This window comes from Streptomyces sp. NPDC057474, assembly GCF_042802555.1.
Classification (GTDB): Bacteria; Actinomycetota; Actinomycetes; order Streptomycetales; family Streptomycetaceae; genus Streptomyces.
In genome coordinates this window covers 56,874-112,697 of sequence record NZ_JBHVDX010000002.1, presented here as the reverse complement: position 1 = coordinate 112,697, position 55,824 = coordinate 56,874, and the positions used below count along the sequence as shown (strand labels likewise).

The 55,824-nt window shown below is 69.8% G+C and carries 55 protein-coding genes and 2 pseudogenes (2 of these 57 running past the window's edge); 29 read left to right on the top strand and 28 right to left on the bottom strand.

Annotated features, from left to right (window positions below; all coding sequences use genetic code 11):
- The 3 genes from ACFU53_RS01165 to ACFU53_RS01155 all read left to right on the top strand — a co-directional run.
- Positions 1-341: the final stretch of a GPP34 family phosphoprotein gene (locus tag ACFU53_RS01165; RefSeq protein WP_383984508.1), read on the top strand. 418 nt of this gene lie to the left of the window's left edge; the window shows 341 of its 759 coding nt (coding positions 419-759); its start codon lies beyond the left edge, outside the window; the stop codon is at positions 339-341.
- A 509-nt stretch (positions 342-850) separates the two neighbouring features.
- Positions 851-1,720 (top strand): helix-turn-helix domain-containing protein, encoded by an 870-nt coding sequence (locus tag ACFU53_RS01160; RefSeq protein WP_383984505.1) that lies wholly within the window; start codon positions 851-853, stop codon positions 1,718-1,720.
- Between the two features lie 258 nt (positions 1,721-1,978).
- Positions 1,979-2,188, top strand: a complete 210-nt coding sequence (locus ACFU53_RS01155) for a DUF397 domain-containing protein (protein WP_383984502.1) — start codon at positions 1,979-1,981, stop codon at positions 2,186-2,188.
- 147 nt (positions 2,189-2,335) lie between these two features.
- On the opposite strand, the gene ACFU53_RS01150 is transcribed toward ACFU53_RS01155, so the two are convergent.
- Positions 2,336-3,175, bottom strand: coding sequence for a hypothetical protein (locus ACFU53_RS01150; protein WP_383984532.1), 840 nt, complete (start codon positions 3,173-3,175; stop codon positions 2,336-2,338).
- Between the two features lie 117 nt (positions 3,176-3,292).
- Between ACFU53_RS01150 and ACFU53_RS01145 the strand changes: the two genes are divergently transcribed.
- Both ACFU53_RS01145 and ACFU53_RS01140 read left to right on the top strand, forming a co-directional pair.
- On the top strand, positions 3,293-4,081 hold the full coding sequence (locus ACFU53_RS01145; protein WP_383984499.1) for an SDR family oxidoreductase: 789 nt from the start codon (positions 3,293-3,295) through the stop codon (positions 4,079-4,081).
- Between the two features lie 193 nt (positions 4,082-4,274).
- Entirely contained in the window at positions 4,275-5,852 is a 1,578-nt protein-coding gene (locus ACFU53_RS01140; RefSeq protein ID WP_383984496.1) for a sodium:solute symporter family protein, read from the top strand.
- Positions 5,853-6,046: 194 nt separating this feature from the next.
- Here ACFU53_RS01140 and ACFU53_RS01135 read toward each other — a convergent pair.
- The 4 genes and pseudogenes from ACFU53_RS01135 to ACFU53_RS01120 all read right to left on the bottom strand — a co-directional run.
- Positions 6,047-6,235: pseudogene (locus tag ACFU53_RS01135) on the bottom strand (alpha/beta fold hydrolase); the annotation flags it as partial.
- A 132-nt stretch (positions 6,236-6,367) separates the two neighbouring features.
- Entirely contained in the window at positions 6,368-6,937 is a 570-nt protein-coding gene (cpt, locus tag ACFU53_RS01130) for a chloramphenicol phosphotransferase CPT (protein WP_383984493.1), read from the bottom strand.
- A gap of 210 nt (positions 6,938-7,147) precedes the next feature.
- Entirely contained in the window at positions 7,148-7,594 is a 447-nt protein-coding gene (locus ACFU53_RS01125; RefSeq protein ID WP_383984490.1) for a GNAT family N-acetyltransferase, read from the bottom strand.
- A gap of 120 nt (positions 7,595-7,714) precedes the next feature.
- Entirely contained in the window at positions 7,715-8,830 is a 1,116-nt protein-coding gene (locus ACFU53_RS01120; RefSeq protein WP_383984487.1) for an ADP-ribosylglycohydrolase family protein, read from the bottom strand.
- Between the two features lie 363 nt (positions 8,831-9,193).
- On the opposite strand from ACFU53_RS01120, the gene ACFU53_RS01115 reads away from it, so the two are divergent.
- The gene (locus tag ACFU53_RS01115) at positions 9,194-9,715 is read left to right on the top strand and encodes a DUF2165 domain-containing protein (RefSeq protein WP_383984484.1); all 522 of its coding nucleotides are present in this window, start codon (positions 9,194-9,196) and stop codon (positions 9,713-9,715) included.
- 143 nt (positions 9,716-9,858) lie between these two features.
- On the opposite strand, the gene ACFU53_RS01110 is transcribed toward ACFU53_RS01115, so the two are convergent.
- On the bottom strand, positions 9,859-10,050 hold the full coding sequence (locus ACFU53_RS01110) for a hypothetical protein (RefSeq protein ID WP_383984481.1): 192 nt from the start codon (positions 10,048-10,050) through the stop codon (positions 9,859-9,861).
- Positions 10,051-10,523: 473 nt separating this feature from the next.
- Here ACFU53_RS01110 and ACFU53_RS01105 point away from each other — a divergent pair, with 473 nt between their 5' ends.
- Positions 10,524-10,985: a hypothetical protein gene (locus tag ACFU53_RS01105; protein WP_383984478.1), complete on the top strand. Its 462-nt coding sequence runs from the start codon at positions 10,524-10,526 to the stop codon at positions 10,983-10,985.
- A gap of 91 nt (positions 10,986-11,076) precedes the next feature.
- Here ACFU53_RS01105 and ACFU53_RS01100 read toward each other — a convergent pair.
- Both ACFU53_RS01100 and ACFU53_RS01095 read right to left on the bottom strand, forming a co-directional pair.
- Positions 11,077-11,418, bottom strand: a pseudogene (locus tag ACFU53_RS01100) (IS5/IS1182 family transposase); the annotation flags it as partial.
- Between the two features lie 61 nt (positions 11,419-11,479).
- Entirely contained in the window at positions 11,480-11,923 is a 444-nt protein-coding gene (locus ACFU53_RS01095; protein ID WP_383984475.1) for an ATP-binding protein, read from the bottom strand.
- Positions 11,924-12,054: 131 nt separating this feature from the next.
- Here ACFU53_RS01095 and ACFU53_RS01090 point away from each other — a divergent pair, with 131 nt between their 5' ends.
- Positions 12,055-12,867 carry a helix-turn-helix transcriptional regulator gene (locus tag ACFU53_RS01090; protein WP_383984529.1) on the top strand — a complete coding sequence of 271 codons (813 nt, stop codon included), beginning with the start codon at positions 12,055-12,057 and terminating at the stop codon, positions 12,865-12,867.
- Complete coding sequence (locus ACFU53_RS01085; protein ID WP_383984473.1) at positions 12,864-13,052, top strand: DUF397 domain-containing protein; 189 nt, start codon at positions 12,864-12,866, stop codon at positions 13,050-13,052. The genes ACFU53_RS01090 and ACFU53_RS01085 overlap by 4 nt, the downstream gene beginning before the upstream one ends.
- On the opposite strand, the gene ACFU53_RS01080 is transcribed toward ACFU53_RS01085, so the two are convergent.
- Entirely contained in the window at positions 13,037-16,396 is a 3,360-nt protein-coding gene (locus ACFU53_RS01080) for a tetratricopeptide repeat protein (RefSeq protein ID WP_383984470.1), read from the bottom strand. The two genes, ACFU53_RS01085 and ACFU53_RS01080, sit on opposite strands and share 16 nt — an antisense overlap.
- Before the next feature lie 225 nt (positions 16,397-16,621).
- Between ACFU53_RS01080 and ACFU53_RS01075 the strand changes: the two genes are divergently transcribed.
- Together ACFU53_RS01075 and ACFU53_RS01070 are read left to right on the top strand one after the other, a co-directional pair.
- The gene (locus tag ACFU53_RS01075) at positions 16,622-17,083 is read left to right on the top strand and encodes a prevent-host-death family protein (RefSeq protein ID WP_383984467.1); all 462 of its coding nucleotides are present in this window, start codon (positions 16,622-16,624) and stop codon (positions 17,081-17,083) included.
- Positions 17,080-17,373 (top strand): hypothetical protein, encoded by a 294-nt coding sequence (locus ACFU53_RS01070; protein WP_383984464.1) that lies wholly within the window; start codon positions 17,080-17,082, stop codon positions 17,371-17,373. Before ACFU53_RS01075 ends, ACFU53_RS01070 begins: the two co-directional genes overlap by 4 nt.
- Before the next feature lie 28 nt (positions 17,374-17,401).
- Here ACFU53_RS01070 and ACFU53_RS01065 read toward each other — a convergent pair whose 3' ends face one another.
- Positions 17,402-19,987, bottom strand: coding sequence for a bifunctional FO biosynthesis protein CofGH (locus tag ACFU53_RS01065; protein ID WP_383984461.1), 2,586 nt, complete (start codon positions 19,985-19,987; stop codon positions 17,402-17,404).
- 235 nt (positions 19,988-20,222) lie between these two features.
- The gene (locus tag ACFU53_RS01060) at positions 20,223-21,071 is read right to left on the bottom strand and encodes an LLM class F420-dependent oxidoreductase (RefSeq protein ID WP_383984458.1); all 849 of its coding nucleotides are present in this window, start codon (positions 21,069-21,071) and stop codon (positions 20,223-20,225) included.
- Positions 21,072-21,369: 298 nt separating this feature from the next.
- Here ACFU53_RS01060 and ACFU53_RS01055 point away from each other — a divergent pair, with 298 nt between their 5' ends.
- The 3 genes from ACFU53_RS01055 to ACFU53_RS01045 all read left to right on the top strand — a co-directional run bounded on the left by ACFU53_RS01055 (position 21,370) and on the right by ACFU53_RS01045 (position 24,533).
- Positions 21,370-21,849 carry a hypothetical protein gene (locus ACFU53_RS01055; protein WP_383984455.1) on the top strand — a complete coding sequence of 160 codons (480 nt, stop codon included), beginning with the start codon at positions 21,370-21,372 and terminating at the stop codon, positions 21,847-21,849.
- A gap of 157 nt (positions 21,850-22,006) precedes the next feature.
- Positions 22,007-23,539 (top strand): CehA/McbA family metallohydrolase, encoded by a 1,533-nt coding sequence (locus tag ACFU53_RS01050; RefSeq protein WP_383984526.1) that lies wholly within the window; start codon positions 22,007-22,009, stop codon positions 23,537-23,539.
- 163 nt (positions 23,540-23,702) lie between these two features.
- Positions 23,703-24,533 carry an SAM-dependent methyltransferase gene (locus ACFU53_RS01045; RefSeq protein WP_383984452.1) on the top strand — a complete coding sequence of 277 codons (831 nt, stop codon included), beginning with the start codon at positions 23,703-23,705 and terminating at the stop codon, positions 24,531-24,533.
- Positions 24,534-24,645: 112 nt separating this feature from the next.
- Here the strand turns inward: ACFU53_RS01045 and ACFU53_RS01040 are convergent, their stop codons facing one another.
- Positions 24,646-25,509, bottom strand: a complete 864-nt coding sequence (locus ACFU53_RS01040; protein WP_383984449.1) for an endonuclease/exonuclease/phosphatase family protein — start codon at positions 25,507-25,509, stop codon at positions 24,646-24,648.
- Between the two features lie 74 nt (positions 25,510-25,583).
- Here ACFU53_RS01040 and ACFU53_RS01035 point away from each other — a divergent pair, with 74 nt between their 5' ends.
- The 3 genes from ACFU53_RS01035 (at position 25,584) to ACFU53_RS01025 (ending at position 28,432) form a co-directional block, all read left to right on the top strand.
- A complete protein-coding gene (locus tag ACFU53_RS01035) occupies positions 25,584-26,015 on the top strand; it encodes a nitroreductase/quinone reductase family protein (protein ID WP_383984446.1) in 432 nt (143 codons plus the stop codon).
- 802 nt (positions 26,016-26,817) lie between these two features.
- Positions 26,818-27,501, top strand: coding sequence for a GNAT family N-acetyltransferase (locus ACFU53_RS01030; RefSeq protein ID WP_383984523.1), 684 nt, complete (start codon positions 26,818-26,820; stop codon positions 27,499-27,501).
- 13 nt (positions 27,502-27,514) lie between these two features.
- The gene (locus ACFU53_RS01025; protein ID WP_383984443.1) at positions 27,515-28,432 is read left to right on the top strand and encodes a virginiamycin B lyase; all 918 of its coding nucleotides are present in this window, start codon (positions 27,515-27,517) and stop codon (positions 28,430-28,432) included.
- Positions 28,433-28,612: 180 nt separating this feature from the next.
- Here the strand turns inward: ACFU53_RS01025 and ACFU53_RS01020 are convergent, their stop codons facing one another.
- From ACFU53_RS01020 to ACFU53_RS00990, 7 genes are all read right to left on the bottom strand, one after another.
- Positions 28,613-29,146, bottom strand: coding sequence for an AAA family ATPase (locus ACFU53_RS01020; RefSeq protein ID WP_383984440.1), 534 nt, complete (start codon positions 29,144-29,146; stop codon positions 28,613-28,615).
- A gap of 15 nt (positions 29,147-29,161) precedes the next feature.
- Positions 29,162-29,722, bottom strand: coding sequence for a hypothetical protein (locus tag ACFU53_RS01015; protein WP_383984437.1), 561 nt, complete (start codon positions 29,720-29,722; stop codon positions 29,162-29,164).
- Complete coding sequence (locus ACFU53_RS01010) at positions 29,719-30,501, bottom strand: tetratricopeptide repeat protein (RefSeq protein WP_383984434.1); 783 nt, start codon at positions 30,499-30,501, stop codon at positions 29,719-29,721. The genes ACFU53_RS01015 and ACFU53_RS01010 overlap by 4 nt, the downstream gene beginning before the upstream one ends.
- Positions 30,502-30,610: 109 nt before the next feature.
- The gene (locus ACFU53_RS01005) at positions 30,611-32,089 is read right to left on the bottom strand and encodes an aldehyde dehydrogenase family protein (RefSeq protein ID WP_383984431.1); all 1,479 of its coding nucleotides are present in this window, start codon (positions 32,087-32,089) and stop codon (positions 30,611-30,613) included.
- Positions 32,086-33,816, bottom strand: coding sequence for an amidohydrolase family protein (locus tag ACFU53_RS01000; RefSeq protein WP_383984428.1), 1,731 nt, complete (start codon positions 33,814-33,816; stop codon positions 32,086-32,088). The genes ACFU53_RS01005 and ACFU53_RS01000 overlap by 4 nt, the downstream gene beginning before the upstream one ends.
- Before the next feature lie 130 nt (positions 33,817-33,946).
- The gene (locus tag ACFU53_RS00995) at positions 33,947-35,065 is read right to left on the bottom strand and encodes an LLM class flavin-dependent oxidoreductase (protein ID WP_383984426.1); all 1,119 of its coding nucleotides are present in this window, start codon (positions 35,063-35,065) and stop codon (positions 33,947-33,949) included.
- A gap of 162 nt (positions 35,066-35,227) precedes the next feature.
- On the bottom strand, positions 35,228-35,980 hold the full coding sequence (locus tag ACFU53_RS00990; protein ID WP_383984423.1) for an SDR family NAD(P)-dependent oxidoreductase: 753 nt from the start codon (positions 35,978-35,980) through the stop codon (positions 35,228-35,230).
- A gap of 198 nt (positions 35,981-36,178) precedes the next feature.
- On the opposite strand from ACFU53_RS00990, the gene ACFU53_RS00985 reads away from it, so the two are divergent.
- Together ACFU53_RS00985 and ACFU53_RS00980 are read left to right on the top strand one after the other, a co-directional pair.
- Positions 36,179-36,916: a hypothetical protein gene (locus ACFU53_RS00985; protein ID WP_383984420.1), complete on the top strand. Its 738-nt coding sequence runs from the start codon at positions 36,179-36,181 to the stop codon at positions 36,914-36,916.
- A gap of 129 nt (positions 36,917-37,045) precedes the next feature.
- Positions 37,046-37,837 (top strand): hypothetical protein, encoded by a 792-nt coding sequence (locus ACFU53_RS00980; RefSeq protein ID WP_383984416.1) that lies wholly within the window; start codon positions 37,046-37,048, stop codon positions 37,835-37,837.
- Positions 37,838-37,941: 104 nt separating this feature from the next.
- Here the strand turns inward: ACFU53_RS00980 and ACFU53_RS00975 are convergent, their stop codons facing one another.
- Positions 37,942-38,598 carry a LuxR C-terminal-related transcriptional regulator gene (locus tag ACFU53_RS00975; protein ID WP_383984413.1) on the bottom strand — a complete coding sequence of 219 codons (657 nt, stop codon included), beginning with the start codon at positions 38,596-38,598 and terminating at the stop codon, positions 37,942-37,944.
- Positions 38,599-39,128: 530 nt separating this feature from the next.
- On the opposite strand from ACFU53_RS00975, the gene ACFU53_RS00970 reads away from it, so the two are divergent.
- Complete coding sequence (locus tag ACFU53_RS00970; RefSeq protein WP_383984410.1) at positions 39,129-39,869, top strand: hypothetical protein; 741 nt, start codon at positions 39,129-39,131, stop codon at positions 39,867-39,869.
- A gap of 240 nt (positions 39,870-40,109) precedes the next feature.
- On the opposite strand, the gene ACFU53_RS00965 is transcribed toward ACFU53_RS00970, so the two are convergent.
- Positions 40,110-40,538, bottom strand: a complete 429-nt coding sequence (locus ACFU53_RS00965) for a hypothetical protein (RefSeq protein ID WP_383984407.1) — start codon at positions 40,536-40,538, stop codon at positions 40,110-40,112.
- Between ACFU53_RS00965 and ACFU53_RS00960 the strand changes: the two genes are divergently transcribed.
- Complete coding sequence (locus ACFU53_RS00960) at positions 40,521-41,081, top strand: DUF6879 family protein (protein WP_383984404.1); 561 nt, start codon at positions 40,521-40,523, stop codon at positions 41,079-41,081. The genes ACFU53_RS00965 and ACFU53_RS00960 overlap by 18 nt on opposite strands.
- Positions 41,082-41,104: 23 nt before the next feature.
- A complete protein-coding gene (locus ACFU53_RS00955; RefSeq protein WP_383984401.1) occupies positions 41,105-41,959 on the top strand; it encodes a helix-turn-helix domain-containing protein in 855 nt (284 codons plus the stop codon).
- Positions 41,960-42,008: 49 nt separating this feature from the next.
- On the opposite strand, the gene ACFU53_RS00950 is transcribed toward ACFU53_RS00955, so the two are convergent.
- Complete coding sequence (locus ACFU53_RS00950) at positions 42,009-42,242, bottom strand: GntR family transcriptional regulator (RefSeq protein WP_383984398.1); 234 nt, start codon at positions 42,240-42,242, stop codon at positions 42,009-42,011.
- A gap of 136 nt (positions 42,243-42,378) precedes the next feature.
- On the opposite strand from ACFU53_RS00950, the gene ACFU53_RS00945 reads away from it, so the two are divergent.
- From ACFU53_RS00945 to ACFU53_RS00935, 3 genes are read left to right on the top strand one after another with little or no spacing between them, the layout of a single operon-like run.
- Positions 42,379-42,720 carry a hypothetical protein gene (locus ACFU53_RS00945; RefSeq protein ID WP_383984395.1) on the top strand — a complete coding sequence of 114 codons (342 nt, stop codon included), beginning with the start codon at positions 42,379-42,381 and terminating at the stop codon, positions 42,718-42,720.
- Positions 42,714-42,908 (top strand): hypothetical protein, encoded by a 195-nt coding sequence (locus tag ACFU53_RS00940; RefSeq protein ID WP_383984392.1) that lies wholly within the window; start codon positions 42,714-42,716, stop codon positions 42,906-42,908. Before ACFU53_RS00945 ends, ACFU53_RS00940 begins: the two co-directional genes overlap by 7 nt.
- Entirely contained in the window at positions 42,905-43,111 is a 207-nt protein-coding gene (locus ACFU53_RS00935) for a hypothetical protein (RefSeq protein ID WP_383984389.1), read from the top strand. The genes ACFU53_RS00940 and ACFU53_RS00935 overlap by 4 nt, the downstream gene beginning before the upstream one ends.
- Before the next feature lie 58 nt (positions 43,112-43,169).
- Here ACFU53_RS00935 and ACFU53_RS00930 read toward each other — a convergent pair whose 3' ends face one another.
- The 5 genes from ACFU53_RS00930 to ACFU53_RS00910 all read right to left on the bottom strand — a co-directional run bounded on the left by ACFU53_RS00930 (position 43,170) and on the right by ACFU53_RS00910 (position 49,671).
- Positions 43,170-44,072 (bottom strand): TIGR03619 family F420-dependent LLM class oxidoreductase, encoded by a 903-nt coding sequence (locus ACFU53_RS00930; RefSeq protein WP_383984520.1) that lies wholly within the window; start codon positions 44,070-44,072, stop codon positions 43,170-43,172.
- 264 nt (positions 44,073-44,336) lie between these two features.
- Positions 44,337-46,574, bottom strand: coding sequence for a hypothetical protein (locus ACFU53_RS00925; RefSeq protein ID WP_383984386.1), 2,238 nt, complete (start codon positions 46,572-46,574; stop codon positions 44,337-44,339).
- Positions 46,574-47,428 carry a hypothetical protein gene (locus ACFU53_RS00920; protein WP_383984383.1) on the bottom strand — a complete coding sequence of 285 codons (855 nt, stop codon included), beginning with the start codon at positions 47,426-47,428 and terminating at the stop codon, positions 46,574-46,576. Before ACFU53_RS00920 ends, ACFU53_RS00925 begins: the two co-directional genes overlap by 1 nt.
- A 2-nt stretch (positions 47,429-47,430) precedes the next feature.
- The gene (locus tag ACFU53_RS00915; protein ID WP_383984380.1) at positions 47,431-48,273 is read right to left on the bottom strand and encodes a vWA domain-containing protein; all 843 of its coding nucleotides are present in this window, start codon (positions 48,271-48,273) and stop codon (positions 47,431-47,433) included.
- Positions 48,274-48,405: 132 nt separating this feature from the next.
- Positions 48,406-49,671, bottom strand: coding sequence for an amidohydrolase family protein (locus ACFU53_RS00910; protein WP_383984377.1), 1,266 nt, complete (start codon positions 49,669-49,671; stop codon positions 48,406-48,408).
- 242 nt (positions 49,672-49,913) lie between these two features.
- Between ACFU53_RS00910 and ACFU53_RS00905 the strand changes: the two genes are divergently transcribed.
- The 3 genes from ACFU53_RS00905 (at position 49,914) to ACFU53_RS00895 (ending at position 53,956) form a co-directional block, all read left to right on the top strand.
- Positions 49,914-52,952 carry a BTAD domain-containing putative transcriptional regulator gene (locus ACFU53_RS00905; protein WP_383984374.1) on the top strand — a complete coding sequence of 1,013 codons (3,039 nt, stop codon included), beginning with the start codon at positions 49,914-49,916 and terminating at the stop codon, positions 52,950-52,952.
- A gap of 252 nt (positions 52,953-53,204) precedes the next feature.
- Complete coding sequence (locus tag ACFU53_RS00900; protein ID WP_383984371.1) at positions 53,205-53,450, top strand: hypothetical protein; 246 nt, start codon at positions 53,205-53,207, stop codon at positions 53,448-53,450.
- Positions 53,451-53,596: 146 nt separating this feature from the next.
- Positions 53,597-53,956 (top strand): DUF6247 family protein, encoded by a 360-nt coding sequence (locus ACFU53_RS00895; protein WP_383984368.1) that lies wholly within the window; start codon positions 53,597-53,599, stop codon positions 53,954-53,956.
- Positions 53,957-53,977: 21 nt separating this feature from the next.
- On the opposite strand, the gene ACFU53_RS00890 is transcribed toward ACFU53_RS00895, so the two are convergent.
- On the bottom strand, positions 53,978-55,642 hold the full coding sequence (locus ACFU53_RS00890; protein WP_383984365.1) for a fatty acid--CoA ligase family protein: 1,665 nt from the start codon (positions 55,640-55,642) through the stop codon (positions 53,978-53,980).
- A gap of 139 nt (positions 55,643-55,781) precedes the next feature.
- Between ACFU53_RS00890 and ACFU53_RS00885 the strand changes: the two genes are divergently transcribed.
- Positions 55,782-55,824 carry the beginning of a lipid-transfer protein gene (locus ACFU53_RS00885; protein WP_383984362.1) on the top strand. The gene runs 1,106 nt beyond the window's last position, so the window shows 43 of its 1,149 coding nt (coding positions 1-43); the start codon lies at positions 55,782-55,784; its stop codon lies beyond the right edge, outside the window.

The window sequence follows — 55,824 nt, the reverse complement described above, 5'->3', positions numbered from 1 at the left end:
TGGACTCCGCGATCCGCACCGGCGTCCCGCCGGACCCGCGGACCGCGGCGCTCGCCGCACTGGCGCACGCGGTCGGCCTCGGCAAGCACCTGTATCCGGGGAACGAGGGACGCTCGTCCCGCTCCCGGCTGCGGGACCTGATCCGGCACGACCCCATGGGCGGCTTGGTGGCCCACGCCGTCATGGACGTGCAGAACGGCGTGGCCGCACAGCCACGTCGCAGCCCGGCACCGACCGGCCGTCAGGCCGCCCCCGGCGCCAGGCAACCCGCACCGGAACCCGCGCGCGGCGTTCCGATGCAGCCACGACGCGGCTCGATGGCCCGCGTAGTGGCGCACTGAGAAGCACGCGAAGCATGCGCTGAGGCACAGAGGTGCGCGTGGGTGCCGGACCCCAGAGCCGCGGGTCCCGACCCCACCGCACCACGCGCTTCACCCGCTTCACGACAGCACAACAGCACGACTCGCACCGCTTGTACCGCCGGCACCGAACCGCTCGAAGGGACCCCAGGACCCGGTTCGGGAGCCGCCGGCTCGCGCGGGGCGCGTGCGGCCGAACGTACGGCGGACCGGCTACGACCGGTCGGCTCGTACGACACGACCGCACCGCCCCGCGCGGCCGCATGTTCGCGTACGTCCGTGGACAAGCGCGCAGTACATGCACGCAGTACATGCACGCAGTACATGCGCCAACATCCGGCGGAGATCCCTCCACGGTGGAAAAACACCGGCGCAAACGGCGCGTGCGCAGCGCATATCCGCTGTTTTCCAGCGGTACTCAGCACCTTGGTGGCAATCTGCTCAACAGCAGATACGCAAAGTAGAGGCACGCAGCCGGAGGTGCACGTCCCGTGGCGTCCAATGTCAATCCCACCGTCAGGCGACGCCGGTTGGGCCAGGAGCTGCGTCGGCTCCGCGAGCTCAAGGGCATGACCGCCGAGGAGGTCGCCGAGCGGCTGCTGGTCTCCCAGTCGAAGATCAGCCGCCTGGAGAACGGCCGCCGCAGCATCAGTCAGCGTGACGTCCGCGACCTCTGCGGGGTCTACGACGTCGAGGACCAGCGTGTCGTCGACTCACTGATGCAGATGGCCAAGGACTCCCGCCAGCAGGGCTGGTGGCACGCGTTCGGCGATGTCCCGTACAGCGTCTACATCGGCCTGGAGACCGACGCGGCCAGCCTGCGCGTCTACGACCCCCAGGTCGTCCCCGGGCTGCTGCAGACCCGCCCGTACGCCGAGGCCCTCATCGCGGGCGCGCTGCCCGAGACCACGCCCGGCGACATCGACAAGCGGGTCCAGGTACGGCTGAGGCGACAGGAACGTATCTCCGCTCCGGAGGGCCCCCTGCGGCTGTGGACGGTCCTCGACGAGTCCGCGCTGCGCCGTGTCGTGGGCAATCGCTCCCTCATGCGCGAGCAGCTGGAGTACCTGGTCGAGCAGTCCCAACTCCCGCACGTCACCGTGCAGGTGATCCCCTTCGACATGGGCGCGCACCCCGGACTGAACGGGCAGTACGCGATTCTGGAGTTCCCGGACGCGTCGGATTCCAGCGTCGTCTACATCGAGGGTGTCACCAGCGACCTGTACCTGGAGAAACCCGCCGACGTCCAGAAATACAGCGTCATGTACGAGCACTTGAGGGCACAGGCCCTGAATGTGGATCAATCCCGCCAGTTCATCGCGGGGATCGCGAAGGAGTACGCGCAACTCCGCCCCCACTGAACCCGTGCTTCAAGCCTCAGTGGGACTGAAGGGGCCGGAAGATACACCCTCGACACACTCAGAGGGAAGACCCTGATGGAATATGCCACCCACTCGAGTGAATAGTTGCTTCGTCGACCGATGTTGGCGAGTAGCGTCGATCACGCCAAGGAAATCAACGACCTTGGCGCAAACCGAACCGTGGATTCCGGAGACGGACAGCAACATTCCACGGCTCGGCGACAACAACTCAACGACAAACCGGCAAGCGGAGCAGAAATGGCAATTCAGCAAGGCGCCACGGACACGTGGGTCAAGTCGTCTTACTCCACGGGCAACGGCGCGTGCGTCGAGGTCAAGTCCCCCGTCCTCTCGGCTCTGTCCGTGCGCGACTCCAAGGTTTCCGACGGTCCGACGCTGGCGTTCCCCGCAGGCTCGTGGAACGCGTTCGTGACCGAGGTCAGCCGAGGAGCCTTCGACCTCGCGTGACCATGGTTCACCACAACCATCACCACCACCCCAACTTCACATACACCCACTGACAGAGCCCTCTCGACCGGCCCGCCGTCCTGGCCGAGGGGGCTCGGCCTTGCCCCCACCTCACCCCCGGGGTCGCCGCAGCCGATCACCCCGGGATCACCGCAGCCGGTCCACGTACTTGTCCGTCCCCGGCACCGTGGGAACGAACGGTGCCAGCAACTCCAGCCTCCCCAGCCCGCCTTCGGCGACCGCCTCCCCCAGTCCGCCGAAGTACGCCTCCCAGCAGTCGCGCGGGTCGGTCTCCAGGAACCAGAGAAGCGTGAGGCGGGTGTCGACGCCCTCGACCTGCTTGACGTACGACATCCGGTCGAGGGGCAGCGGGGTGGGCCGGAAGACGGTGACCATCGCGGCCGGCGACCCGGCGAGCCGCTTGGGCAGGTGCCGGGCCCGCAGCCACTCCAGCAGCTCGGCGCGCTCCTTGGGCCCTTCGGCGTCGATCACCTGCAGCACGAGGCCCGCGTACGGGTGGTCGAGGGCGTGGAAGTCGCGGGGCCCGGCGGCTCCGTCGCGGTAGACGGTCGCCTCGTGGTCCTGGAACGCGGTGAAGACATGCGTACGGTCCTGGTGGACGCGTGCGTCGCGATTCAGCCGCTTGTTGATGGCGACGGTCCACCTCATGTGGTCGTCGTAGCGGCCGTCGGTGATCCAGTACGTGGAGAGGTAGCAGCCGGCGGTGACCGGCTGGGCGATCGCCGACTTCTCGGGCGTACGCAGGAGTTGGAGATCGCGGGTGGCCACCCAGCGGCGCCCGGCGAACATCCAGGGCATGGCCATCGCGCCCGCGTAGTAGTGGTCGTCCTCGTACCAGCGGTTGTACGCGTACTCGTGGCCCGGGTGCGGCTCGACCATCGTGATCAGGGCGTGGCCGGGGCGTACGCCGTACGGACCGACGGCGGCCAGTTCGGCGTACGTGGCGCTGCGGGTGTCTTCTCTCATGCGCTTGTCCTCGCTCACGCGCTTGCCCTCGCTCATGGGTCTTCCCCTTCCGTCCATCGGCGGTCGCCCATACTCTGACGCTCCGTCAGATGATGCGCCAGAGCCGGGAGGCCTCCGATGACACTGCTCGCGGGAAAGACCGTCGTCGTCTCGGGAGTCGGGGCCGGGCTGGGTCAGCGGGTCGCCGCGGCGGTCGTACGGGACGGCGGGAACGCGGTGCTGGGGGCGCGCACGGAGGCGAATCTCGCCAAGGCCGCGGCGGACGTGGACCCGGACGGCGCGCACACGGCGTACCGGGCGACCGACATCACCGACGAGGCACAGTGCGCGGCGCTGGCGGCGCTCGCGCGGGAGCGGTTCGGAGGCGTGCACGCGGTGGTGCACGTGGCGGCCTGGGACAGCTACTTCGGGGGCCTGGAGGACGCCGACTTCACCACCTGGCAGGCGGTCCTGGACGTGAACCTGCTGGGCACCCTGCGGATGACCCGGGCCTGCCTGCCCGCCCTGAAGGCGGCGGGCGGCGGGTCGGTCGTCATCATCGGCACACAGTCGGCGGTGTCCGCGCCCTCCCAGGTGCGGCAGGCGGCGTACGCGGCGTCCAAGGGCGCGCTGACGAGCGCGATGTACTCGCTGGCACGGGAGCTGGGACCGCACCGGATACGGGTCAACACCGTGCTGCCGGGCTGGATGTGGGGGCCGCCGGTGGAGGCGTACGTGCGGTTCGCGGCGCACGGTGAGGGCGTGTCCGAGGCGGAGGTGCTGGCGCGGCTCACCGAGCGGATGGCGCTGCCGGAGCTGGCCACGGACGGGGATGTCGCGGACGCCGCGGCCTTCCTGGCCTCCGACCGCGCACGGGCGATCACCGGCCAGTCGCTGCTCGTCAACGCCGGGGAACTGATGCGCTGACCTGGCCTCGCCGACGTCCTACCGATGAACGAGAGTGATCTTTTTCGGCCACTCGTCGTTCATATACATAAACCCAAGTCATTGCTCGGAACTTTTTTACTGCCTCTTGACCTTCCACTTGCTTGCCGTGGGCATGCCACCGAACCCAGAGTTCACATGCCTGACCCTGGCGGCGGACCCTGGAAGGGGGCCCATGAATAGTCTCGACTGGGCCGTGCTCATCGGCTACTTCGGTGTGATGGTCGCGATCGGCGTCTGGTCGCACAAACGCGTGGACAACGTCAGCGACTTCTTCACCGCCGGCGGCAAAATGCCCTGGTGGCTCTCCGGCATCTCGCACCACATGTCGGGCTACAGCGCGGTGATGTTCACCGGGTACGCCAGCATCGCGTACACCTACGGCGTCACGTCCTTCGTGACCTGGTCGTTCCCCATCGCCCTCGGCATCGCCATCGGCTCCAAGCTGTTCGCGCCGCGTATCAACCGGCTGCGCTCGCGACTGCACGTGGCGTCCCCTCTCGAATACCTGAAGAACCGTTACAACCTCGGCACCCAGCAGGCGCTGGCCTGGTCCGGCATGCTGCTGAAGATCGTGGACGTCGGTGCGAAGTGGGCCGCGATCGCGACCCTGCTGTCGGTCTTCACGGGCATCTCCCTGAACCAGGGCATCCTGATCACCGGTTCGATCACGGCCGTCTACTGCACGATCGGCGGCCTCTGGGCGGACGCGCTCACGGAGTTGGGCCAGTTCGTGATCCAACTGCTGGCGGGTATCGCGATGTTCATCGCCGTCGCGGGGAAGCTGGGCGACTACGGCGGCTTCTTCGGGGTCTGGGACCGCCCGGAGCTGAAGGGCCACGGCGAGCCGCTGGTGGGCCCCTACGGCACGGTCTTCCTGCTCGCCTTCCTGTTCATCAAACTCTTCGAGTACAACGGCGGCATGCTCAACCAGGCCCAGCGCTACATGGCCACGGCGACCCCGCGCGAGGCCGAGCGCTCCGCCCGGCTGTCGGCGATCCTGTGGCTGGTCTGGCCGCTGGTGCTGTTCTTCCCGATGTGGATGTCGCCGCTGCTGGTGACGTCGGTGAAGGGCGACGGTTCGGACTCGTACGCCCTGATGACCGAACAGCTGCTGCCGCACGGGCTGTTGGGCCTCGTCATCGTCGGGTTCTTCTCCCACACGATGGCCATGTGCTCGTCCGACGCGAACGCCATCGCGGCCGTCTTCACGCGGGACTGCGCGCCGGTGATCTGGCGCCGGGCGCGGACGTGGAGCGAGGGGCAGGGGCTGCGGGTCGCCCGGATCACGACGGTCGTGTTCCTGGGCCTGTCGATGGCGGCGGCCACGCAGGTCAACTCGCCCGCCTTCAAGGACATCATCACCGTCGTCATCAAGTGGGTCGCCGGGCTCATGGGCCCGATGGCCATCCCGATGATGCTGGGTCTGTTGCGGCCGTTCCGCCGGTCGGGGCCGACGGCGGCGCTCACCAGCTGGGCGTGCGGGCTGTTCGCCTTCTGGCTGGTGAACTATCCGATCCACTGGAACGTCGAGGGCGGGGTTCCGCTCCAGTACCAGGTGTCCATCCCGCTGGCCGTCTCGCTGGTGCTGTACATCGTCATCGGCTTCATCAAGCCGGAGGACACGCCCGAGCGGCTCGCGATCATCGAGATCATCAACTCGGACGGTGACGGAGACGGCAAGGGCGGGACCGGGGCCGCGGCCGCGGTGCCGGCTCAGGGGAAGGACGCGTCCAGTCCCAGCGGGGTCTGAGGGCGCCACGTACGGGGGTACGGGGGTACGGGGGTACGGGGTACGGGGTACGGGGTACGGGGGGTTCGTGAGTGAGGCCGTGAGGGCCGTGTGAGGCCGTGAGGGCCGTGTCCGGGAGATGGCCCGGGGGCGGCCCTCACGGCTGTTGGGCGGGGTGGCCGGTTGGCTCTCAGCAAGGGGCGGCGGCTGGTCGGTCAGCGGGCGAGCAGGGCTCGTAGGGCCTTCGTGACGTCGGCCGGGGCCTCCTCCGCCATGAAGTGGCCGTAGGGGACCGTGGAGTGGCGGTGGCCGGGGGCCCAGGCGCGCCAGATGGTGGTGGCGTCGTAGCCGAGGGCGGCGCCCCGGTCCTGCTGGAGGACGGTGACCGGCATGGTCAGTCGGTTGCGTTGGCCCGCCTCCACGAGGTGGCGGTGGGCCTCGGCAAGGACTACGTCCTCGTCTTCACACCGGAGAACGAGCCGTACGACCTGCTGTTCGAGGCCTGATACGCGTCGCGGACCGTAGGTCGGCTTCGGTCAGCTGACGTGGGCCGCGATGGTGCGGGCGCAGGTCAGGGACTCGGTGTGGGTGGTGTCGACCTCCAGGTCGTAGTGCACGCCCTCGTGGACGATGTCCGCCTGCGCCTCGGCCATTCCCTGGACGCGGTCTCCCCGGGCGACCTCACGGCCGGCGGCGACGATGCTGTCGCAGCGGACTCCGACCCAGAGCACGTCCAGGCCGTCCAAGCCGTCCAAGCCGTCCAAGCCGTCCAAGCCGTCGAGGAGCTTCTGCCAGCGTTGCTGGGAAGCCGCTCCGCCGAGGAAGATGTCGTCGATGATGATGCGGGCGCCCGCGCGGGCCATGGCCACGACGCCCTGGGCCCAGGCCTGCTCCAGTGCGCGGAAGTCAGCCCCGATGTTGACCTCGCCGTCGGCCGAGATCTCGATGCCGCCGTCCGCCGTCTGCATCCGCGCGGGCATCGCGTCGATGAGGGAATCGGCCCCGAACGCCAGCCACTGTTCCGGCAGTTCGGCTTGCAGGCACCGTACGATCCCGGACTTCCCCGAGCTGGAACCGCCGTTGAGGATGATCATCTGAGTGGTCACCGGGCTACGGTAGGGCGCCCCGCACGCGACACGAAACCTGTTTCGGGGGTCGGTGATGTCGGTGCTCCGGTCCTGGCGGGTTCCGCATGATCGCGTGGTAGAAACGATCAGGGCTCGGCGATGCGGTACGCGGGCCGGTTGTCGCGGAAGGCTTCCGCGTCCCGGTGCAGCAGGCCCGCGCCGGCACGTCACGGAGGCGTGGTCGCCGCCTCACCCGCCGCCCGGCGCGCGCACCATGATCACGTCCACCGGGTCCTCGGTCTCCAGGCGGAAGCCGAGGCGCTCGTAGAGGCGTCTGGCCGGGCTTCCCTGCAGGACGTTCAGGCGGACCGGGACGGCGGTGCGGTCGCACCGGTCGAGGAGGTCGTGGAGTACGGCTGTGCCGATGCCGGTGCCCTGGAGATGCGGGGCCAGGAAGAAGTGCTCCAGCCAATGGGCCTCGGCGGTCGGGCGGAGGGCCACGCAGCCGGCGAAGATGCCGCCGACCTCGATGATCCAGGCGTGGGCCGGGTCGAAGGAGTCGCGGAAGCGTTGGCGGACGCGGTGGGGGTCGTAGCGGCCGAGGCGTTCGAGGTCCGGGCGCATGACCACGGCCCGCAGCTCGGCAATGGGCTCGACGTCCGTCGCCAGGGCAGGACGTATGTTCCAGTCAGCCATGATCGGCACGCTATCCGGCCCCCGGCTCAGGACGCCGTGCGGGCTTCCGCCGCTCCCCGAGTGCCGCCGCGTCGTGGCTGGTCGCGCAGTTCCCCGCGCCCCTGTCGGGGCGCTCCCGTCTCAGGCGCGCGGGTAGCGCGTCAGCCACCCCGGTACCGCCCCGCCCGGGGCGTGCAGGGCCGGGCCCTGGGTCATTTCCAGGGCGAAGTCGTCGGCGAGGACGAGGATCGTGGGGCGGCCTTCCAGTTCCGCCAGCCAGGCGGGGGGCAGGGCGGTCTCGCCGTGGAGGGCGCCGAGCAGGCCGCCCGTCAGCGCGCCGGCTGCTCCCGAAGGGCCCCCGTGGTTGACGGCGAGGCACAGGCCGTGGCGTACGTCCTCGCCGACGAGGGTGCAGTACACGGCGACGGCCAGCAGGCCCGCGGCCGCGCCGTCGCCGGCGAGCTGCTCGACCACGGCGGGGGACGGCGCGCCCTGGCGGACGGCGGTGACGGCCTGTTGGAGGGCGTCGGCGACGGGCTGGTGGCCGGGGCGGGCGGCCAGCAGCACCAGGGTCTTCTGGACGGCGGCGTCGAGGCTCTCGCCCCGCGCGAGGGCGTGGACGATGACGGCGTAGGAGCCGGCGGCCAGGTACGCGGTGGGGTGGCCGTGGGTCTGGGCCGCGCACTCGACGGCCAGCTGGAAGACCAACTGGGGTTCCCAGCCGACGAGGAGGCCGAAGGGGGCGGAGCGGGCGGCGGCCTCGGCGCCGGACGCGCCGGGGTTCTTGGGGGCGTCGAGGGTGCCCATGGTCCCGTCGGCGAAGCCGAGGAGGCAGATGAGGGACGGGTCGCGGCGGGCGTAGAGCCACTCCTCGCGGGCGAGCCAGCCGTCGTCCTTGCGGCGCTCGTCGGGACCCCAGTCCCGCTGGGTCGCGGCCCAGCGCAGATACGCCCGGTGCAGGTCGGTCGGCGGGTGCCAGACGCCGGTGTCACGGCGGACCTGGGCGCGGATCAGACCGTCGACGGTGAACAGGGTGAGCTGGGTGAGGTCGGTGATGGCGCCGCGTCTGCCGTACGCGGAGGCCAGATCGGTCAGCCACTCCGGGCCGTACGCCTCACCGATCTGCGCCAGGGTGAGCTGGTCGACCGGCACGCCCAGCGCGTCGCCGACGGCCGCGCCCAGCAGCGTCCCGCGCACGCGGCTGCGGAAGTCCTGCTGCTCGACCCGCCCCCAGACGGCACCGACTGTCGCACCCACCCCGGCCTCCTCACGGCCCTTGCCCGACCCGTACGTCAGTACGTCAGTACATCCGTACGCCCGTACGGCTCGACAGTCCAGCACTGTAATGGAACGGGAACGGTCCGTTCAGGGCTCTCGGAGAGCGCGAAACGTCTCGTGGGACACAGCCGTTCTGCCGCTCCGATCGTCAAAACGCGCGGATGTGGACAACGTTGTACAGCTGACGGACAGCTGACGGACAGCCGACGCCTGCTCGACGTGAACGCCGACGACCGCACCCCTCCGGACATCCTCGGTTTTCCGCCATCGGCGGCTCTCGTTTTGATCCAAGGCGCCGAAAATCACCTGGGGTTGATCCACGTCCATGCAGATAGTTGGACCATGGCTCAAAAGCAGACCCCCCGCGGCTCACTCCTCCCCCTGGCCTCGACGCTGCTAGTCGGCACGGTCGCCCTCTACATGGCTCTCGTCGCGTTCAGCAACATCACCGACTTCGGCACGAACCAGCAGTTCGTCCGCCATGTCTTCGCCATGGACACCACGTTCAAGGACGAGGACCTCATGTGGCGGGCCATCGAATCGAAGGGCATCCAGGACGCGGCCTACGTCCTCATCATCGTCTGGGAGACGGTCTCCGCGCTGATCCTCATCGCGGCCACCTACTTCTGGGCCAGAGCCCTCGGCAACCGCGCCTTCCCCACCGCCCGCCGCTACAGCACCCTCGGCCTCCTCATGGTCCTCCTCCTCTTCGGCGCCGGCTTCATCGCCATCGGCGGCGAGTGGTTCGTCATGTGGCAGTCCGGCGACTGGAACGGCCTCGACGCCGCCCTCCGCGTCTTCCTGCTGAGCGGGGTGGTGCTGCTGGTGACTTGCCTCCCCACGAACGACCGGACGGCCGACTGACCGACTGACCGACTGACCGACTGACTGACCGACTGACCGACTGACCGACTGACCGACACTGACACCACGCCCGTCAGCCGTACCAAGTCATGTTGCGGACGTACACGCACTCGTGTCTCGGTACGGCGAGGGTGTCCACCCCGTCACAAACCCGCCTCGGCTTCGGCGGCCTCCCGGATCGCCCGGATCTCGGCCGGTGGCCGCAGCGGCGCGAGGCTCTGCGTCTGCTGTGCGTTCGTCGTCGCCTCGAACGGATGCTGCGTGAGCGCGGGAACACGCCTCGGCGCGATCCGGGCGACCGCGGCGCGGAGCGCGTCCGGAGTTAGCTCAGGCATGGGGATCAGCGGTCCGTACGGGCAGTCGCGATGACCGGGGCTTTAGTGGGCGGTTCATAAGGTGATGTCCGTTGGAGGAAGCTGCGCAGACGGACAGTTTCGGCGACTACTGGTACCGCAGCCCCGCCGGGTGGGCCCCCATGACCACTGCCGGCGACAATGCGGAAACCGGCGCGACTGACGAGCGACGTCGGCCGCATCCGATGGTCGGCCGACACGGCGCGAGTCGTCCCCGCATCCCAGCGCCATCCCAGGGTCTCCCTGTTTCCACAGGTCAACAGGGGTGGGGTGGTCCCACTGTCCCGGGTATGGCGGCAGCTGTTGTCGTTGGGGCCCCGGCGTCCTGGAATCTGTGGATGTCGCAAACGTCATCGGATGAACGGATGACGATGCACTTCATTCAGCGGGGTCTCGGCCTGTCCAGCGCAGCGGTAGCTCCCCACCCGTCCATGTCACCCAAAAAAGGAACCCATGTGAAGAAGCCCCGTATGGGCCGCGTGGTCGCGGCCTCGGCCGTGCTGATCAGCAGCGGCGCCATAGTGTTCGTCCCCGCGTCCGTGGCCTCGGCCACCGAGGACGACTGTGACGGCATTGCCGTCGTCGGCGTCTTCCGCGCCGTCGAGTCCGGAGCCTCGTTCGACTTCAGGGGCCGCCGCGTCGAGCTGCAAAACGAGTCGGCGCTCGACCGCTACAGCCGCGCGGAGATCAAGTCCGGCCGCAAGGCCGGCGACCGGCTGTGGGTCGACCGCAGCTTCCACTCGTTCCCCAACTTCAAGGGCACTGTCAGCGACCAGCAGGCGAAGAGCGATGGCTGGAAGATGTGCGGCCCCTACACCGGCAGCCGCACGCAGTCCGTCTTCAATTCCAACTTCGCCGCACGCGCCTGTGGGGAGTTCGACGGCATCACCAAGTGTGGCAAGTGGTGGGTGGACTGACGTGTCCCGGCGGCGGGGCACCGAAGCGGTGCCCCGCCGTGTGACCGCATCCTGCAAGGCCGCCGCCCGTCCCACGTGGACAGGGCGGCGGCCTTGCAGGCCGTGTCGGAATGTTATTGGCGACCGGTCCGCGTCGGGTCATGACGTGGGTCATCGCCCAGTAGACGCGGGAGGCGGAGGAGGAGGGGCGGTGCTCGTGGTCGCGGACCAGACGCCGGTGCAGTATCAGGATCCCGTACGTCTGCTCGACCCTCCACCGCTTCGGCTGCGGCACGAACCCCTTGTCCTGCGGGTTGCGTGCGACGACCTCGACGTCGATTCCCAGGCCGGCGCCGTGCATGACCACCTGGTTCTTGAAGCCCTGGTCGACCAGGGCTTTGCGGACGGTTCCGCCGGCGTGCTCGGCGACCTGGTCCAGCACTGCTATCTCGGCGTCACCTCGCCCAACTCCGGTGAATGGCCAGGGTTGGCCTCTGGCGCCGTGACCTGCCGCATCACGGAGCCCCACGCCCCGGCACCGTCAACTCGGCCCACACCGTCTTGCAGCCCGCAGGCGCCTCGTCGACGCCCCAGCGGTCCGCGTAGGCCGCGATCAGCAGTAGGCCCCTGCCCGACTCCGCGTCCGTCGCGCCTGGGTCGGGGGTACGCGGGATTCGGTCAGCTCGGGCGTCGGTCACCTCGATACGGAGGCTGCTGCCGGGGCCGGGGTCGAGCTTGAGCCTCAGCCGGAAGTCCCGTCCCGGTACCCGGCCATGGAGCACCGCGTTCGACGCCAACTCGGCCACGACCTGCGTCGCGTCCCCGAACAGCACGCCCCATGTGTCGAGTTGGCGTTCGGTGAGCAGCCTGGCCAGTCGAGCACCTCTTCGAGTGGCGGACAACCGCACCCTGAAGAGGTACGCACTGCCGGGGACTTGGCGAAGGGTTTCCTGGTTCACGTCACTCAGCGTGGCCGCTCGTTCCTACCCTGAACAGTGACGACCCCGGTACCTGGCGTGACTGTCCGGGTGCCGTCGCGGGCCGTACGGCTGGTACGTGAGAGGCGGGAGGCGGGAAGTTGGTGAGCGGTGTGGAGGACGAGGAATCCGCAGCCGTACTGAGTGCGGTTGGGCGGCAGATCAAGGCATGGCGCGAGGCGGCGGGTATGCGGCAGTCCGAGCTGGGTTCCGCGATCGGGTACGGCGAGGAGATGGTCTCGTCGGTCGAGCGGGGGCGGCGGGCGCCGAAGCCGGAGTTCCTGGACAAGGCGGATGAGGTGCTCGGGGCGGGCGGGAAGCTCGCGGCGATGAAGGAGGACGTGGAGAAGGCTCGGTATCCGAAGAAGGTTCGGGATCTGAAGAAGCTGGAGGACGAGGCGGTTGAGCTGGGCGCCTACGCCAGCCACCACATCCACGGTCTCTTGCAAACTCCGGATTACACACGGGAGTTGTACGCGATGCGGCGACCTCCTTACACGGAGGACGAGATCGACCGTCACGTCGCCGCGCGCATGGGCCGGAAGACCGTCTTCGAGCGCGTGCCCCGCCCGCAGCTCACCTTTGTCCAGGAAGAGGTGACACTTCGGCGGCCGATCGGGGGCAAAATGGTGCTGCGCCGACAACTCGAACATCTGCTGGAGATCGGTGAGTTGAGGCATGCCGTGATCCAGGTGATGCCCACGGACCGCGAGGACCACGCAGGCATGGGCGGCTCGCTTCAGCTGCTGAAACTCCCGGATGGCAAGGCCTTGGGACACTTGGAGGTCCAGTTCCTCAGCCGACTGATCAGTGACCCACGTGAGGTCCAGACCCTGGAAACGCACTATGGAATGATCCGGGCGCAAGCTCTCACGCCCCGGGATTCGCTGGCGTTCATTGAGAAAGTACTGGGAGAAGAGACATGACGCCCACGCTGAAGTGGTTCAAGAGCAGCTACAGCAGCAACGAAGGCCCTGAGTGCGTCGAGGTCGCGATACCCCCCAGCAACACCACCGTCCACGTCCGCGACTCCAAGGACCAGCAGGGCGCACAACTCGCCTTCACGAACGGCTCGTGGGCGGCGTTCGTCGGCTTTTACTCCGCCGCGTAACGGGCATGGAAGGCGTCGCGGGCCTCGGTGACCCTGACTATGCGGGGGCCGAAGAGCGCCGGGTCGGCGTCGGGGCTGCGGGACAGGAGGGTCAGCCGGACCGTCAGGTCGGCCAGGTCTTCCCAGTCGTGGTTCAGGGACAGTCCCTCGGAGACCGCCGCGTCGGCCCGCGACCCGTCGCCGGTGGCACAACTGGCCAGCGCCTGCGTGAATTTGTCCATCACGTCGGCTTCGTTGTCCGCCTGTGCGTATATCCCCAGCAGAAGTTCCCACAGGAGCCTTGCTGCTCCCAGCCCCCTCGACATGCTCAGCATCAGTGCCGACCTGAGCCGTTCATACATGAAGTCGGGCGCGTGCACCCACTCACCGAAGCTTCGCGCGCGTTCCCACGGTTCGGTCATGGCATCGACGTACCAGTGCAACGCCGCTTCCTCGGCGTCGCTCCCCCGCTCCGTAGCCACATGCGGATCGTCCAACAGCCGCCGGGCCTCGTCGTGACGTCCGCACCAGAACAGCACCTCGGCGGTTCTGCGGGTTGTCCACGCGCGCTCCACTCCTCGTTCGACGCACTTCCCGAGGTCGGCTAGAGCCTGTGGAAGCCGCCCCATCGCAATGCATGCCCGCGCTCGGGCGACGTACAAGCTCGCCTCATCCGGGCTGAGGAGGATCGCCTGGTCCAGGTCCCGAAGCGCCGCGAGGAACTGCCCCCGCCTGAGCCGCACCACACCCCTGTTCGCCAGCATGGCCGCGTTGTTCGGTTCACGTTCAAGCAGCCGGTCAAGCTCGGCAACCGCTTCATCGTCCCCGCTCAGCGAGACCAGTTCCGCCATCTTCAAGTGCTGGGCCCAACCAGGAATGGGTGCATGCCTCAACGCCCAGTTCCCCGTCGCTCCGTCGGCCGAGACCGCGCGCTCCAGATCGGCGAGTTTGCCTTCCAGGTCCCCGAGAGAACCGCGCAGCAGCGCACGGTGAACCAGCGCCCACGCGTAGGCGGGACGCAGCTCGATCGCCCGGTCGAAGGCCTCGCGTGCTTCCGTGTCACGGCCGAGTCGTGCGAGCGCATACCCTCGACCGGCGTACGCGGAGGCGTACTCGGGATCGAGTGCGCAGGCACGCGCGAGTTCCTCGGCTGCCTCCTCGTTCCGCCCCGCCAAGCGGTAGAGGTCCCCCCGTTCGGAGGCGATCCACGCGCTGTCGGGCGCGACCTCCACCGCCCGGTCGAGGTCGGCGAACGCCTTATCAGGTCTCACCTGGTCCCGGTGCAGCTTTCCCCGCTGGACCAGGCCCCACAGGTACTCGCCGTCGATCTCCAACGCACGGTCGAAGTCGGCGAGCGCCCCGTCGTGGTCGCCGAGTGAGTACCTGCTGCTCGCCCGGCTCCCCAATGCCTTGTTGTATGTGGGGTCCAGGGCGAGGACCTGGTCGAACACCTCGATGGATTCCTCGAAACGGCCCATGACCCGCAGGGCCTCTCCCCGCTCGAAGATGATCCGTGGGGTGCCCGGGAGCAGTTGGTCGGCTCGATCGAGGTCGGTCAGAGCCGCTGCCGCGTCGTGCCGCCGCGAATGGGCGATGCCCCGTCCGTAGTACGCGTCCACCGACTCGGGGTTCAGTGTCACTGCCCGGTCGTATTCGGCGAGGGCCGCGTCGTAGTTGCCCGTCTTCCGCAGTTTCCGCCCACGCGCGTTGTACACGTCGGCGCGTGCGGACGCGTCGAGGTCGGCTCGGTCCAGCAGCAGGGCAAGCGCGGACAACTCTCCGCACGGGTCCGCCGAGAGCGCGGCGAGAAGGTCGCGACCCCATCCTCGTAGTGTCTCCCTGTCCGTCTGCTTCCCGACGTCGGACAGCACCCGCGCGCAGCCCCGCGCCGCCGCCGTATCCGCGTCACACGCGCTGACGACGTCCGCGAGGACCTGCCCCAGAGCGTTCCCCGGCCGGGCACACAGCAGGTGGTACAGCTCTTCGAGCCGCAACTCACGCCATGTGCCGGTGAGCCACAGCTCCTCCCTGTCCACCCCCTCCTCCGTCTCGCCCCGCCAGCGGCCGAACACCTCCGCGAGCCGTGCGTGTGCCTCCGCCCACTGCCTCGGTGCGCGCGTCCGCTGGAGCCGGAGCATGGCCGTGCGCACGACGTCGTGATAGCGGACCCGGCCCTCCCTCTCGGTGGCGAACGGCAGCCCGCGCAGCCAGTCGTACGCCCCCTCGGCCTCCCCGTCGTCCACTGCCGCCCGGAACACGTCCTCGTCCAGCCACCTCGGCAACGCACACGCCAGCGCGACCGCGCGCCGTGCCGGGTCCCGCTCCCACTTCAGGAATCGCTCCACGGCCGTCGCGCTGGGGTCACCCACCGCTCCCGCGCCGCCGCCCGGGTTCTTGGCCAGCGTCGACACGAGCACCGGAAGCCCTCCGGACAGCCGCAGCACCTCCTGTACGACGTCCTCGTCCACCACCTGCTTCGCCGCGAGGAGCTGACGCGCCTCGGACTCCGTGAACGGCTCCAGAGCCAGCTCGGTGACGAAGCCGGCGTAGTCGCCCCAGCGGGACGGGTCGGGGCCGTGCTGGCCCGCCAGGGTGAGGATCACATTCGCGGGGAGGGTGCCGTACCGGTCCGTCGTGACGAGGTCGAGGAGCCAGGCGTCGAGGAAGGGCGCGGTCCGCTCGTAGGTGTCGAAGAAGAGGGCGATCCAGGGGACGTCGGCGGCCACCCGGTCCAGTTCCGAGACGAAGACCGGGGTCAGGACCTTGAGCGGCTCCAGGACCAGTTGGACGTCGTCGTGGTTCCGGAAACGCACGCTGAGGGCGGCCCTCAACCGATCCGTCCCGTAGGCTACTTGGTTCGGGTCGACGGCTCCGGCGAAGGCCCCCACACCCGGCACCATGCCCAGGCCGATCAACCCGGCCTGGGCCATCGCCATGCTGCCCGCGGAGGGTGGCGGAGACGCGGCACCGCCCGGCCCGGGTTCCAGTACGCCCGACGCCGTCTCCGCCTCGTGCCGGCGCTGGCGGTAGGCGGCGAGAAGCTTGTCGAACGCCTTCAACTCCGCGCCCTGCCGGGCGAACTGCGCGCTGATCGCCGCCATCGCCTCCGGCGCACTGTTCACCGCCTCGTCGGTGCAGGCGGTGAGCGCCTTCCGCTGTGTCGCCACGGCCTCCAGCTCGCGCACCAGCGACGACTTGCCTACGCCCGCCGTGCCGTGGATGTGGAAGACGAAGCTGTGTCGTTCGTCCTCCGGGGAGGTGTCGAAGTTGCCCCGGAACAGGTCGAGTTCATTGCGGCGCCCGACGAAGCCCGCACGCTTGCGCCGTCCGATCAGCTCCTGCATCGACAGCCGAGCCTGTGCCACCCGTACGTCCCCTCGTTCCGGATCCAGCCGTCACCATTCTGGCTCAGCGGATGGCGGAGCGGCAGCGTGCGCGGCGCCACGCTGCGGCGGGATGTCGAGGCGCCCGGACGCCCATCGATCTCCGTGCGCCGCCCCGGGACACCCGCACGCTCGGGCCGCCTGATCGGCTCCTGGCGAGGATCTCCGCGACTGACTTCGGAATAAGTTCCGAAGTACCGTCGGATCATGTCCACCCCCACGGTCCCCTTCTCCGAGTTTTCGAAAAACTCGAAGCGCGTCGCCGAGACGCTCGACCGGACTCAGCGTGTGCACATCACGCGTCGGGACGGGGAAGACCTTTACCTCACGACAGCACGCCATGACCAGCAGCGAGAGGAAACAGCGGACATCACGGCCCGTCTGCTCGCCGCCCTGGTCCGCAGCGACAACGGCGGGCGAACCATACTGAGAGCGCTGCCCTCGGTCTTCCCGTGGGTCCGCCATCTGTCGGCGGACGAGCTGAAGCAGTTCGTGGCCGAACTCATCGATGCCACGCACGACGTGGCCCAGTTGGACGTCCACGCCAACCTCCACCGAGTCGTCGTCGAATGGCGGGCGACGGCACGCGTCCTCGCCGATCCCGAACTCACCCCGAAGCTCACCCGCCGGCTGCCGGACGAGGACCACGGCGAGGTGACAGCGCCGTGAGCCCCAAGCGCGGCGACGACGTCGCCCCGCGCGAGCTGGGCGCCGAGGCGCCCGGCAACACACGTCGCTGCTTCGAGGCACTGCGTGACGATCCCCTCTCCCGGAGGGATCCCGACCGTCAGCACCGGCTACGCGGGCGTCTGGCCACTGGCCACCTGGGCGGTCGCGCATACGCCCAGTGGGAGTACGAGGTGACAGCGGGCGGCCGGGTGCGCTATCTCGTCGACGAGGCCCGACGCACGGTGCACCTCGTCCACGCGTCGACCCGCCACCCCAAAGACACCGAGTAGCAGCACACACCCGGAAAGTTCCCCGCCTTCACTCCAACACCGGCAGCAGCTCCGGCAGATGTCCGTCGGAGGCCCGCGCCGCCTTCTGCCGTTCCTCCGGGACCTCGCCGTACAGGGTGGTGCGGGGCCTCGCCGGGCGGCCCGCCGCGTCGGCGACGGCGATCAGGTCCTTGACCGACTTGTAGGAGCCGTACGACGAGCCCGCCATCCGCGAGATCGTCTCCTCCATCAGCGTGCCGCCCAGGTCGTTCGCGCCCGAGCGGAGCATTTCGGCCGCTCCCTCCGTGCCGAGCTTGACCCAGCTGGTCTGGATGTTGGGGATCCAGGGGTGGAGGAGAAGGCGGGCCATGGCGGTGACGGCGCGGTTGTCGCGCATGGTGGGGCCGGGGCGGGAGATGCCCGCCAGGTACACCGGGGCGTTGGTGTGGATGAAGGGGAGCGTCACGAACTCCGTGAAGCCGCCGGTGCGTTGCTGGATGCCGGCCAGGGTGCGGAGGTGGCCCAGCCAGTGGCGGGGCTGGTCGACGTGGCCGTACATCATCGTCGAGGACGAGCGGATGCCCAGCTCGTGGGCGGTGGAGATCACCTCGATCCAGGTGGCGGTGGGGAGCTTGCCCTTGGTGAGGACCCACCTCACCTCGTCGTCCAGGATCTCCGCCGCCGTGCCGGGCACGGAGTCGAGGCCCGCCTCCTTCGCGGCCGTCAGCCACTCGCGGATCGACATCCCGGTGCGGGTCGCGCCGTTCACCACCTCCATCGGGGAGAAGGCGTGGACGTGCATGCCGGGCACGCGGGACTTCACCGCCTTCGCGATGTCGAAGTACGCCGTCCCCGGCAGGTCGGGGTGGATGCCGCCCTGCATGCAGACCTCGACCGCGCCGAGGTCCCAGGCCTGCTGGGCCCGGTCGGCGACCTGGTCCAGGGAGAGCGTGTACGCGTCGGCGTCCGTGCGGCGCTGCGCGAAGGCGCAGAAACGGCAGCCGGTGTAGCAGACGTTCGTGAAGTTGATGTTCCGCGTGACGATGTACGTGACGTCGTCACCCACCGCCGCCTTCCGGACGTCGTCCGCGATCCGGCACAGCGCGTCCAGGGCCGGCCCGTCCGCGTGCAGCAGGGCCAGCGCCTCGGCGTCCGACAGCTTCGTGGGGTCGTCGGCCGCCGTCGCCAGCGCCCCACGTACGTCCGTGTCGATGCGCTCGGGCGCCATACCGGGCGCCGCCGCCTCGCGCAGGGCGCCCCAGTCGCCGTAGACGGAGTCGAAGTCCTCCCGGCGGTCGCCGGTACGGCCCTCGGTGTCGATCGAGGTGTGCAGATCCGTACGGCCGGCGGCGACGAAGACCTCCTCGGGCTCCTGCCACGGGTGCCCCTCGACGACCGCGTCCGGCAGGGCGAGGCCCGTCTCGGGGTCGGCGAGGGCCCTCACGTGCGGCAGGAGGCGCGGGTCGAGCCACGGCTCGCCACGCGTCACGAACTCCGGATACACACACAGCCGTTCCCGCAGCTCGAAACCGGCGGCGCGGGACCGCTCGGTGAGTTCCTCGATCTGCGGCCAGGGCCGTTCGGGGTTCACATGGTCGATCGTCAACGGAGACACCCCGCCCCAGTCGTCGATCCCGGCGCCGATGAGCCGCTCGTACTCGCTGTCGACGAGGTTCGGCGGGGCCTGGATGCAGCCCGACGGGCCCATGATGTGCCGGGCGACGGCCACCGTGGCGACCAGCTCGTCCAGCTCCGCGTCCGGCATGCCGCGCATCGCGGTGTCCGGCTTGGCGCGGAAGTTCTGGATGATCAGTTCCTGGATGCCGTGGTACGCCCGTGAGACCTTCCGGAGCGCGAACAACGACTCCGCGCGCTCCTCGAACGTCTCCCCGATCCCGATGAGGACACCGGACGTGAAGGGCACGGAGGAACGGCCGGCGTCCTCCAGGACCCGCAGCCGGACCGCCGGCTCCTTGTCGGGGGAGCCGTGGTGCGGGCCGCCCGGCTCGGACCACAGCCGGGTCGCGGTCGTCTCCAGCATCATCCCCATCGACGGGGCGACGGGCTTGAGCCGCTGGACGTCCGTCCAGCTCATGACGCCGGGGTTGAGGTGCGGGAGCAGCCCCGTCTCCTCCAGGATGCGGATCGAGATGGCCCGGACGTACGCGATCGTGTCGTCGTAGCCGTGCGCGTCGAGCCACTCGCGCGCCTCCGGCCAGCGGTCCTCCGGCTTGTCGCCGAGCGTGATCAGCGCTTCCTTGCAGCCGAGCGCGGCCCCCTTGCGGGCCACGTCCAGCACCTCGTCCGGCGACATGAACATCCCGTGCCCGGCCCGGCGCAGCTTGCCCGGCACGGTGACGAAGGTGCAGTAGTGGCACTTGTCCCGGCACAGCCGGGTGAGCGGGATGAAGACGCTCTTCGAGTACGTGATGACACCGGGCCGCCCGGCCTCCTGGAGGCCCACGTCCCGCACCCGCGCCGCCGACGCGGCCAGATCCTCCAGATCCGCGCCGCGTGCCTGCAGCAGCACCGCCGCCTCGGTCACGTCGAGCGCCACACCGTCCCGGGCGCGTTTGAGCGCACGCCGCATGGAGTTCTCGGTCGGGCCGGTCCCAGAGGTCGCGGAAGTCGTCATCCGTCGAGCATACGAGCGATGTGATCAGGACAGACAGCCGCATCCGAGTCGTTCCGGCCGCCGGTCGTTACACGCTGTCACTGGATCGGGACCGCGCTTTCGTCCAAGGCTCGGGGCAGCGCCCCGTCAGGGGCGCGGGGCTGTGACATATGCGGCTCCGCCGCGTGGGCGCGACCAGCCCCCACGCACCCGCAGTCGGCAACGGACCTGAGAACGCGGACGAGACCCCGCACTCCTAGGCCAAGAACTCACCGTAGGAATCCAACAACCCCAGCACCTCGCCCTCCCCCGCCGGAGGCAGCTGCACCACGGCCTCCTCGATCCCCAACTCCGCGTAGTACGCCAGCTTCCCCGCACTCGGCTGCACGGCATACGGCACCACCTGCAACGCGGCGGGATCGCGCCCGGCATCCGCCCACGCCGCCCGCAGCACCGGCAGCGCCTCGCCCAGCCCCCGCCCCCCGATCGGCAGCCATCCGTCCGCGTACTCGGCGATGTGTGCGAACAGCTTCGGCCCCGCGGCCCCACCGATCAGCGTGCGCGGCCCCACCACCGGTCCCCGCGGCTTCTGCACCGGCTTCGGGTGGGCCTCACTCGCCCGCACGCTCCCGAACTCCCCCTCGTACGCCGTCGGCTCCTCCGCCCAAAGCGCCCGCATCAGCGCCATCCGGTCCCGCACCAGTTCCCGCCGGGTACGCCACGCGACCCCGTGGTCGGCGGCCTCCTCCACGTTCCAGCCGTAGCCGAGGCCGAGGGTGAGGCGGCCGCCGGAGAGGTGGTCGACGGTCGCGATCTGCTTCGCGAGGTCGATCGGGTCGTGCTGGGCGACCAGCGTGATGCCGGTGCCGAGCCCCAGCCGCTCGGTGACGGCGGCGGCCTGGCCGAGCGCCACGAAGGGGTCGAGGGTGCGGCCGTACTCACGCGGCAGGTCCCCGCCGGCCGGGTACGGGGTCGTCCGCTCGACGGGGATGTGCGTGTGCTCGGGGAGGTAGAGCCCCGCGAAGCCACGTTGCTCCAGTTCGCGGGCGAGCCGGGTCGGAGTGATCGTCTCGTCGGTGAGGAAGATCGTCACGGAGATGCGCATGTGGTCATCTCTAGCGGCTCGGGACAGGGATGTCCATACCGACCGGTCGGCACTTAGAGGGGCCAGCCGGTCCGGTCCAGGTCGCGCAGCGACCCCCGCAGGGCCGTCGCTCCGCCCAGCAGGCAGGTCGGTGTCCGCACGTTCTGTGTCTCCTGTCGGACGGGGCCGGGTTGGGGGCGTAGGTGTAGCGGACTACACCATGGATCCGGGAGGCCGGTCCCTCGTGGCGGCGGACGGGCGAGGAGATCGTGGTCGCCAGAGATCCCGCACACCACGCCTCCCGAAGGAAGGGCCCCTCATGGCTGCCGAGCATTCCCGCCGCCCCCGCCGAAGCGCTCGAACCGCTCGAACCGCTGAAAGCACTCGAAGCGCTCGAAGCGCTCGAAGCCGTATCGCCGCCCTCACCACCGGCGTCGCCGCCCTCACCCTCTCCGTCGGGCTGCTCACCGGCTGCGAGTTCGGCGACTCCTTGGACTGTGTCTCGAACGCGGACACGATCGCCGAGAGCCTCAGGGACATCCACCAGGCCGGGCTGGACGCGGCGAAGGACCCGGCCCGGACCCGTGAATCCATCGACACCATCGAGAAGAACCTCGACGAGATCGACGAGATCGAGGACAAGGCGGGCAGCGACGACAGCAAAGTCGAGAAGGCGGTCGACGGCCTCGCCCTGGCCGTCGAGGACTACAACAAGTCGATCCTGAACGGTGACACCGACCCCGACTCCAGCGGAATCGACGCGGCCGCCGACGAACTGGCCGACGTCTGCACGTCGTGACCCGGTGCGAGTCGGCCAACCGGTACAAGTCGGCCAAGTAGAAAGCCGCCGATTCCCTTCCCTTGCCCCGCAGTTCACGACGGCATACGAAAGTGGCACGCACCACCCCTGCACCACCCACGCCATGTCACTCACGACCGACCTGGGGAGCAGCAGCATGTGCGACGACCACCACGGTGACGGGAACGGACTCGGAAGGCGCGCGCTGTTCGTGACGTCGGCGGCGGCCGCGCTTACGTTGGGAAGCGTGACCTTTGGGACGAGCGGCGCCGAGGCCGCGCACGGCGACCAGGAGACGAAGACCATCCGGGGGACCCTCCCCACCGGCTCCCCCGATTTCGTGTATCTGCCGGTCGAAGTACCGTCGGGGGTACGGGAGTTGAAGGTCTCGTACAGCTACGAAAGACCGACCGTCCCGGCCGGCACCGCGGGCAACGCGCTCGACATCGGTGTCTTCGACGAGCGCGGCACGGAACTCGGCGGCAAGGGCTTCCGGGGCTGGTCGGGCGGCGCCCGCACGGAGTTCTTCATCCGGGCGGACGAGGCGACACCGGGCTACATTCCCGGCCCGGTCCGCCCCGGCACGTGGCACATCGCGCTGGGCCCGTACACGGTGGCGCCGGACGGGCTGCCGTACGAGATCACGATCACCCTGACGTACGGCAGGCCGGCCACGGCGGTGAAGCCGGTGTACCCGCCGGAGCGGGCCAAGGGGCGGGGCCGGGCCTGGTACCGGGGCGACTGCCATCTGCACTCCTGGTACTCCGACGGCCGCCGCACGCTCGCCGAGCTGGCGGCGCTGGCGCGGGCGGCGGGCCTGGACTTCATCAACAGCTCGGAACACAACACCCAGTCCGCGCACGCCCATTGGGCCGAGCACGCTGGTGACGACCTCCTCATCCTGCTGGGCGAGGAGGTGACCACGCGCAACGGTCACGTGGTGGCCCTCGGTGTCGACCCGGGGACGTTCGTCGACTGGCGCTACCGGGCCCGGGACAACCGGTTCGGCAAGTACGCCCGGCAGATCCGCCGCGCCGGGGGCCTGGTCGTGCCGGCGCATCCGCACGCCACCTGCATCGGCTGCAACTGGAAGTTCGGCTTCGGCGAGGCGGACGCGGTGGAGGTGTGGAACGGCGCGTACTCGCCGGAGGACGAGGTGGCGCTCGCCGACTGGGACGGCATGCTCGTGGCAGCCGTGCGCGAGGGCCGACAGGAGTGGATCCCGGCGATGGGCAACAGCGACGCCCACCGCGACCCCGACCCCGTCGGCCGCCCCCAGACCGTCGTCCTCGCCGACGACCTGACCAGGGAGGCCGTCCAGGAGGGCCTGCGGGCCGGCCGCTCGTACGTCGCCGAGTCCAAGGACGTGTCCGTGTCGTTCACGGCGTCCGGGGCGCGCGGCGAGCACGCGGGCATCGGCGAGCGGCTGAAGGTGGCTGCCGACGCCCCGGTCACCGTCCGCCTGGAGGCGACGGGCTCCGCCGGCTGCACCATCCGCTTCGTCACCGACCAGGGCGTCCTGTTCACCTCGGCCACGCTCCCGGCGTCCGGCACCGGCTCGGCGGAGTGGCGTACGACGGCCTCGTACGCGGCATACGTACGTGCCGAGGTCCGCCACCCGCCGATCGTTCCGGGCTTCCCGGGACCGCTGGCGGCCTTCACGAACCCGATCTTCCTCGGGCGGCGATAGGGCGGGGACAGGGCGGCGATAGCAGCCAGCGGGAAGGTAAGGGGGAACCCGCGTACGGAACAGCTGTGTTGGGCCTTAGGTTTGGCTCGACACATCACGTGCGTCTGTACGGCTGTACCTCCGTACGCGTGGACGCACCTGCACGGCGGAGGAGACGGCGCCCATGACCGATCACGCGACCACGCCCGACCCGGCGGCGGCTCCGGCGGCGAAGGAGAAGGTCGACACTTCGGTGCCCGCCTCCGCCCGCATCTGGAACTACTGGCTGGGCGGCAAGGACAACTACCCGGTGGACGAGGCGGCCGGCGACGCGTACGCCGGCGCCTTCCCCGGCATCGTGACCATCGCCCGCAGCAGCCGCGCGTATCTGCGGCGCAGCATCCGGCATCTGGTGGAGGTGGAGGGCGTCCGGCAGTTCCTGGACGTCGGCACCGGGCTGCCCACGGCGGACAACACCCACCAGGTCGCCCAGCGCAGCGCGCCGGAGGCGAGGATCGTCTACGTCGACAACGACCCGATGGTCCTCGCGCACGCCCGCGCGCTGCTCTACTCCTCCCCCGAGGGTGCCACCGCGTACGTGGACGCCAGCCTCTACGACACGGACCGCATCCTGGAGGCCGCCGCCAAGACGCTGGACCTGTCCCGGCCCACGGCTCTGATCCTCAGCGGCATCCTGGGCCACGTCGGCGACTACGACCAGGCCCGCGACATCGTCCGCCGCCTCCTCGCCGGCCTCCCCTCCGGCAGCTACCTCAACATCAACGAGGGCTCCCGGGGCACCGACCCCGACTACGAGCGCGCCCAGGACGCCTACAACGAGACAGGCGCCGTCCCGTACTTCCTCCGCCCCATCGACCAGATCACCGGCTACTTCGACGGCCTCGACCTGATCGACCCCGGCATCGTCTCCGTACCGCTGTGGCGCCCGGACGCCACGCAGGGGGGCGAGCCGAAGCCGATCGGGCAGCATGGAGGGGTGGGCAGGAAGCCGTAGTTCGTGTGAGGGGGACGGGCGACCGGGGTCTTCAGCGGGCCCCGGCCCTGCCGCGGTCCGCCCCGCTCCCCTCGTGGCCCGTTCCGTCCGTTCCGTCCGTTCCGTGCGCCCCTTACGTCCCGCCCGCCCCGCCCACCCCGTCCGCGAGGTCGGCTACGACGGCCATGTGGTCGGAGGGCCAGACGCCGTCGACCGGGGCGTCGCCCGCCCTCCGTACGGCGCGCACGTGCCCCATGCCACCCGGGCCCGGCGGCCCGACGTGGATGTAGTCGATCCGCACACTCGGCCCGAACGACCCGGCGACGTACGGGTTCGCGAGGTCCCAGGTGGCCGAGGGCGCGCCCGGCTCGGCGTACTCCCAGACGTCGAAGAAGCACTGCCCGGGTACGGCGGGCGCGGTCTTGTACCCGCCGAACAGCCGGACCTCGTCGGAGTCGGGCCAGGCGTTGAAGTCCCCGGTGACCACGGGCGGGTGGGCACTTCCGGCCCGGTGGCGGGCCACGAACTCGGCCAGCGCGGCGACCTGGCTGCAGCGCACCGCGGACGCGTCGGTCGCGGAGCTGAGGTGGGCGGTGAAGAAGGGGACGGGCGCGCCCGGCGCGTCGAGGAGGGCGTAGAGCGCGCCGCGTGCGCTGCCGCCCTCTCCCGTCGGCAGCCCGATGGCATCCCGCTCCAGGACGGGCCACCGGCTCAGCACGGCTATGCCGATCCCTACGCTCGGGTCCCCAATCCGCTGCTGCCAGCGCCCGGCGTCGCCGTACTCGCCCCAGGCCCAGCGCATACCGAGTTCCCCAGCGAGCCACCCGGCCAGATTCGCCCCGCTCTCCCCGCTCTCCCCGCTCTCCCCGTCCCGCTGCCAGACCTCCTGCAACCCGACCACGTCGGGCCGCAGTTCACGCAGCACGGCGAGGATCGCCTTCTGGCGCTCCTGCCACGGCCCGAACCGCCACCACAGGTTCCACGTCACGACCCGCACCGGCCACCCACCACCTTCGCCCCGTACCCGATCCTGTAACCCGTACCTCCCACACCCCGAGGAGAACCAAGCCGATGTCCCGCCATGCGGACCACGAGAATCAAGCGGGCCCCGCAGCCCACGCGGACCTCAAGCAACGTGTCGTCACTGCCTTCCAGCGCCACGTCGCCAACCCGGTCCTCCGCCGCCTACCGCTCCAGACCGTCCTGGAGACCACCGGCCGCACCTCCGGCCTCCCCCGCCGCACCCCCATCGGCGGGCGCCGCGTCGGCAACACGTTCTGGCTGGTCTCCGAGTACGGCGAGAAGTCCCACTACATCCGCAACATCAAGGCCGACCCCTCGGTCCGCGTCCGCATCCGGGGCCGCTGGCACGCGGGCACGGCCCACCTCCTCCCGAACGACGACCCGGTGGCCCGCCTGCGGACACTGCCTCGCATGAACAGCGCGGCGGTACGGGTACTGGGGTCAGGGTTGCTGACGGTACGGGTGGACCTGCGCGGCTAGGGGGTTGCTAGCTGCTCGCCAAGGAGGGCGCATGAGTCGAATTAGCTCGGTCGCGTGATGGTCGGCTTCCGGGCTTGCGCTGCCCTGGTCCGTTCGGGTTGGCGTGATCGTGCGATCTGGGACGCGGGGTACGGCGTCAGCGTGCGGGGCCCGGTGTTTCACCGGTGTGATGGTTCAGGGCCTCTCCGTCGCCTCTGGCTGTACCTGTGTGGCCGGGTCGTGCAGGGCTGTGTCCATCAGCGACCTCCGGCCGAACGGGGGCCTCCCGGGCCCGGACCACGCACAGGATGCGTGTCGCCGCCCCGGGGTCGAGTCTCCGCCTCGAACCCGGCCGGCACCCGCCAGTTTCCTCGTTGCAGCGGACGACCTCGGGCTGGTCCTTCTCGCCGAGGAGCAGGGCGGCGGGGATGTCGGCTTCGCCGGCCCGGTCGAGTGCCCGGAGGCGCCGGGGTGTCGTGGCCGTACGACGTGAACCACGCGGGGATCGCCGCCCGCAACGCCTCATCGGCCTCGGTGTCGGGGGACGGGCCCGCCGCCCCCCCACAGGCTCTGCGAGATCGACCAGGCCGTCCATGTCGCCCGCCTTGGCGAGCCTCCCGATGTTGTCGGTCGACTCCGCCGACTCCGATGCCCCTTCCCCCGCGCGGAATTCACGCGACACCGCACGAGCGCTCTGGAACGCTGTGCCGTCGGAGCCCGGGCGGCGTCGCTTGGCCGCGGACGCCCCTTGAACGCCCCGGGGCACCCCGGAAACGAACGAACCATGAACGCTGTACCGGCACTCGATTGGCGTTGGCGGCAGATGAGTTTCACGCTTGAGGGACCGGTTCTGGAGGGCACGCTCGTGCGTCTGGAACCGTTGGATCACCGCCACGCGGCGGATCTGGCCGTGGCGGCGGAGGAGGACCGGCGTTCGTACCGGTTCACGTGGGTGCCCAGAGCTGCCGAGGTCGAGGCGTACATCGACGCGCAGCTCGCCCGTGCCGCCGCCGGGCAGCTGGCCCCGTACGCGCAGGTCGAGCGGGCGTCGGGGCGGGCGGTCGGGGCCACGGGTTTCTGGGATCCGCGACTGTGGCCGACGGGGGACAGCGGGCTGTGCGCCATCGAGGTGGGCTTCACCTGGCTCGCGGCGTCGGCCCAGGGCACGGGGCTGAACACCGAGGCCAAGTACCTGCTGTTCCGGCATGCCTTCGAGCGGTGGGACGTGGCACGCGTCGACCTGAAGACGGATGCGCGGAACGGTCGTTCCAGGGCCGCGATCGAAGGGGTTGGCGCCCGTTTCGAGGGCGTACTGCGAAACTGGTCCCGCTCCTGGGCACCGGGCGAGGACGGCTGCCTCCGCGACTCCGCGATCGTCTCGATCACCGCAACGGAGTGGCCGGACTGCCGGGCAGCGCTCGAATCCCGCCTCGCTCACGCCAAGAACAACAGCAAGAACAACGGCGAGAACAACAGCTACAACAACAGCGAAAACAACAGCAACTGAGGAAACCGAACGCATGCCTCCTCGCCCGACGACCGTATCCATCACGGAGTTCTCCGTCGCCGAGGCCGAGGTGGGGCCTTACGGAATCACCGCCGGGCCGGACGGCGCGCTGTGGTTCACCATGGTCCACAGTGGGCGGATCGGCAGGCTCGCACCCGACGGTGAGACCACGTCGTACGCGCTCGAATCGGCCTCCGGCGGACCCTCGATCATCACGGCCGGGCCGGACGGCGCGCTGTGGTTCACGGAGTTCCGGGAGCATCGGATCGGACGTATCAGTACGGCCGGAGACATCACCTCCTTCTCCTTGCCTACGCCTGATGCCGGCCCGTTCGGGATCGCGCTCGGTCCCGATGACGCGCTGTGGTTCACGGAGGCGGGGGCCGACCGGATCGGCCGGATCACGACCGAGGGGGAGGTCGGAGAGTTCCCGCTCCCGCTCTCCGGGGCGTTCCCGTCGGCCATCGCCGCCGGGCCGGACGGCCGACTGTGGTTCACGATGAACCAGGCGCACGCGATCGGTGCCATGACACTCGACGGCGAGGTCACGGTCCACCCGCTGCCGACGCCGGGCGCCGCCCCCGTGGGCATCACCGCCGGTGGGGACGGGGCCATGTGGTTCGTCGAGATCGGGGCCGGTCAGATCGGCCGGATAGCACCGGACGGGAAGATCGACGAGTTCCCCCTCCCGGACCGCGAGTCCCGTCCGCACGCCATCGCCGCCGACGCCGACACCGACGGCGGTTGCTGGTTCACCGAGTGGGGCGCGAACCGCGTGGGCCGGATCACCTTCGACGGCCGTCACCACGAAATCCACGAACACGATCTGCCGACCCCCTCCTCCGAGCCCCACGGCATCGCCCCAGGACCCGACGGCTCGATGTGGACGGCCCTCGAGATCGGCTCCGTGGCCCGCATCCTCACCTGGTAACGATCGAGGTCGTGCTTCGCCCCATGGAGGCCTGCTTCGCCAGCTTCCCCATGGACTGCCTCGACGGTGAAGTGACCGGCATCAACAACCAGTTCGCCATCGCCGACGCGGAGCGCGCGGGCATACCTCAACGGCCAAGACCGGCCGGGCGGACTACTACACCGTCACCCGCTCACCCGGTCACCCGGTCACCCGGCGCAGCACCAGCTCGGCCAGCTCGGCCGGGCTCGACTCACCGTCCAGGAACACCGTGTCGGTGGGCAGGGTGTCGACCGCGGCCACACTCGCCGCGATCCGCTCCTTGCACCACCGCCGGACCCGTTCGTCCTGCTCGGGATCGTCCGGGGTGAAGCTGCGGCCGTCGATCCGGGCGACCAGTACGTCCTCGGGCACCTTGAGGAAGAAGTGGTGAAGGGGGACGCCGACGGCGCCGACCGCGCCGAACACCTCAGCCACGTAGGCGGGGTTCACCAAGGTCATCGGCACCAGTACCGGCCGCCGGTACTCCTCCACGAGGCCCACCAGGAACTCGGCCACCTGCCGCCGCCACAACCGCAGATCCTGGAAGTCCCCTGTCGGTACCTCCACGATCTCCCTCAGCACGTAGCCGACCACCTCGGGATCGAACACCAGCGCCTCGGTCCACCGTCCCCGCAGCTCCTCCACCAACGTGGTCTTGCCGCTCCCGAAGGCCCCGTTCACCCACACGATCATCCGCCGACCGTATCGCTATCCAGTGCGGCCGGTAGTCCGTGCGAAAGCGGCAAGGATCGCGAAGTCCGGTTCACACAGGCCGAGTCGTGAGTCGACACGGTGCAGCAGGGCGGAGGCCCCGTGGTGCGTGGCCACGAAGGCCCGGTCGGGAGCGTCGATCTCGTCGTCGACCCACGCGAACGGCCGCCCGGCCGCGTGCTCGACGAGATGCGGTGTCTTCCAGAAGACCTCAGGGTTCGCGCTCACCCCGGATGCGCGCGTCTCGGGCCAGTCCACCACTGGCAGTTCCGGCAGTCCGAGGACCGGGGCGATGTACGTGTTCGCCTCGCCGACCCAGGTAGTCGCCCACACCAGGTCGAACAGCTCGCCCAACTGCAGCAGTTGACGGCCGTGGTCCGGGTTGAGCCAGACCCGTAGCGGCTTGACGTACGCCGCGGGCCGTCCCGGATGCTGGGCGAGCCAGCCCTGCGGTTTCATCCGGTGGGTCGTGTAACCGGCGGGCCGCCGCTGCGGCTTCGCGGCGTACGGATTCAACGGCCCGTCCACGTCCAGGTAGAGGAGAGGGCGGCTCGTCACGGCGCCTTTCGGGACCGCGCGTTCTGCCACTGGGTGAGGAGGCGGCGGGTGGAGGCCGTGGTCGGATTGTCGGCGCCCAGGGCGCGTTCCATCGCGTCGACGACGGCGGTCATGTCGTCGACGGCGGCGGCGGCCCCGTCTGCGGTCTGGTCGGCTCGGTCGTGGCGCAGGATCGTGAGTGAGCTGCGGGCGATCAGGGTCGTGTCGTGTTCGGCACCGAGATGTTCCGTGGCCGTGGTGACGACATCGACGTAGGCCGCCTCCGCCTCGTCGGTGCGGCCGTCCTGGTTGCGCCACTCGGCGCGGCAGTAGAGGGCGGCGAGAGTGTCCGGGTGGCCGGGGCCGAGGACGCGGGTGGTGTCGGCGATCAGCTGGTCGACCGTGGCGTTGCGGTCCGGCAAGTCGCCTGTCTCTCCCCGCAGTTGGACGCTCAGGCAGCGGGCGGACAGGGTGTCGGGGTGGTCCGCGCCCAGTACCCGGGTCAGGTCCGGCAGTACGGCCTTCAGCCGGTACACCGCGAGGCCGGGCTGCCCCTGCTGCAGGCACGCCGCCGCCGACAGGACGCGGGCGCGCAGTACGTCGGGGGCGTCAGCCCCGAGCCGCCACTGCGCGACGGCCACCGGGAAGGGGATCTCCCGGTTCGCCATGCGCACGAGCGTGACGACCGCGCCCAGGGTCACCCCCAGATGCACCCAGAGCAGCCCACCGACCGGCACGAACAGTGCGCCCACGACGGCCGCCACCAGGCCACCCAGGGGCCACTGCCACGGCTTCGCCACACGCCCAGTACGCCGCTCATTCCGCATTCGAACATCATTGCGCCATCGACGATCAAATAGGAAGGGATCACCCTCGTCCACAACCCCGTTCGTGACCGCAGGGCAGGCCTCACCCGGGCCAGACGATCGCCTGCACCTCGCTGTACGCGTGCAGCGCGTACGACCCCACGTCGCGGCCCACCCCGCTCTTCTTGAAGCCGCCGAACGGGGCCTCCATGTTGCGGCCCACGGTGTTCACGCCCACTCCCCCCGCCCGGAGGCGTCGGGCAACGCGGAACGCCCTGGCCACATCGCCGGACCAGACGTAGTCGATGAGGCCGTAGTCGCTGTCGTTGGCGAGGGTGACGGCCTCGTCCTCGTCGTCGAAGGGGAGGACGACGACGACCGGGCCGAAGATCTCCTCGCGGACGACGCGCATGTCCGGGGTGCAATCGGCAAGGACGGTCGGGACGACGTAGAAACCCCGCTCGTACGGCGGCCGTTCACCACCGGCCACCACCCGCGCGCCCTCCTTGCGACCCAGCTCGACGTACGACTCGACACGGTCCCGGTGCGCCGCCGAGATCACCGGCCCGACCACCGTGCCCGGTTCGCGCGGGTCGCCCACCGGCAACCGCCCCGCGTACGCCGCCAGTTGGGTCACCAGCCGGTCGTAGACGCCCCGTTGCGCGATCACCCGCGTCGGTGCCGTGCAGATCTGCCCGCTGTAGAAGGTGAAGGTCGTGGCGATGCCGGCCACCGCCGACCCCACGTCCGCGTCGTCGAAGACGACCGCCGCGCCCTTGCCGCCCAGTTCCATCAGCTGGCGCTTCATCCCGCGCCCGCACACCTCCGCGATGCGCTGTCCGACCGCCGTCGAGCCGGTGAAGCTCACCATGTCGACGTCCGGTGAGTCCACGGCCGCCTCGCCGACGTCCGCGCCCGAACCGCTCACCACGTTCACCACCCCCGGCGGGACACCGGCGGCCTCCAGGGCCTCCGCCATGCGGTAGACGGAGAGCGGGTCCTGCGGGGCCGGCTTCACGACCACGGTGTTGCCCATGGCCAGGGCGGGGGCGATCTTGCCGGCCGGGTTGGCCCAGGGGTTGTTGTACGAGGTGACGCAGGTGACCACTCCCACGGGCTGCCGTACGGCGAGGGCGCCCATCACGGCCGCCTTGCCGAAGGGGCCCGCCTCGTTGATCTGGGGGGCGATCGGCTCCTCCACCGGCTCGACGCGGGCGTACCGCTGGAACCGGGCCGCGCCCACCCCCACCTGCATGCCGCGGGCGGTGCCGGTCGTCGCGCCGGTCTCGGCCCGGGCGAGTTCGGCGTACGGGACGAGGTCGCGTCGTATCAGCTCCGCCGTACGGGCCAGGACGGTCGCACGCTCGGCGGCGGGCATCCGTGACCACGGGCCGAAGGCCTCGCGGGCAGCGGCGGCGGCCGCGTGCACCTGTTCCCGCGAGGCCTCCGGCGCCCACCCGACGACGCCCTCTGTCGCCGGGTCGATCACCTCGTAGTGCCCACCGTCGGGCTCCACCCAGGAGCCACCGATGAACAACCGCTGCCCTTCGGAAGACCCGGCGGACGCCCCCGCGGAACTCACTTCGTACTCACCGTCCGCGTGTCCCGCCCGCTCCGCAGCACCTTCCCGGGCACCGCCCCGGTCACCACGTCGTCGCGGATCGCCTCGACGCCGTTGACCCAGACCGCCCGTACGCCGATCGCCCTGGAGTCGAGGCGTGGACTGTCACCCGGCAGGTCGTGCACCAGGGTGGCCTTGTCGGCGTCGACGCGCTCCGGGTCGAAGAGGACGAGGTCCGCATGCCACCCCTCCCGCACCTGCCCCCGTTCCCGCAGGCCGAAGAGGCGCGCCGGGTCGTCGGTCAGCATCTTCACCGCCTGTTCGAGCCCGACCAGCTTCCGGCCACGCAGACAGTCCCCGATGAACCTGGTGGTGTATGGGGCACCGCACATGCGGTCCAGGTGGGCGCCCGCGTCCGAGCCGCCGAGCAGCACGTCCTCGTGCCGCCAGGTCTCGGCGCGCAGGGTCCAGGAGTCGGGGTCGTTGTCGGTGGGCATGGGCCACAGGACCGTACGGAGGTCGTCGGCCGCGCAGATCTCCACCAGGCACTCGAACGGTTCCTGCCCCCGCTCCGCCGCGATGTCCTTGACGACCCGCCCGGTCAGGCCCTCGTTCGCCTCGGTGTACGTGTCGCCGATGACGTACCGCCCGAAGTTGGCGAGCCGGCGGAAGACGCCCGCCTCCTTGCTGTCCGCGCGCCGCAGCATCTGCGCTCGCACGTCCGGGTCGCGCAGCCGCTCGATCCGCTCGGGCACCGGCAGGCCCAGGATCGGGCCCCACCCCGGGATCAGGTTCAGCGCGCAGAACGTACCCAGCGACATGTTCATCGGCGTGAGGATCGGCATCGTCAGGGCCACCACCCGGCCCCCCGCCTTCCGCGCCCGCTCGCTCGCCTCCAACTGCCTCGGCACCCGCTCGGGGACGGCCGCGTCGATGGTGAGGACGTTCCAGTTGAGGGGCCGGCCGGCCACCGCGCTCATCTCCACGAAGAGATCGATCTCGTCGTCGCTGAACTGGTCCAGGCATCCCGCCACGATCGCCTCGATCTGCGTACCCTCGTGCTCGCCCACCGCCCGCGACAGCGCGATCAGTTCGGCGGGCCGAGCATGCCGCGACGCGACCGGCTGCCCGTCCCCGTCGCTGTGCGTCGAGGACTGCGTGGTCGACAGCCCCCACGCGCCCGCCTCCATCGCCTCGTGGAACAGCCGCAGCATCGCGTCCAGTTGATCGTCACTGGGCTGACCGCCGACGGCATCGGGTCCCATCACATACCGCCGTAGCGCGCAATGCCCCACCATGAACCCCGCGTTGACGGCGATCCGTCCTTCGAGGGCGTCCAGATACTCCCCGAAACCGTGCCAGCTCCAGGGCGCCCCCTCCTCCAACGCGACCAGCGACATCCCCTCGACCTTGGACATCATCCGCCGCGTGTAGTCCGCGTCCTCGGGACGGGAGGGGTTGAGGGGCGCGAGCGTGAACCCGCAGTTCCCGCCCGCGACGGTCGTCACCCCGTGGTTGAGGGACGGGGTCGCGTACGGGTCCCAGAACAGCTGCGCGTCGTAGTGGGTGTGCGGATCGACGAACCCGGGCGCGAGCACAAGCCCGGCCGCGTCCTCGGATGTACGGGCCTCTTCGGTGACGGTCCCGATGACGGCGATACGGCCGTCCCGTATCCCCACGTCGGCGGTGTACGCGGGCGCGCCGGTCCCATCGACGACGGTCACACCTTTGATGACATGGTCGAGCATGCCTCTCCCCTTTGGGCACCTAGTAGCAACCGAGTACCGCAGTCGACCCAGGGGCGCGGGGCTGTGTCGATTTGCGGCTCCGCCGCGTGTGCGCGACCAGCCCCCACACACCCGCAGCCGCCTTACAACCTCAACCCGCCGCCCGGAACCGCGAAGTCCGATGCACAGGATCCGTGTCGATCTTCGGAATCACGTGCTCCCCGACCAGCCGGATCGTCTGCAGCGTCGCCTCCTTCGGCACCCCCACCGGCAATCCGAAGCTCAACTGATCCGCCCCGGCCTGCTCCCACCGCTTGCACTGCCGGACCACCTCCTCCGGGTCCCCGCAGATCAACAGCTCTTCCTCGATGAGCAGTTCGATGAGCTCCTCGTTGTACTCGGGCAGCGTCTCCGGCCACACGGGGAAACCGTCGGGCCGGGGGAACGTGTCGTGGTACCGGAAGACGAGCGACGGCAGGTAGTGCAGCCCGCCGTTCACCGCGATCCGCACCGCCTCGTCGTGCGTGGGTGCGCAGATCGCGGTCGTCGTCACCATCACGTTGTCGTTGACGAAGTCACCGATCGGCTCGGCGTCGACGATCGCCGTCTTGTACTTCTCCAGCACCCACTCCATGTCGGAGACCTTCTGCACACTGAAACCCAGCACGCCGAGCCCCTTGCGCGCGGCCATGGAGTACGACGGCGGCGACCCGGCGGCGTACCACATCGCGGGGTGCGACTTCCCGTACGGCTTGGGCAGGATCTTGCGCGGCGGCAGTGACCAGTGCTTGCCCTGGAAGCCGACGTACTCGTCCTGGAGCCACATCTTGGGGAACTCGGCGATGGTCTCTTCCCAGATCTCCTTGGTGTAGTTCATGTCGGTCACACCGGGGATGAAGCCGAGGATCTCGTGCGAGCCGGCCCCGCGTCCGCTGCCGAACTCGAAGCGGCCCTCGGTGAGATGGTCGAGCATGGTGACCTTCTCGGCGACCTTCACGGGGTGGTTGACCTGGGCGAGCGGGTTGAAGATCCCGGATCCCAGATGGATGCGCTCGGTCGCGTGCGCCAGGTAGCCGAGGAAGACGTCGTTGGCGGAGAGGTGCGAGTACTCCTCCAGGAAGTGGTGCTCGGAGGCCCACGCGTACTTGAAGCCGGACTTGTCCGCCTGGATGACGTACTCGGTCTCCTCCATCAGCGCCTTGTGCTCCGCGAGCGGGTCGGTCTCGGCCCGCTTGCCCACGTATCCCTGTACAAAAAGCCCGAATTCCAAGGAGGTTCACCGTCCTCAGCGATACCTGGCAGCAGTTTCTGACAGTACGTCAGATCTCGGTACGGCCGACTGTTCCACCGGCCCCGTGGAGCGTCAATAGCTGACGTGTCGTCAGATACGTGCGGTCGGGACGCGTGCGGTGCGCGATCGGGACGCGTACGGTCACAGACTCACCCCGGCCAGCCAGCCCCCGTCGATCACGAACGGCTGCCCGGTGATGTAGGAGGAGTCCGCGCAGGAGAGGAAGAGGGCGAGGCGGGCGACCTCCTCGGGGCGGCCGATCCGGCCGAGCGGGATCCGCTTGCGGTAGAGCTTGTCGACGGCCTCGGCGGACGCCTCGTCACCCGGGTCGGTCATCGCGGTGTCGATGGAACCGGGGCAGACCGCGTTGACCCGGATGCCCTTGCGGGCCAGCTCCAGCGCGGCGACACGGGTGAGGCCGACGATCGCGTGCTTGGTCGCGGCGTACGCGCCGACGTACGCCATGCCCGTCATCCCCGTGTACGAGGCGGTGTTGACGATCGTGCCGCCGCCGGCCGCCTCGATCTCGGGGGCCAGGGTCTTGATGCCGAGGAAGACACCGACCTGGTTGACCTGCACGACCTGCATGAACTCGTCGAGGGGGGTGTCGACGAGGGAGTTGAAGCGCAGGACACCGGCGTTGTTGACGAGACCGTCGACGCGGCCGTACGCGCCCTTGGCGGCGGCCACGGCGGCCGTCCAGTCGGCCTCGCGGCTCACGTCCAGGTGGACGTAGAGCGCACCGATCTCCTTGGCGAGGGTCTCGCCCGGGTCGTCGAGGACGTCGGCGACCACGACATCGGCCCCTTCCGCCCGGAACAACCGGGCCTCCTGCTCCCCCTGGCCGCGCGCGGCGCCTGTGACGAGAACGACACGTCCGTCGAGCTTGCCCATGTGGACTCCCTTCGCGGGGTGTTGGCCGAGGTCAGCGTACCGCCCTAGCTGACGAAGCGTCAGCTGTCGAGCGTCACGCTTGCGACTGCGATCTCAAGTGACCGATGGGTAGGGACATTTGACCCTGTCCCTGCCATGTACGGAGCCCCAATAATCCGTCATCAGAAGGTAAAGCCCCCCTCAAGGAAAGAGCCGATCATGGCGAAGCGGCGCTTCAAGAACAAGAAGGTCCGGTACCTGGCGATCGGTGCCTCACTCGTGACCGGCACGGCTGTCGCAGCCGTGCTGCTGCCGTCGGCCAGCGCGGCCGATGAGAAGACGCCGGACCAAATCATGAGGATGTGCGAAAGGACTGCCAAGCTCAACGGAAAGCAGCAGTCCGTGAGTGACTTCAAGGGCGGGCTCGGGGACGGTTTCGAGTCTGATACCTGTGATTTCGTCGAGACGAACTTCGAGACCTTCGACGGCCCCACGGAGAAGGTCACCGTCGACTTTCCGAACTGCGAGCCGAACGCCACCGAACCGTCGAAGGTGACCACCGAGTTCTCGAAGGCGGTGGGCCAGGGCCAGGGCAAGTACACCGCGACCCAGCAGGGCGCCCTCGGTGGTCTCTTCGGAGCCCTGAGCGGCGGCTGGGTGAAGCACAAGGGCACGCTGGACATGACCGTCAAGACGGCCACCGCCAGCGAGTCGGAACAGCGGGAAGTCCCCGTCGGCAAGGTCATGCACGTGACGTTCACGCCGAAGATCCAGCGCATGACCGGCGAATGGCGGGTGCACCTCGACGCCGATCCTGGAAGCTTCGCGGTGAACCCCTCCCCAGAGCAGAACTTCGTGGCGCCGGAGGTCGTCGAGGGTCCGGTCATCCTGGAGAGCGCCGCGGGCACGCCCGGACTCGCGGACGGCACCACCAAGGTCGTACTGGAGGACTGCTGACCGGAGGCCGAGAGCCGACGGCCTCAGGACGCCCGCCCACCACACAGACTTCTCCCTCTACGGATTCCCCCCACGGCACAACCCGTCCCACCAGCTCTTCTCCCCCGATCCCCCTTGCAGGAGACACACATGACACGCACCGGGCGCAGCGGCAACCACCGCAGCAAGAAGAAGCGCATCACCCTCGTTCTGGCACCGGTCGCCGCCCTCGGACTGGCCGTCCCGCTGATGTACAGCGCGGGTGCCGCCACCCCCGACGAAGTGGCCACCGACTGCCGTACGGACTCGGACAAGCTGGAGAACTGCGAGTTCGTGGACGTCCAGAACAAGGTCAACAGCCTGGGCCCCAACGAGCGGGTGACCACGGTCACGGACAACTGCGGGATCAGCACCGCTGCGACCAAGACCTTCAGCGGCACGGCGTCCGTGACACGCGTCATTCAACTTGAGGACGGCTTCAACACGGACGGCAGTACGAAGCTGGCGAGCTCTGTCTTCGAGATCGGCGTCAAGTTCGCCACGCAGGAATTCAACATCAAGCGCGACGACACCACGTCGTCGTTCTCCTTCTCCAGGAGTGACACGGTGAAGGCGGACCACATCGCCTTCTTCATGTGGTCCCACAAGCGCACCGACGTGAGCGGCTTCCTCAAGGCCACCTACAAGGAAGCCCAGGACGGCCAGAAGGTGTTCTTCTCCCCCAGCGAGGGGGCCACCGACGTCCACGTCTTCTATCCTCAGCTCCTGCCCAGCGGAACGCCCGACGGCCGGCTCTGGCTGCGCAATGTGCAGTGCGGTACGCCCCAGGCAAACGGAATCATCAACAGCGAGAACAGTGCCCGCGCCGAACCCGGATTCGACGAGGGCGGCGCGAACGTGACCGACATCGAGGTCCCGCTCTCCGAAGTCACCATTCAATAGCGGATGGAGAAACCCGAGTAATCCCCCGTGCCATGCGCGGGGGATTATTGTGCGCTTTCCCAAACAGGCTCTATGCGTGCCTGAATACGCTCAACCAGGCATTCTCATACGCGAACTCCGGGGGTCGCTCCCAGCCATCTCAGCACCGCCTCCGTACTTCCCCGGACATCCAGCTTGGCGTAGACGTTGCTGAGGTTGTTGCGGACGGTCTTCTCGCTCAGCCGGAGGCGCAGCCCGATCTCCTGGGCGCCGAGGCCGGTGGAGAGGAGCTCCATGATCTGGCGTTCGCGGGGCGAGAGCAGGGAGCGCAGTCGCTCCATCGCCTCTCCGTGGTCCGGCAGACGCTGGGCCGCTTCCCGGATGGCCGCGCAGGCGACGGGCGAGAAGTAGGTGTGGCCGACCGTGGCGGCCATGACCGCGGAGGAGAGCATGCAGGTGCAGTAGTCGCCCTCGACCAGATAGCCGGCCCCGCCCCGGAACACCTCCACGACCGCCTCGGGGTCCCTGCGGGGGCTGACGACGATCACCGGGGCGCTCATGGATCCCATGGCCTTCAGCAGCACCGCGAAGGAGACCGACGGGTCCTCGCAGCGCAGGACCACGACGTCCACCTCGGTCTCGCGGAGTTCACGGTAGGGCGGCGGGACGTGCAGCGCGCTGGTCACGTACCGGTCGTCGGGGGCCGGCCAGTCGTCGTGCGGCCACTCCCCCTCGACACAGGCGAGAGCGACGGACAGGCCCTGGGACGACGGTGCCGGCAAGCGGGGTGGGTGTGCCGGAACACGGGAGGGACGTGCGGGAACAGCTGAAACGGGGGTGCCTACGTGCTGGGACGTTCTGACGTGCCGGGGGGATCGCACCTCGCGTGTCCTTCCGCCGAAGCCATGACTCCCCTACATACGTGACTCCGGCGCATGTTGTTCGAAGTTTCAATAACAAAATGCGAAGCTGTCAGACAGGTTCCACCGGCCCGTCCACCGCCACGGCCGAAAACGCCCAGCCTCGAACTCCCGCACCAGGCAGGAGAGTTCATGCAGAAGTCGGTCAGACGACGCGCGTGGTGGACCGTTCCCACGGTGGCAACGGTGACGGGAGGAAGACGCATGGACCTGCACGACGGCGGCGTGGGGACGAGTACGGAGCTTCTGCGGTGAGCGGGCGGTAGGGTCCGGGTGTGCGTTGATCTGCCGGGCGGTGGCCGAGTGCTACCGCAGAGGGTGCGGGTGACCCCGATGAGTCTCGGGGCCGCCCGGTTGGCATACCCGTCGTCCACCACACCGGAGATCACGCCATGACTGCTCAGCGGCCCATCACTTCCTACGACGCGTTCGTCGAGCTCGCCGCCGCCGACCCGGCTGTCCTCGGCCTCGTCCTCAAGGGCTCCCGGGCCCATGAGGGCATGACCACCGAGTACTCCGACCATGATCTGTACGTCGTCCTCGCCGATGGCGCGACGACAGACCTCACCCGGTTCACGGGGCACCGCACCCCGGAACTCGACCTCGTCCTCCTCTCCCTCGACGAGTTCCGCGCCGCCGGGATGCCCGGATTCGAGCGGTACGCCCTCGCCCGCGCCCTGGTCGTGCTGGACCGGCTCGACGGAGGCATCGCCCGGATCCTGGCCGACAAGGCACGGCTCGACGCGGAAGATGCCTTCCGGGAGGCGGGGGCGTGCCTCGACGCCTACGCCAACTCCCTCTACCGGTCGGTCAAGAACGACCGCGACGGGCAGGCGCTCGCGGCCCGCCTCGACGCCGCCGACAGTGTCAGGTCCCTGCTGGAGACGCTCTTCGCCCTGGACCGCCGCCCCCGCCCCTACAACAAGTACCTGGAGTGGGAGCTCACCCGATTCCCGCTGCCCGACTGGGACACCGACACGCTCCTCGACGCCGTGAACTGCATCTCGGGGACGGGCGACATCTCGTCACAGCGTCACCTCTTCGCCCAGGTCGAGGCCGTGGCCCGGCGGGCTGGGCACGGCCGGGTACTGGACGCGTGGGGTGCGGACCTGCACCTGATGCGCCCGCGGTAGCGGCGGGCCCCGCGAACGCATCGCGGGGCAGCGAGCTGTCACAACAGCGGCGGGTGGTCACGGAATCTTCGAGCTGTTTCGGCGGCATCGCGTCATCTGGGCGTACCGAGCCCTCTGAGCTGGGCGCCGAGCTTCAAACGGCCTGGTCTGTGAACTGATCGACCACGGCTGCTTCACGGGAGAGGAACTGGGCGGTGGACATCACAGACGGCCTCTCAGCGTCGTAGCCTGGTGCCGCGATCAGTCGGGCAGGTCCCAGCCCGGTCCTGCGGGGGAGCCGAGCCAGACGCGCTGACGGTTCGGGGTGACGGTCAGGCCGAACTGGGTCTGCGGCGGCGCTCCCGCATTCCGCCAGGCGCCGATCGACTCTTCGACGCCGTCCCACAGCCGCTTTGGACCGCCCTGGCGCACCAGGAACCCTCCCTCTCCGTCCGGCACGAGCGTGGCGAACGACCTCGTGTCCAGGTCGACCACGTGGTCCAGCATCGGGCCGCCGCCCACGCTCATCCCGATGTACTGGGCGCCCGGTACCGCGAGCTGGGCGACAAACTGAGTGGTCCAGTCGGCCAGTACCTCGGGGCCGACCAATGCCGGGCGCTCGTACGCGTCCTGGGTCAACAGATCCGCGACGTCGGACAGGGAGGGCGCGGCGTGCGGACGGGCAATCATGAACGACACCGTGCCGGGCAGAAACCGTCCTTCGGCCGTGCCGCCCTCGCCGACGGTCAGTTTCACCAGGCCCGATCCGTACAGCCACCCGGAGACAGTCGTGACAATCGTGCCGCCGGACCGCACCTGTTCGAGCCAGGCCAGCGGGGTACGGACCCGGAGAAGCGGGCGTCATGGTGGCGACCATGGCTCGACCTGATCCAGGAGACGGTCTCTCACGGGATCGTCGTACGCCGAGCCCGGATCATCTCCGAGCCGGTCACCGAGTACATCCGCTTCGAGCACTCGAACACGTTCACCAACATCGCCGCAGGCGAGCACGTACGCTGGCTGCCGCGCCGACATGCCTCGGACATCGCGCTGCCCGGCAACGACTTCTGGCTGTTCGACGAGCGGCTGGTCCGGTGGAATCACTTTACCGGCGACGGTCATTCGGCCGGCCAGGAGATCTCCGACGACCCGGCAGCCGCCAAGCTGTGCTCTGAGGCGTTCGCGACGGTGTGGGCGCGTGCCGTTCCACACGACCAGTACGACATCCGCTGACAGCACGCACGGTAGGCCAGTTCATGCCCCTCTCCCCGTCCTCGTCCGCCCAGGCAGCGCGCGAGACTGTCGCCAGGCGCCTGCGCGACCTCCGCAAGGAGGCGGGATTGACGGTCGTCGAGCTGGCCGACCGGTGCGACTGGCACCACTCCAAGACGTCCCGCATCGAGAACGCGGTCACCGGTCCCACGGCGAAGGACATCCGCCGCTGGTGCGGGGCGGTCCACGCCGACGACCAGGCGGAGAACCTCATCGTCCAGTCGGTGAACGCCGAGTCGATGTACCGAGAGTGGCGCCATCAGGTCCGTAACGGCCTGAAGCAGCTGCAGGAAAGCTACGCACAGATTTTCAACAGCACCGCGTTGTTCCGCGTGTACTCCTCCACCCTCGTCCCCGGACTGCTCCAGACGGAAGGTTACGCGGCGGGCGTACTGCGCAGGGCCGCCCACTTCCGTGAACTCCCCTTCGACGACAGTGCCGAGGCGGCCCGGGCCAGGGTCGAGCGCTCGCGCGTCATCCACGAGCCGGGGCGCCGTTTCGTCCTGCTGGTCGAAGAGTCCGTTCTCCACTGCCAGATCGCCGACGCGGACGCCATGGCCGCGCAACTCGGCTACCTCCTCGCAGCCGGAGCCCTGCCGTCGGTGTCGCTCGGCATCATCCCGATGGTCACCCAGGAGCGCGTGCACTGGCCGCGGGAGACGTTCCACATCTACGACGACGAACTCGTGTCCGTGGAGCTCGTGTCAGCTCGCGTGAGAATCACCCAGCCCGACGAGATCACCCTCTACTTGAAGGCTTTCGAGCAACTGCGCAGCATGGCCGTGTACGGGCCGGAGGCTCGCGCTCTGATCCTCAAGGCCATCGAGGCGCTGGGCTGACGCATGTCGGCGCATGCCAAGGGCCACCCCAGGTCCAGCAGGCCGTGGGTCACGTCTCCCGATCAGCGACGAACGAGCCCTGCCCCAGCACGGTACGGAGCTTGCCCTCCGAGCGGAGGGAGGCCACAGCCTTCTGCACGGTCGACGCTGCGACGTCGAACTCCGTGGCCAGGTCCACTACAGCGGGGAACCGGCTGCCGGGCGCGTACACACCGGCGTCGATACGGCGGCGCAGTTCATCCGCGATTTGAGGCCAGACGGGCACGGCTCGGTCGAGATCCATGATGCGAACATATGCGCCTTCGCGGAAACAGACGACCGCGAATACACGAATACGCGTATGCTCGCCAGGTAAAGAACCCCGGCGGCCTTGCACAGCCCCGGGGTTCACGGCCACCAGCTAAACAGGAGCTGACGACATGAGCATTATCCACGCGCTCTTGCGATGCATGCTGAGTATGTTCGCGCCCGGTACCGGCAGACGACGCGCCGGTTCCCGCCCCGCCGTCCCCCCACCGCCTCTGCCCGAGGCCCCCAGTCTCGCCGTATCTCGACTCCCCACCCCACGCTCCCCGTACAGCCTGGACACGGACACCCCCCTAGACGGGGCCGCATCCCCCCTCGTCCGCCCCTACCTCGCCGCCGTAGAGCGGGAGCAAGCGCGGCAGTCGCGGCGGCGGCTCGCGCTGGTGCTCGCCGCCGACTTCGGGATCGACCTCGACCGCCATGTCGTCGGTGCGGAGCGGGCGGTGGCGTGTTGAGCCCGGTGGAGGCGGACGCCGCGCCGTCCGCCGAGTGCGCGCTCGCCGGGCGGCCCGACTACGCGGACCTGCACCGGCGGTGTCGTCAGACGGCCGACGTACCGCTGCCGGGAGCCACGGGCCTGCTGCTGATGTCCGCCTGCCCGTGCCCATGCCACCACGCACCCGGCACGGACGGGGCCCGGTGAAAGCTGGGCGGTATCCCGAGAACGGGGCCTCCCGACTGACCATCCGCACCTACCGGATCGACCCGGACGGCGAGACCGTCAGCCATACACACCAGCTCACGGTCACCAGCGAGCACGACACCGAGCGCCTGCCCCAGTCGCACGAGTGGCCGCCGTGCCGCTGCCCCCGTTGCCGGGCCTGGCAGGAAACAGAACCCCGGTAGCCAGCCCTGCACATCAGCCGCCTGCCCTTCCACGCCTCCATGGCAGGGCGGGCGGCTTCTACAGCAACGGACCCACCTCGGCCCCGAACTCGCCCATTTGGTCCGTGAGTTCACTTCGGCTGCGGCTGCGGAACCGCACCTGGATCTGGTCCACCCCCATCGCCCCGTACTCCCGCAACGACTCCGCGAGGGCCTCCGGGTGGCCGGTGAGCGTGCGACGGCCAACGTTCCAGCCCGGCTCGCCCACGTACAGCGGCTCCGCGATCGCGCCGATGGTGAAGGGGTCGGTGACTCTGGCCTCCTCCCGTAGGCGCCGGAGCCGGGTGATCTGGGCCGGCAGTCGGTCGCGGGGGTCGCCCTGGGGAAGCCAGCCGTCGCCGCGGACGGCGGCCCGGCGGACGGCGGCGGGGGACGAGCCGCCCACCCACATCGGGACACGCTCCTGGGCCGGGCGGGGGCGCTGGCCCAGCCCCTCGAAGTCGTACACCTTGCCATGATGGGAGGGGAATTCGTCCGGGCCGAGAGCCGCCCGCAGCGCGTCCACACACTCGTCCAGGACGGCTCCCCGGCGGTCGAAGTCGACGCCGAGCGCCTCGAACTCCTCCCGTACGTGCCCGGCGCCCACGCCGAGGATCAGCCGGCCGCCGGAGAGGTGGTCGAGGGTGGCGTACTGCTTGGCCGTGAGGAGCGGGTGGCGCAGGCCGACGACCGCGACATGGCTGAGCAGCCAGACCCGTTCGGTGACGCCGGCCAGGTAGGCGAGCGTGGCGACCGGGTCGTACCAGACCGTGCTCATTGCGGGCGCTAGGCGGCGCGGGATGGCCACGTGGTCGCAGGCGGCGACGTACGCGAAGCCCGCCCGGTCGGCGGCCCGCGCGATCTCAGCCAGATCCTGGGGCCCGGCGTCCGCCTCCCAGGGCTCGGCGTAGAGAGTGCTCTGCGACTGGACGGGGAGCTGCATCCCGTAGGCCAGTCGGCCTTCCCGCAGTGATCGCACGGCCGCTCCTCCGGCTGATGGAATCAGGCGCCCTCATCGTCTTAGCTGACGAGCCGTCAGACAAGGGGGGCGGGGCCGTCGTTGTGGGGGTACGGGGGAGTCGTTTCGGTCGGCGGGAGGGAGCGGCCCATCTCTCGTAGGTATTCGGGTTGGACGAGTGCCTCGACCGTCGTCGACGCGGGTGAGGCGCGCCTCGATCCCTCTCGGTGAGCGCCGCATCCGACCGACTCATCCACCGGTTGCCAGCAACTTCACGTAGCGACGAATGCTCAGAGAACGCCGGGTCACCGCACGCGCTTGGGCCAGTTCTGACTTCACCCGTGCCAGTTCCGCCTCGGCACCGGCCAGCCGCTTCTGGCGCTGGATGAGTTCGGCCCGCATGCGCTGAACGTCCACGCCCCGCTGCTGGCGCTCGGTGGCGAGCCGCTGCCGTTCGTCGGCTGTCCTCTTCTGGAGGGCGTCCCGGCTCTGCTGGGCATTCGTTTCAGCCTGCTTTACCTGGGTGTTCAGGTCCCTGCGACGGGTGGCGAAGTCGTTCCGGATGCCTGCCATGATCTGGGACGGCACCTTGGTGGGCGCGGTGGCACGGGCGCGCTGCTCCAGGTTCCTGCGCCATGTCTCCAAGGTGGTGGCCCGAGCCGCGCCGATACCCGGTACGCGGATCCACTGGCCGCTCGCGCCCACGAGGTAGGTCTGGTTCTGGGTGACGCCCGTGCCCGTGAAGTCGGCCGCGGTCCGAATGCCCGCGTCGGACAACGCCTGGACCATCTTGGCGCCCATATTAGTGAGCGAGCGTGCCTCTTGGATCGAGGTCCTGCGCAACCTGTCTTGGATGTGCGCCCTGATCGCCGGCTCCAGCGCGGCGGCGATGCGACGCGCCTCCTCGGCCGGTAGTGCGACAAGTGCCTTTTGCATCTGGCTTGTGCGGCGGTTCAGCTCCACCGTAATGCGCGCCAGACCGTCCCGAAGTTCCGTCTGAAGTGACTGGAGGCGCCGGTCCGAGGCGACGGCGTCCTTCGCCGCCGAGTCGTCCAGCTTGCGGATCTCCTTCGCCAGGCTCTGGTGGGAGGCGGCCGGGCCCTTCAGCTCCCGTGCCCGTAGACGTAGTTCACCGACTCGCGCCTTCGCGGTGCGGTACTCAGGGCGCAGTCGCCGCCCCAGACCGATCGCGGCCGCGGACACGGCGAGGGCGGCCCCCTGGGCGATGGGCAGGTAGCCGTCGGGCGGGGCGGAGACGACGGCCAGGGCCACCGGTGTCGAGGTGGTGAGCAGGGCGGAGGCCGCCACGACCAGGTCGCGCGCGCGCCGCCCGACGAACCCAGTGCTGGGCCCGAGCGCGGCGACCGGGCCCGTCGGATCCGCCGCAGCCGCCGGGATGTGGCCCGACATCCAGGCCGGGACCCCGCTGGGCGACGGCCCGGCCGTCGTCGCCAGTGCCTGGGCCAGACGCTGGCTTGCGCTCCTGCCCTTCCTACTGCCCGGCACCGACCGTGGTGAGGGAACCGACACCGCGTCCGGCGTCAGCGCCGGGAGGGCCGAACACGGCTTGCCCAGCAGCTTCTTGACCTGGGTGGCAACGGCCCGTACCCGCTCGTCGGGGTGGCCGAGCAGCATCGGCCAGGCCAGGGACATGGCGGGCTCGGTGAAGTCGGCCTCGGAGAGGATGAGGTACTCACCCTGAGGGTCGTGCAGTTGACGCCACAGTCCGGGGTCGGCCGCGACGGCGAAGAGGGAGAGCTGGATGATCCAGGCGGAGAAGCGGTCCATGGAGGGGCCGTAGTCGGCCGCCGAGCGGGACGGGGACTGGTAGTTGCGGTGGCCGTTCTCCGTCGCCTTCTCGCCCTTGAGAGCCGGCACGTACATGCCGTCGTAGTCGACGAGGCGGAGGGTTCCGTCGGAAGCCACCAGGATGTTGCCGTGCTGGAGGTCTCCGTGGGCGATTCCGGCTCGGTCGAGGTCGCCCACCAGGGCCAGAAACCGGTCGGCCAGCGCCCGTACGGCGACTGTGTCGTCGACGTGGCCTTCGAGCCAGCCGATGAGGCCGGTGCCCTGGACCCAGGCCATCTTGACCACGGGGTACCACTGCCCCTCGACCAGCACTCCCTCTTCCAGGAACTCGAACCCCACGGACCACGGCTGCGACAGTGCGCCGATGTCGAGACCGCCCAGGGCGGAGCTGATCGCCAGGTACCGCTGGGTGAGGGCCGTGCTGTCCCTGGTGAAACACTTCAGGGCGTACCGCTGTCCGTCCGGGGCCGTGACCGAAAAGACGCTGGCGAAGTTGCCGGAGATGGCCTTAGGTCCCAGTCCGACTACGAGACTCTGCTGCACCGTGCCGTGCTTGAGGTCGGGGTCGCGGAAGCACAGCTGCGGGTGTTGCAGGGCCTGCGAGTAGTTCGCGCCCGTCGGGAACTTTCTGACCGCTCCGGTTCCGGCGGCGGATCCGCCGCTTTGGGAGACCGCCATCACGCCTCCGCTCTCACCCTCATCCGGATGAGGGTGACATCGTCGTTGCGCATGCGAGAGCGCGCCCGCTGATCGTTCACCCACTCCTCGAAGGACTCCTCGCCGAGGTCCACGAGCCGGGCCAACCGCTTGCCCGGCGCAGTCGACTCGTTGTCCGGGGTGAGCAGCCAGGCCGCCAACGCATCACTCGCCAGAAGCACTTCGTCGCCGGGGAGGAGTTCGCCCTGGGCGACGGTTACACGGTCGGTGACCAGCGCCACGTCGTGGTTGCGGCTGCCGAGGAGCTGTGGAGTGATGCCGAAGTCCTCGACGGCCGCGAGCGGAAAGGCGCCATGCACATGACCGTCCCGTATGTGGAAGAGGCAGCTGTCGCCGAGAGCGAAGGCGTACCAATCCCGGCGTACGTCACCGCCGTCCGCCACGGTCACCCGGATCTCGGCCCCCAGTACGGTGGCGAAGGCGCCCTTTTCGAGGCCTGGCTGCTCGTACCAGGTGATGGGCCGCCCCCGGGCGGCACGGTCGTCCTGGTACCAGGTGAGGAAGGCGTCCCAACGGATCGCCGAACGGGACATGAGGTCGCCGACGAACCCGCTGAGGTCCCGCCACCAGTCACCGGCCAGAGTCATGGACTCGACGGTGTCGTTGGCGAGCCGGTCGGCCCAGGCACCGGCGAGCAGGCTCTCCGAGGCGCCGTCCGACACGGCGGCGTACAGCGAGGCCACGGTCCGCCCTTCGCCGTCGAAGTGCGGATCACCGTCCCAGACGCGACCGGCGTCCTCACACTCCTCGATCCGGCTGCCGGCCTTGGGCACGCGCAGCAGCTGCCACTCCGGCAGCACCAGGAGGTCCGCCATGGTCAGCGCAGCTCCGTCGCCCGCGTACCGATGTCCAGGAACTCCACGATGTTGACGATGTCGGCGTTGTAGACGAAGCCCCGGGTGGCCTCGCTGACGCGATGGCCCTGCGAGGCGGCGTAGGAGCGCATATGGCTGGGGAGGACGCTCGACATCTGGAACAGCAGGCGTGCGTAGGTGTCCGGCAGGCTCTCCTCGCTGTCCGGAAACGTGATGGGCGTACCGCCGCTGCCGGACACGTGGAGGTTGAACAGAAGCACCGCTCCGTCGGCCGTGGAGTGCGAGGCGAGTCCGATGGCCGCGCTGGTCGGGTCGCCGTCGGTGGACTCGCCGTCCGTGAGGTTGAGGACGATCGGCGGGAAGCCGCCAGGGTGCGCCTCGACCCAGTTGGCCACGAGCGAATCCGCGTAGCCGAGGGCCCTGGTCATGGGCGTACCGCCATTGGTCACCGGATCCATCCACACCGGGAACTGCACGGACGTCTCGACCAGTCCGCCCGCGCCGTCCGGAACCTTCTTGGCACGGCTCTCCACCCGGGCCGGATTGTTCGCGACCTCGCTCAGCGGAACGAGGTCGCGGCCTGCCAGCTCGCCCTGGAACGCGGATCCGACGTGGCTGTGGCCGTATCCGATCACCGCGACATGGAAGTAGTCGCGTACGCCTTCCTCCTTGGCGCACTTGACCGACAGCTCGGTCAGCAGTCGGTTGATGGCGTCCGACACGACTTCGGCCCGTTGCCGCGTCACCTCACCGCCACCCATGGGGTCGCTCATCGAGGCGGACTGGTCCACGAGAAAGATGAAGCACCCGGGGTTGGTCCGGCTGATCTCTGCGGTGTACGGCAACTGACGCCCCCGAATCCTCTGCGCAAACCGGCACGGGGACAGTCGCAACGCACTCGGCCCCCCCAAGAGCGTTCACGATATCCGATGACCCGACAGTTCACACGAGTGTCGTACTTACCCCCCATCCATCGCTCAAGGCCCCGCCCACAGCCCCTCCTCCGTAAGCCCCAGCAACTCGATCGCGTTCCGCCGCACGATCCGGTCCACCACGTCCGGGTCCAGGTGCCCCATCTGGGCCTCGCCGACCTGCCTCGACTCGGGCCAGGTGGAGTCGGAGTGGGGGTAGTCGGTCTCGTAGAGGACGTTGCCGACGCCTATCGCGTCCAGGTTGCGGAGCCCGAACGCGTCGTCGAAGAAGCAGCCGTAGACGTGGTCGGCGAAGAGTTCCGACGGCGGGCGGTGGACCTTGTCGGCGACGCCGCCCCAGCCCCGGTTCTCCTCCCAGACGACGTCCGCGCGCTCCAGGATGTACGGGATCCAGCCGATCTGGCCCTCGGCGTACATGACCCTGAGGTTGGGGAAGCGCTCGAACTTGCCGCTCATCAGCCAGTCGACCATCGAGAAGCAGCAGTTGGCGAAGGTGATCGTGGAGCCGACGGCGGGCGGCGCGTCGGCGGAGGTGGACGGCATACGGCTCGACGAACCGATGTGCATGGCCACGACCGTGCCGGTCTCGTCGCAGGCGGCGAGGAAGGGGTCCCAGTCGTCGGTGTGGACGGAGGGCAGACCGAGGTGCGGGGGTATCTCCGAGAAGGCCACGGCGCGGACCCCCCGGGCCGCGTTGCGACGTACCTCCGCCGCCGCCAACTCCGCGTCCCAGAGCGGGACGAGGGTGAGCGGGATCAGCCGGCCCCGCGCCTGCGGACCGCACCACTCCTCCACCATCCAGTCGTTGTACGCCCGGACGCCGAGCAGCCCCAGCTCGTGGTCCGCGGCCTCCGTGAACGTCTGGCCACAGAAGCGCGGGAAGGTCGGGAAGCAGAGGGCCGACTGGACGTGGTTGACGTCCATGTCCGCGAGGCGCTGCGGGACGTCGTACGAGCCGGGGCGCATCTGCTCGTACGTGATGATCTCCAGCTTGATCTCGTCCCTGGAGTAGCCGACGGCGGTGTCGAGGCGGGTCAGCGGGCGGTGCAGGTCCTCGTAGACCCACCAGTCGCCGATCGGGCCGTCGTCGCCGGGGGCGCCCATCACGGGCTTGAAGCGGCCGCCGAGGAACGTCATCTCCTTCAGCGGCGCGCGGACCACGCGGGGGCCTGTGTCCCGGTACTTCTTCGGGAGCCGGTCCTGCCAGACGTTCGGGGGTTCCACCGTGTGGTCGTCGACGGAGATGATCTTCGGGAAGGGCGGGACGGGGGTGGTGGTGGCATCCGTGGCGCTCGTCTCCAAGGTGTCCATGTCCGTCACGGTAGCGCCGATCTGACGACCCGTCAGTAATCTGTACGGCTCTCCGGCGGGCGCTTCCCGGCGGGACACGCCAGGCGCCGGACGGACATCGGGGCGCGCATGTGCGCGGAGAGCTTGTGTGGACCTGGTGATATCCCGCGTGGCTACCTGTGATCGAGCTCTCGCACGGCTGACGGATCTGCCATGAACAAGGCAAACTGGCCTGGTTGTCAGGGAGGCCTTAGGGGGCGTCGATGGGCGGTGAACCGGGAGTGCCGGAGATCGGTGTGCCGCGAGTGCCGGAGCAAAGGGTTGCCGTGGACGCCGGGACTCCGGAACCGGACCCCCAGGCCTCGGCCGAGCTGCGCTTCAGCGTGCTCGGACCCGTACGGGCCTGGCGCGGCGCCGAGCCTCTGGCCACCGGTTCGCCCCAGCAACGTGCCCTGCTGGCCGCGCTGTTGCTGCGTGAGGGACGCACGGCCACCGCGAGCGAGCTGATCGACGCACTGTGGGGCGACGATCCGCCGTCGCAGGCGCTGGCCGCCGTACGGACGTACGCCTCGCGGCTGCGCAAGGCGCTCTCCCCCGGCGTACTGGTCAGCGAGTCCGGCGGTTACGCGGTCCGCGCGCTGTCCGGCGGCGCGCTGGACCTCGCCGTGGCCCAGGAACTGGCGACCGACGCCGAGAAGGCCAAGAGCTCCGGGGATCTGTGTCATGCCCGCCATCTGCTGAACAAGGCGTTGGGGCTGTGGGACGGGGAGGTCCTGGCGAGCGTTCCGGGGCCGTACGCGGAGACGCAGCGGGCCCGCCTCGAAGAGTGGCGTCTCCAACTGGTCGAGACCCGAATGGACATGGACCTGGAGCAGGGCTGCCACGCGGAGGCGGTGTCCGAGCTGACCGCCCTCACCGCCGCGCACCCTTTGCGGGAACGGCTGCGCGAACTGCTGATGCTGGCGCTGTACCGCAGCGGACGGCAGGCGGAGGCCCTCGCGGTGTACGCCGACACGCGCCGCCTCCTCGCCGACGAACTCGGTGTGGACCCGCGCCCTGGTCTGCGGGAGTTGCAACAGCGCATCCTGCAAGCGGACCCGCGCCTCGCGGAACCCTCCGCTCCCCTCGCCCCCGAGCCCGCCGCCACCCCCGTCCTTCCCGCCCAACTCCCCGCCACCGTCCCGGACTTCACCGGCCGTGCCGCCTTCGTCGGCGACCTGAGCAAGGTGCTGGCGGAGGCGTCCGGCGCCGACGGCCAGGTGATGGCCGTGTCCGCACTGGCGGGCATCGGCGGCGTCGGCAAGACGACCCTCGCGGTGCATGTGGCTCATCAGGCCCGGTCGGCCTTCCCGGACGGCCAGCTGTACGTCGACCTCCAGGGCGCGGGCTCCCGCCCCGCCGAACCGGAGACGGTCCTCGGCTCGTTCCTGCGGGCGCTGGGCACGGCCGACTCCGCGATCCCCGACTCCCTGGAGGAGCGGGCCGCGCTGTACCGGTCGGTCCTGGACGGTCGCCGGGTCCTGGTCCTGCTCGACAACGCGCGGGACGCGGCCCAGGTACGGCCACTGCTGCCCGGCACGGCGGGCTGCGCGGCCCTCGTCACGGCCCGGGTGCGCATGGTGGACCTGGCCGGGGCCCACCTCGTCGACCTCGACGTGATGTCCCCCGACGAGGCCCTCCAGCTCTTCACGAAGATCGTCGGCGAGGAGCGCGTCGCGGCGGAACGCAAGGCCGCGCTCGACGTCGTCGCGGCCTGCGGTTTCCTGCCCCTCGCCATCCGCATCGCCGCGTCCCGCCTGGCGGCGCGCAGAACGTGGACGGTGTCCGTCCTGGCCGCCAAACTCGCCGATGAGTGGCGCAGGTTGGACGAGCTGCAGGCCGGCGACCTGGCGGTGAAGGCCACCTTCGAGCTGGGCTACGGCCAGTTGGAGCCCGCCCAGGCCCGCGCCTTCCGCCTCCTCGGCCTCGCGGACGGGCCGGACATCTCCCTGGCCGCCGCGGCCGCCGTACTGGACCTGCCGCCGGAGGAAGCCGAGGACGTCCTGGAGATCCTCGTCGACACGTCTTTACTGGAATCCGCGGCCCCGGGCCGCTACCGCTTCCACGACCTCGTACGCCTCTACGCGCGTGCATGCGCCGAACGGGACGAACAGCCGCCGAGCATGGGGGCGTCTCACACGCCTTTCGGGCAGTGGGGGCGGGAGGCGGCGATGTCGCGGCTGCTGGACTTCTATCTGGCGACGGCGGCGGAGGTGTACGCGATCGAGCGGCCGGGGGACCGGCTGGTGGACCACCTGGAGCCCACCGAGTATCCGGGCCTGCGCTTCACCGAGGGCTCCGCCGCCCTCGACTGGCTCTACAACGAGGCGGCCTGCCTGCTGGCCTGCGTACGGCAGTCCGCGGGCACGGACCGGCTGCGCCGCGCCGTCGACCTGCTCTGGGCGGCCAAGGACCTCACCGAGTCCGGCGCCAACTCCCACCAGTACGAGACGACCGCGCGCGCGATGTGCGACGCGGCGCGGGCGGCGGCGGACGTACGGGCGGAGGGGCGGGCGCGGACGATGCTGACCAACGTTTTACTGGTGTCCGGCCGCATCCAGCAGGCGGGGGACCAGGCCCGGCTCGCCATGGATCTCACGGCCTCCGCGCAGGACGTCGCCGCCAGTTGGGTGGCGAACGACCGGGGTCTCATCTCCATGCACCAGGGCCGGTACGCGGACGGCAAGACCTTCCTGGAGCAGGCGATCGAGGGCTACCGGGCGGCCGGCAACCGGCTCAACGAGGCGGTGACGCTGGCCAATCTCTCCCGCGCCCATCTGGGCATGGGCAACGTCGCCAGGGCGATCGACATCGCGCGGCACAGCCTCGACGTGCACACCGAGATGGGCCGGCCGATGCGACGCGCCAACGCCCATCTCGCTCTCGGCCTCGCGCTGACCAGTGCGGGACGGCACGCCGAGGCGCTCGAACAGTTCTCGGACGCGGAGGGCATCTTCGCCGAGCACCGGCAGCGGCTCTGGGAAGGCAACACGCACTTCCGCAAGGCCGAGGTGCATCTCGCCGCGCAACGTCCCGCGCGCGCCGCCCAGCACGCCGAACAGGCCCTCGCTCTGGGCTGTGTCGGCGGCGACCGGATGCGCGGTCACATCGTGACGCTCCTCGGACGGGCCCTGTCCACGCTGGGCCAGACGGACCGGGCGAAGGCCTGCTGGCGGGACGCGATCAACCTCTACGAGCAGAGCGGCGCCGCCGAGGAGGCGACGGCCGTACGCACACTGATCGCCCCGGCGGCCGCGACCTGAGGGACGGGCACGGTCGCGGGCACCAGGAGGGCACGGGGCGGCGGGCGCGCGCCAGACTGTTGCGGACGTTCAGCATTCGTTTATCTCCGCCCGGCACTCTCTTTCTTGCCAGACCGTCGTGTCGGGGGGCAGGCGGTCTGAACGGGGGCGCAACCAGTTGGGATGTGGCTCCGCATCGCCCGTCCGGCGGCCCTCGGGGGAGTCTCCGGACGGGCGTTCCTGACTAGTCACCACAGCAGAGGAACTCAGGCCATGAGCGACAAGAAGACGGACGCGGACCTCACCACGCTGGACAACAGCATGCCCAGCGAGCCGGCCAAGTCCGAGGCCGAGACCATCACGACGATGGACAACAGCATGCCCACGCCGCCGAAGAACCCGATCGTCAAGCCGCTGGACAACAGCATGCCCAGCGAGCCGGCCAAGTCCGAGGCCATCACGACGATGGACAACAGCATGCCCGCCCCGCCCGCTCTCGACCTCGACAGCGGCAAGTAGGGCCAACGCCAGACTTTCATTCCCACGGGATCGGCCGCGGTGGCGCGGAGGGGGAGCCACCGCGGCCGAGGCGTGTCCGGGGGCCGGCCGCCCGGGAGCCTCGGCGGACCCCCGGCAGGAGCCTGCACGACCAGGGGAGGACCAGGATGATCGCAGCGCATGTCGGACCCGGTGCTCCCGTCGCCTCACGGCCGGAGAGAACACCGCCCGCGCTGCGTGCGGCCCTGGAACAGGTGGCGCCTCACCGCCTGGGCGAGATGGAACGGCAGAAGGACGAGGCCATCACCCTGGCGGCCCGCACAGGCAGTCTCGGCCCGATCACCCGGTTCCTCGAAACGTGGGCCGTGGCCATCGAGATCGCCAGAATCCCCGCCTCCGCCGCGCGACTGCGCGCCGCCGAGCACACCGCACGGACCGTCGACCACGACGATCCCGCCTGGCGCGAGGCGATGGACGAGATCCACGATCTGCACTCCGCCGCACGGAAGTCGCTGAACCGTGAGTGACCTGTGCGGAGAGCCCGCCCCTCACCGCCCCCGCAGCTCCCCCTTCACCACCTTCCCGCTCGCGTTCCGCGGCAGCTCGCCCACGAAGTCCACCGCCCTCGGCACCTTGTAGTTGGCCATCTCGCGCCGGGACCAGGCGATGAGGTCGTCGGAGGTCAGGGTCGCACCGGGCCGGCGTACGACGTATGCCTTGCCGACCTCGCCCAGCCGGGCGTCCGGGACGCCGATGACCGCCACGTCGGCCACGTCCGGGTGGAGGCCGAGGAGTTGCTCGATCTCGGCCGGGTACGCGTTGAACCCACCGACGATGAACATGTCCTTGATGCGGTCGGTGATACGGAGGTTGCCGTCGTGGTCGAGGACGCCGACGTCACCGGTGCGGAGCCAGCCGTCGGCCGTGACGGCGCGGGCGGTCTCGGCGGGATCCTCGAAGTAGCCCCGCATGACGTTGAAGCCGCGGACGAGGACTTCGCCCGGGGAGCCGGGCGGCAACGCCTTCCCCGACGGGCCGACGACCCGCACCTCCGTCCCCGGGATCGCCCGGCCCGACGTGGACGCGATCACCGACGGCTCGTCGCCGCGTCGGCACATCGTGACGATGCCGGAGGCCTCGGAGAGGCCGTACGCCGTCAGGACGGTGTCCACCCGAAGCTCCGCCCGCAGCCGTTCGACCAGTTGGAGCGGCACCACCGCCGCGCCCGTCACGACCAGGCGCAGGGCGCTCAGGTCGTAGTCGTCGCGGGCGGGGTGGTCCAGGAGGGACTGGTGGAGGGTGGGCGGGCCGGGGAGGACGGAGACGCGTTCCGCCGCCACGTTGGCCATCGCCGTCTCCACGTTGAACACCGGCTGCGGGATCATCGTCGCGCCCCGCATGAGGCAGGCGATCACGCCCGCCTTGTAGCCGAAGGTGTGGAAGAAGGGGTTCACGATGAGGTAGCGGTCGCCCTGCCGGAGCCCGGCCAGTTCGCTCCATACCTCGTACGCCCGCAGGGTCTGCGCGTGGGTGATGACCGCGCCCTTGGGGCGGCCGGTGGTGCCGGAGGTGAAGATGATGTCGGACGGGGAGTCACCGGTCAGTGCCTCCGACCGCTCCCGCACCACCCCCTCCCCCACCCCGTCGCCGCTCGCGAGGAAGTCCTTCCAGGTGCGGAAGTCGGCGGGGGCGTCGTCGGAGAGGACGACCACCTGCTCCAGACACGGCGCCCCCGGCAACGGCCCCGGCCTCGCGGGCGGACCGCCCTCGCACTCCCCCACCACCGTCCCGCCCGCCGCCCGCCGCAGCGAGGCCACGTACGACGTCCCCAGGAACGTCCCGGTGATGAACAGCAGCTTCGCCCGGCTGCGCACGAGCACGTCCACCGCCTCGCCGCCCTTGAAGCGGGTGTTCAGCGGCACGAGCACCGCGCCCGCCGAGACCGCGCCCAGCGCGGAGACGATCCAGTCGAGGGAGTTCGGCGCCCAGAGGGCGACCCGGTCGCCGACCCGGACCCCGTTCGCGACGCACGCCGCCGCCGCGCGCTCCACCCGCGCGCCCAGCTCCGCGTACGACACCCGCGTACGCCCGTCGACGACGGCCTCGACCCCGCCGAACCGCCGGGCCGCCGAGCGGACCAGCCCCGGAACGGTCCCCCATTCCACGTCACCGCGCCCACCCACGTCTCCGCACACATCCACGTCATCGCGCACAGCAGGCCTCCGTACCCGAGAACCAGTGTCCCGGCATTAGCTGACTACCCGTCAGATTAGCTGTACCCTGACGGACTGTCAGCAGCCGGCCACCGGCCGGACAGTCCCTGGCCCATGCCCCTGTGCGGAGGTGTGCCCCATGGCCGTGCTCAAGGACGCGACAGCGATCGTCGGCATCGGCC

Excerpts from the sequence above, each read along its gene's own strand:
- ACFU53_RS01155 (WP_383984502.1), top strand. The coding sequence starts at position 1,979 with ATGGCAATTCAGCAAGGCGCCACGGACACGTGGGTCAAGTCGTCTTAC.
- ACFU53_RS01150 (WP_383984532.1), bottom strand. The coding sequence starts at position 3,175 with ATGAGAGAAGACACCCGCAGCGCCACGTACGCCGAACTGGCCGCCGTC.
- ACFU53_RS01145 (WP_383984499.1), top strand. The coding sequence starts at position 3,293 with ATGACACTGCTCGCGGGAAAGACCGTCGTCGTCTCGGGAGTCGGGGCC.
- ACFU53_RS01140 (WP_383984496.1), top strand. The coding sequence starts at position 4,275 with ATGAATAGTCTCGACTGGGCCGTGCTCATCGGCTACTTCGGTGTGATG.
- ACFU53_RS01125 (WP_383984490.1), bottom strand. The coding sequence starts at position 7,594 with ATGGCTGACTGGAACATACGTCCTGCCCTGGCGACGGACGTCGAGCCC.
- ACFU53_RS01115 (WP_383984484.1), top strand. The coding sequence starts at position 9,194 with ATGGCTCAAAAGCAGACCCCCCGCGGCTCACTCCTCCCCCTGGCCTCG.
- ACFU53_RS01110 (WP_383984481.1), bottom strand. The coding sequence starts at position 10,050 with ATGCCTGAGCTAACTCCGGACGCGCTCCGCGCCGCGGTCGCCCGGATC.
- ACFU53_RS01085 (WP_383984473.1), top strand. The coding sequence starts at position 12,864 with ATGACGCCCACGCTGAAGTGGTTCAAGAGCAGCTACAGCAGCAACGAA.
- ACFU53_RS01075 (WP_383984467.1), top strand. The coding sequence starts at position 16,622 with ATGTCCACCCCCACGGTCCCCTTCTCCGAGTTTTCGAAAAACTCGAAG.
- ACFU53_RS01065 (WP_383984461.1), bottom strand. The coding sequence starts at position 19,987 with ATGACGACTTCCGCGACCTCTGGGACCGGCCCGACCGAGAACTCCATG.
- ACFU53_RS01060 (WP_383984458.1), bottom strand. The coding sequence starts at position 21,071 with ATGCGCATCTCCGTGACGATCTTCCTCACCGACGAGACGATCACTCCG.
- ACFU53_RS01055 (WP_383984455.1), top strand. The coding sequence starts at position 21,370 with ATGGCTGCCGAGCATTCCCGCCGCCCCCGCCGAAGCGCTCGAACCGCT.
- ACFU53_RS01050 (WP_383984526.1), top strand. The coding sequence starts at position 22,007 with ATGTGCGACGACCACCACGGTGACGGGAACGGACTCGGAAGGCGCGCG.
- ACFU53_RS01045 (WP_383984452.1), top strand. The coding sequence starts at position 23,703 with ATGACCGATCACGCGACCACGCCCGACCCGGCGGCGGCTCCGGCGGCG.
- ACFU53_RS01035 (WP_383984446.1), top strand. The coding sequence starts at position 25,584 with ATGTCCCGCCATGCGGACCACGAGAATCAAGCGGGCCCCGCAGCCCAC.
- ACFU53_RS01030 (WP_383984523.1), top strand. The coding sequence starts at position 26,818 with ATGAGTTTCACGCTTGAGGGACCGGTTCTGGAGGGCACGCTCGTGCGT.
- ACFU53_RS01025 (WP_383984443.1), top strand. The coding sequence starts at position 27,515 with ATGCCTCCTCGCCCGACGACCGTATCCATCACGGAGTTCTCCGTCGCC.
- ACFU53_RS01020 (WP_383984440.1), bottom strand. The coding sequence starts at position 29,146 with ATGATCGTGTGGGTGAACGGGGCCTTCGGGAGCGGCAAGACCACGTTG.
- ACFU53_RS01000 (WP_383984428.1), bottom strand. The coding sequence starts at position 33,816 with ATGCTCGACCATGTCATCAAAGGTGTGACCGTCGTCGATGGGACCGGC.
- ACFU53_RS00990 (WP_383984423.1), bottom strand. The coding sequence starts at position 35,980 with ATGGGCAAGCTCGACGGACGTGTCGTTCTCGTCACAGGCGCCGCGCGC.
- ACFU53_RS00985 (WP_383984420.1), top strand. The coding sequence starts at position 36,179 with ATGGCGAAGCGGCGCTTCAAGAACAAGAAGGTCCGGTACCTGGCGATC.
- ACFU53_RS00980 (WP_383984416.1), top strand. The coding sequence starts at position 37,046 with ATGACACGCACCGGGCGCAGCGGCAACCACCGCAGCAAGAAGAAGCGC.
- ACFU53_RS00970 (WP_383984410.1), top strand. The coding sequence starts at position 39,129 with ATGACTGCTCAGCGGCCCATCACTTCCTACGACGCGTTCGTCGAGCTC.
- ACFU53_RS00965 (WP_383984407.1), bottom strand. The coding sequence starts at position 40,538 with ATGATTGCCCGTCCGCACGCCGCGCCCTCCCTGTCCGACGTCGCGGAT.
- ACFU53_RS00955 (WP_383984401.1), top strand. The coding sequence starts at position 41,105 with ATGCCCCTCTCCCCGTCCTCGTCCGCCCAGGCAGCGCGCGAGACTGTC.
- ACFU53_RS00950 (WP_383984398.1), bottom strand. The coding sequence starts at position 42,242 with ATGGATCTCGACCGAGCCGTGCCCGTCTGGCCTCAAATCGCGGATGAA.
- ACFU53_RS00945 (WP_383984395.1), top strand. The coding sequence starts at position 42,379 with ATGAGCATTATCCACGCGCTCTTGCGATGCATGCTGAGTATGTTCGCG.
- ACFU53_RS00930 (WP_383984520.1), bottom strand. The coding sequence starts at position 44,072 with ATGCAGCTCCCCGTCCAGTCGCAGAGCACTCTCTACGCCGAGCCCTGG.
- ACFU53_RS00925 (WP_383984386.1), bottom strand. The coding sequence starts at position 46,574 with ATGGCGGTCTCCCAAAGCGGCGGATCCGCCGCCGGAACCGGAGCGGTC.
- ACFU53_RS00920 (WP_383984383.1), bottom strand. The coding sequence starts at position 47,428 with ATGGCGGACCTCCTGGTGCTGCCGGAGTGGCAGCTGCTGCGCGTGCCC.
- ACFU53_RS00910 (WP_383984377.1), bottom strand. The coding sequence starts at position 49,671 with ATGGACACCTTGGAGACGAGCGCCACGGATGCCACCACCACCCCCGTC.
- ACFU53_RS00905 (WP_383984374.1), top strand. The coding sequence starts at position 49,914 with ATGGGCGGTGAACCGGGAGTGCCGGAGATCGGTGTGCCGCGAGTGCCG.
- ACFU53_RS00900 (WP_383984371.1), top strand. The coding sequence starts at position 53,205 with ATGAGCGACAAGAAGACGGACGCGGACCTCACCACGCTGGACAACAGC.
- ACFU53_RS00895 (WP_383984368.1), top strand. The coding sequence starts at position 53,597 with ATGATCGCAGCGCATGTCGGACCCGGTGCTCCCGTCGCCTCACGGCCG.